Origin of the sequence: Paenibacillus sp. PK3_47 (genome assembly GCF_023520895.1) — a bacterium.
GTDB lineage: Bacteria > Bacillota > Bacilli > Paenibacillales > Paenibacillaceae > Paenibacillus_AQ.
Map to the genome: position 1 here is coordinate 2,766,597 of NZ_CP026029.1, position 57,671 is coordinate 2,824,267.

At 50.4% G+C, this 57,671-nt stretch carries 47 protein-coding genes, 3 tRNA genes, 6 rRNA genes, 1 other RNA gene and 2 riboswitches (2 of these 59 cut by a window edge); of the genes, 43 read left to right on the top strand and 14 right to left on the bottom strand.

The window, feature by feature from the left end:
* The 13 genes from lysS to C2I18_RS12495 all read left to right on the top strand — a co-directional run.
* Positions 1–850 carry the 3' portion of a lysine--tRNA ligase gene (lysS, locus tag C2I18_RS12435; RefSeq protein ID WP_249902096.1) on the top strand. 668 nt of this gene lie to the left of the window's left edge, so only the last 850 of its 1,518 coding nucleotides appear in the window; the start codon falls outside the window, past its left edge; its stop codon occupies positions 848–850.
* Positions 851–1,230: 380 nt separating this feature from the next.
* Positions 1,231–2,788 (top strand): 16S ribosomal RNA (locus C2I18_RS12440).
* Positions 2,789–3,156: 368 nt separating this feature from the next.
* Positions 3,157–6,082: ribosomal RNA gene (locus C2I18_RS12445) — 23S ribosomal RNA — on the top strand.
* Between the two features lie 126 nt (positions 6,083–6,208).
* A 5S ribosomal RNA gene (gene rrf, locus C2I18_RS12450) occupies positions 6,209–6,325 on the top strand.
* Together the 16S, 23S and 5S rRNA genes form the textbook arrangement of a ribosomal RNA operon.
* Positions 6,326–7,507: 1,182 nt before the next feature.
* Entirely contained in the window at positions 7,508–8,965 is a 1,458-nt protein-coding gene (gene guaB, locus C2I18_RS12455; RefSeq protein WP_249902097.1) for an IMP dehydrogenase, read from the top strand.
* A 165-nt stretch (positions 8,966–9,130) separates the two neighbouring features.
* Positions 9,131–10,489 carry a D-alanyl-D-alanine carboxypeptidase family protein gene (locus C2I18_RS12460; RefSeq protein ID WP_249902098.1) on the top strand — a complete coding sequence of 453 codons (1,359 nt, stop codon included), beginning with the start codon at positions 9,131–9,133 and terminating at the stop codon, positions 10,487–10,489.
* Positions 10,490–10,600: 111 nt separating this feature from the next.
* A complete protein-coding gene (gene pdxS / locus C2I18_RS12465) occupies positions 10,601–11,482 on the top strand; it encodes a pyridoxal 5'-phosphate synthase lyase subunit PdxS (protein ID WP_249901486.1) in 882 nt (293 codons plus the stop codon).
* A gap of 19 nt (positions 11,483–11,501) precedes the next feature.
* Positions 11,502–12,086, top strand: a complete 585-nt coding sequence (gene pdxT / locus C2I18_RS12470; RefSeq protein ID WP_249901487.1) for a pyridoxal 5'-phosphate synthase glutaminase subunit PdxT — start codon at positions 11,502–11,504, stop codon at positions 12,084–12,086.
* Positions 12,087–12,171: 85 nt separating this feature from the next.
* Positions 12,172–13,461 (top strand): serine--tRNA ligase, encoded by a 1,290-nt coding sequence (gene serS / locus C2I18_RS12475; protein ID WP_249901488.1) that lies wholly within the window; start codon positions 12,172–12,174, stop codon positions 13,459–13,461.
* Between the two features lie 63 nt (positions 13,462–13,524).
* A tRNA-Ser gene (locus tag C2I18_RS12480) sits at positions 13,525–13,613 on the top strand.
* 144 nt (positions 13,614–13,757) lie between these two features.
* Complete coding sequence (locus C2I18_RS12485; protein ID WP_249901489.1) at positions 13,758–14,099, top strand: hypothetical protein; 342 nt, start codon at positions 13,758–13,760, stop codon at positions 14,097–14,099.
* Between the two features lie 13 nt (positions 14,100–14,112).
* Positions 14,113–14,262, top strand: a complete 150-nt coding sequence (locus C2I18_RS12490) for a small acid-soluble spore protein P (RefSeq protein WP_249901490.1) — start codon at positions 14,113–14,115, stop codon at positions 14,260–14,262.
* Positions 14,263–14,367: 105 nt separating this feature from the next.
* Positions 14,368–15,462, top strand: coding sequence for a hypothetical protein (locus C2I18_RS12495; RefSeq protein WP_249901491.1), 1,095 nt, complete (start codon positions 14,368–14,370; stop codon positions 15,460–15,462).
* Between the two features lie 66 nt (positions 15,463–15,528).
* On the opposite strand, the gene C2I18_RS12500 is transcribed toward C2I18_RS12495, so the two are convergent.
* On the bottom strand, positions 15,529–16,095 hold the full coding sequence (locus C2I18_RS12500; protein WP_249901492.1) for a GNAT family N-acetyltransferase: 567 nt from the start codon (positions 16,093–16,095) through the stop codon (positions 15,529–15,531).
* Between the two features lie 33 nt (positions 16,096–16,128).
* Entirely contained in the window at positions 16,129–16,611 is a 483-nt protein-coding gene (gene tadA / locus C2I18_RS12505) for a tRNA adenosine(34) deaminase TadA (protein WP_249902099.1), read from the bottom strand.
* Positions 16,612–16,959: 348 nt separating this feature from the next.
* Here tadA and C2I18_RS12510 point away from each other — a divergent pair, with 348 nt between their 5' ends.
* Together C2I18_RS12510 and rluF are read left to right on the top strand one after the other, a co-directional pair.
* On the top strand, positions 16,960–19,290 hold the full coding sequence (locus C2I18_RS12510; RefSeq protein WP_249901493.1) for an ATP-binding protein: 2,331 nt from the start codon (positions 16,960–16,962) through the stop codon (positions 19,288–19,290).
* The gene (gene rluF / locus C2I18_RS12515) at positions 19,277–19,978 is read left to right on the top strand and encodes a 23S rRNA pseudouridine(2604) synthase RluF (RefSeq protein WP_249902100.1); all 702 of its coding nucleotides are present in this window, start codon (positions 19,277–19,279) and stop codon (positions 19,976–19,978) included. The genes C2I18_RS12510 and rluF overlap by 14 nt, the downstream gene beginning before the upstream one ends.
* 67 nt (positions 19,979–20,045) lie before the next feature.
* Here rluF and motB read toward each other — a convergent pair whose 3' ends face one another.
* Both motB and motA read right to left on the bottom strand, forming a co-directional pair.
* The gene (gene motB, locus C2I18_RS12520; protein WP_249901494.1) at positions 20,046–20,858 is read right to left on the bottom strand and encodes a flagellar motor protein MotB; all 813 of its coding nucleotides are present in this window, start codon (positions 20,856–20,858) and stop codon (positions 20,046–20,048) included.
* Positions 20,842–21,642: a flagellar motor stator protein MotA gene (gene motA / locus C2I18_RS12525; RefSeq protein WP_249901495.1), complete on the bottom strand. Its 801-nt coding sequence runs from the start codon at positions 21,640–21,642 to the stop codon at positions 20,842–20,844. The genes motB and motA overlap by 17 nt, the downstream gene beginning before the upstream one ends.
* Positions 21,643–21,845: 203 nt before the next feature.
* Between motA and C2I18_RS12530 the strand changes: the two genes are divergently transcribed.
* Both C2I18_RS12530 and C2I18_RS12535 read left to right on the top strand, forming a co-directional pair.
* Positions 21,846–22,139, top strand: a complete 294-nt coding sequence (locus C2I18_RS12530) for a hypothetical protein (RefSeq protein ID WP_249901496.1) — start codon at positions 21,846–21,848, stop codon at positions 22,137–22,139.
* 232 nt (positions 22,140–22,371) lie between these two features.
* On the top strand, positions 22,372–22,659 hold the full coding sequence (locus tag C2I18_RS12535) for a 4a-hydroxytetrahydrobiopterin dehydratase (protein WP_249901497.1): 288 nt from the start codon (positions 22,372–22,374) through the stop codon (positions 22,657–22,659).
* A gap of 101 nt (positions 22,660–22,760) precedes the next feature.
* Here C2I18_RS12535 and C2I18_RS12540 read toward each other — a convergent pair whose 3' ends face one another.
* The 6 genes from C2I18_RS12540 to C2I18_RS12565 form a co-directional block, all read right to left on the bottom strand.
* Positions 22,761–23,117 carry a c-type cytochrome gene (locus C2I18_RS12540; protein WP_249901498.1) on the bottom strand — a complete coding sequence of 119 codons (357 nt, stop codon included), beginning with the start codon at positions 23,115–23,117 and terminating at the stop codon, positions 22,761–22,763.
* A 114-nt stretch (positions 23,118–23,231) separates the two neighbouring features.
* The gene (locus C2I18_RS12545; protein WP_249901499.1) at positions 23,232–23,732 is read right to left on the bottom strand and encodes a GNAT family N-acetyltransferase; all 501 of its coding nucleotides are present in this window, start codon (positions 23,730–23,732) and stop codon (positions 23,232–23,234) included.
* A gap of 225 nt (positions 23,733–23,957) precedes the next feature.
* Positions 23,958–24,449, bottom strand: coding sequence for a C40 family peptidase (locus C2I18_RS12550; RefSeq protein ID WP_249901500.1), 492 nt, complete (start codon positions 24,447–24,449; stop codon positions 23,958–23,960).
* 5 nt (positions 24,450–24,454) lie between these two features.
* A riboswitch (cyclic di-AMP (ydaO/yuaA leader) is annotated at positions 24,455–24,597 on the bottom strand.
* A gap of 352 nt (positions 24,598–24,949) precedes the next feature.
* Positions 24,950–25,438 carry a C40 family peptidase gene (locus tag C2I18_RS12555; RefSeq protein ID WP_249901501.1) on the bottom strand — a complete coding sequence of 163 codons (489 nt, stop codon included), beginning with the start codon at positions 25,436–25,438 and terminating at the stop codon, positions 24,950–24,952.
* Between the two features lie 3 nt (positions 25,439–25,441).
* Positions 25,442–25,580, bottom strand: a riboswitch (cyclic di-AMP (ydaO/yuaA leader).
* Between the two features lie 221 nt (positions 25,581–25,801).
* On the bottom strand, positions 25,802–26,635 hold the full coding sequence (locus C2I18_RS12560) for a hypothetical protein (RefSeq protein ID WP_249901502.1): 834 nt from the start codon (positions 26,633–26,635) through the stop codon (positions 25,802–25,804).
* An 8-nt stretch (positions 26,636–26,643) separates the two neighbouring features.
* Positions 26,644–28,656, bottom strand: coding sequence for a M1 family metallopeptidase (locus C2I18_RS12565; protein WP_249901503.1), 2,013 nt, complete (start codon positions 28,654–28,656; stop codon positions 26,644–26,646).
* 104 nt (positions 28,657–28,760) lie between these two features.
* On the opposite strand from C2I18_RS12565, the gene C2I18_RS12570 reads away from it, so the two are divergent.
* Complete coding sequence (locus C2I18_RS12570) at positions 28,761–29,267, top strand: YwhD family protein (protein ID WP_249901504.1); 507 nt, start codon at positions 28,761–28,763, stop codon at positions 29,265–29,267.
* A 73-nt stretch (positions 29,268–29,340) separates the two neighbouring features.
* Here the strand turns inward: C2I18_RS12570 and C2I18_RS12575 are convergent, their stop codons facing one another.
* From C2I18_RS12575 to C2I18_RS12585, 3 genes are all read right to left on the bottom strand, one after another.
* A complete protein-coding gene (locus tag C2I18_RS12575) occupies positions 29,341–29,817 on the bottom strand; it encodes an AbrB/MazE/SpoVT family DNA-binding domain-containing protein (protein ID WP_249901505.1) in 477 nt (158 codons plus the stop codon).
* A 251-nt stretch (positions 29,818–30,068) separates the two neighbouring features.
* Positions 30,069–30,749 (bottom strand): DNA-3-methyladenine glycosylase, encoded by a 681-nt coding sequence (locus C2I18_RS12580; RefSeq protein WP_249902101.1) that lies wholly within the window; start codon positions 30,747–30,749, stop codon positions 30,069–30,071.
* A 104-nt stretch (positions 30,750–30,853) separates the two neighbouring features.
* Positions 30,854–32,923 (bottom strand): transglycosylase domain-containing protein, encoded by a 2,070-nt coding sequence (locus tag C2I18_RS12585; RefSeq protein ID WP_249901506.1) that lies wholly within the window; start codon positions 32,921–32,923, stop codon positions 30,854–30,856.
* 197 nt (positions 32,924–33,120) lie between these two features.
* On the opposite strand from C2I18_RS12585, the gene C2I18_RS12590 reads away from it, so the two are divergent.
* From C2I18_RS12590 to argS, 6 genes are all read left to right on the top strand, one after another.
* Positions 33,121–34,299, top strand: coding sequence for a WD40/YVTN/BNR-like repeat-containing protein (locus tag C2I18_RS12590; RefSeq protein WP_249901507.1), 1,179 nt, complete (start codon positions 33,121–33,123; stop codon positions 34,297–34,299).
* A 203-nt stretch (positions 34,300–34,502) separates the two neighbouring features.
* A complete protein-coding gene (locus tag C2I18_RS12595) occupies positions 34,503–35,360 on the top strand; it encodes a carbon-nitrogen hydrolase family protein (protein ID WP_249901508.1) in 858 nt (285 codons plus the stop codon).
* A gap of 12 nt (positions 35,361–35,372) precedes the next feature.
* Entirely contained in the window at positions 35,373–36,041 is a 669-nt protein-coding gene (locus tag C2I18_RS12600; RefSeq protein ID WP_249901509.1) for a GNAT family N-acetyltransferase, read from the top strand.
* A gap of 55 nt (positions 36,042–36,096) precedes the next feature.
* A complete protein-coding gene (locus tag C2I18_RS12605) occupies positions 36,097–36,768 on the top strand; it encodes a GNAT family N-acetyltransferase (RefSeq protein ID WP_249901510.1) in 672 nt (223 codons plus the stop codon).
* A 117-nt stretch (positions 36,769–36,885) separates the two neighbouring features.
* Positions 36,886–37,329: a YwiB family protein gene (locus C2I18_RS12610; protein WP_249901511.1), complete on the top strand. Its 444-nt coding sequence runs from the start codon at positions 36,886–36,888 to the stop codon at positions 37,327–37,329.
* A complete protein-coding gene (gene argS, locus C2I18_RS12615) occupies positions 37,326–39,011 on the top strand; it encodes an arginine--tRNA ligase (RefSeq protein ID WP_249901512.1) in 1,686 nt (561 codons plus the stop codon). Before C2I18_RS12610 ends, argS begins: the two co-directional genes overlap by 4 nt.
* Before the next feature lie 52 nt (positions 39,012–39,063).
* Here the strand turns inward: argS and C2I18_RS12620 are convergent, their stop codons facing one another.
* Complete coding sequence (locus tag C2I18_RS12620) at positions 39,064–40,233, bottom strand: S8 family peptidase (protein ID WP_249901513.1); 1,170 nt, start codon at positions 40,231–40,233, stop codon at positions 39,064–39,066.
* Between the two features lie 498 nt (positions 40,234–40,731).
* On the opposite strand from C2I18_RS12620, the gene rpoE reads away from it, so the two are divergent.
* The 19 genes from rpoE to C2I18_RS12715 form a co-directional block, all read left to right on the top strand.
* Positions 40,732–41,289 (top strand): DNA-directed RNA polymerase subunit delta, encoded by a 558-nt coding sequence (gene rpoE / locus C2I18_RS12625; RefSeq protein WP_249901514.1) that lies wholly within the window; start codon positions 40,732–40,734, stop codon positions 41,287–41,289.
* A 297-nt stretch (positions 41,290–41,586) separates the two neighbouring features.
* Positions 41,587–43,194, top strand: coding sequence for a CTP synthase (locus C2I18_RS12630; protein WP_249901515.1), 1,608 nt, complete (start codon positions 41,587–41,589; stop codon positions 43,192–43,194).
* A gap of 338 nt (positions 43,195–43,532) precedes the next feature.
* Positions 43,533–43,919 (top strand): response regulator, encoded by a 387-nt coding sequence (locus tag C2I18_RS12635; protein ID WP_249901516.1) that lies wholly within the window; start codon positions 43,533–43,535, stop codon positions 43,917–43,919.
* A gap of 206 nt (positions 43,920–44,125) precedes the next feature.
* A complete protein-coding gene (gene fba / locus C2I18_RS12640; protein ID WP_249901517.1) occupies positions 44,126–44,980 on the top strand; it encodes a class II fructose-1,6-bisphosphate aldolase in 855 nt (284 codons plus the stop codon).
* A 293-nt stretch (positions 44,981–45,273) separates the two neighbouring features.
* Positions 45,274–46,527, top strand: a complete 1,254-nt coding sequence (locus C2I18_RS12645; RefSeq protein ID WP_249901518.1) for a UDP-N-acetylglucosamine 1-carboxyvinyltransferase — start codon at positions 45,274–45,276, stop codon at positions 46,525–46,527.
* A gap of 160 nt (positions 46,528–46,687) precedes the next feature.
* Complete coding sequence (rho, locus tag C2I18_RS12650; RefSeq protein WP_249901519.1) at positions 46,688–48,046, top strand: transcription termination factor Rho; 1,359 nt, start codon at positions 46,688–46,690, stop codon at positions 48,044–48,046.
* 25 nt (positions 48,047–48,071) lie between these two features.
* The gene (locus C2I18_RS12655) at positions 48,072–49,349 is read left to right on the top strand and encodes a radical SAM family protein (RefSeq protein WP_249901520.1); all 1,278 of its coding nucleotides are present in this window, start codon (positions 48,072–48,074) and stop codon (positions 49,347–49,349) included.
* Between the two features lie 122 nt (positions 49,350–49,471).
* Positions 49,472–49,669, top strand: coding sequence for a 50S ribosomal protein L31 (gene rpmE, locus C2I18_RS12660; RefSeq protein ID WP_066368182.1), 198 nt, complete (start codon positions 49,472–49,474; stop codon positions 49,667–49,669).
* A gap of 165 nt (positions 49,670–49,834) precedes the next feature.
* Positions 49,835–50,102: signal recognition particle sRNA large type (gene ffs, locus C2I18_RS12665), an RNA gene on the top strand.
* A gap of 138 nt (positions 50,103–50,240) precedes the next feature.
* A complete protein-coding gene (gene dnaX, locus C2I18_RS12670; protein WP_249901521.1) occupies positions 50,241–51,998 on the top strand; it encodes a DNA polymerase III subunit gamma/tau in 1,758 nt (585 codons plus the stop codon).
* 54 nt (positions 51,999–52,052) lie between these two features.
* Positions 52,053–52,364 carry a YbaB/EbfC family nucleoid-associated protein gene (locus tag C2I18_RS12675; RefSeq protein ID WP_249901522.1) on the top strand — a complete coding sequence of 104 codons (312 nt, stop codon included), beginning with the start codon at positions 52,053–52,055 and terminating at the stop codon, positions 52,362–52,364.
* A gap of 36 nt (positions 52,365–52,400) precedes the next feature.
* Complete coding sequence (recR, locus tag C2I18_RS12680; protein ID WP_249901523.1) at positions 52,401–53,000, top strand: recombination mediator RecR; 600 nt, start codon at positions 52,401–52,403, stop codon at positions 52,998–53,000.
* A 214-nt stretch (positions 53,001–53,214) separates the two neighbouring features.
* Positions 53,215–53,472 carry a DUF2508 family protein gene (locus C2I18_RS12685; protein WP_249901524.1) on the top strand — a complete coding sequence of 86 codons (258 nt, stop codon included), beginning with the start codon at positions 53,215–53,217 and terminating at the stop codon, positions 53,470–53,472.
* 27 nt (positions 53,473–53,499) lie between these two features.
* Positions 53,500–53,766, top strand: a complete 267-nt coding sequence (locus C2I18_RS12690; protein ID WP_249901525.1) for a pro-sigmaK processing inhibitor BofA family protein — start codon at positions 53,500–53,502, stop codon at positions 53,764–53,766.
* 343 nt (positions 53,767–54,109) lie between these two features.
* Positions 54,110–55,667, top strand: a 16S ribosomal RNA gene (locus tag C2I18_RS12695).
* A gap of 109 nt (positions 55,668–55,776) precedes the next feature.
* Positions 55,777–55,893: ribosomal RNA gene (gene rrf / locus C2I18_RS12700) — 5S ribosomal RNA — on the top strand.
* Between the two features lie 40 nt (positions 55,894–55,933).
* Positions 55,934–56,010 (top strand) — tRNA-Ile (locus C2I18_RS12705).
* Positions 56,011–56,105: 95 nt separating this feature from the next.
* Positions 56,106–56,181 (top strand) — tRNA-Ala (locus C2I18_RS12710).
* Between the two features lie 244 nt (positions 56,182–56,425).
* A 23S ribosomal RNA gene (locus C2I18_RS12715) occupies positions 56,426–57,671 on the top strand; it runs 1,681 nt beyond the window's last position.

The window sequence follows — 57,671 nt, forward strand, 5'->3', positions numbered from 1 at the left end:
CATTACTCACCACAACACGCTGGATATGCAGCTGTATATGCGGATTGCGATTGAACTTCACCTGAAACGCCTGATTGTCGGCGGACTGGAGAAAGTATATGAGATCGGACGTGTATACCGTAACGAAGGCATTTCCACACGCCATAATCCGGAATTCACCATGATTGAGCTGTACGAAGCTTATGCGGACTACAAGGATATCATGCAGCTTACCGAAAATATGATTGCCCACATTGCCCAAGAGGTTCTGGGTTCGCAGCAGATTAACTATCAAGGTCATGAGGTCGATCTCTCACCGGGATGGCGCCGTGTATCTATGGTGGATGCGGTTAAGGAAGTAACTGGAGTAGACTTTGGAGTGCAAATGACGGATGAGGAAGCTCAACGTTTGGCCAAAGAGCACCGTGTGCCAGTTGAAAAGCATATGACCTTCGGTCACATCCTGAATGCCTTCTTCGAGCAATTTGTGGAGGAAACACTGATTCAACCTACATTTGTAATGGGTCATCCGGTTGAAATCTCTCCGCTCGCTAAGAAGAATGATCAGGATCCGCGTTTTACCGACCGCTTCGAGCTCTTTATTGTGGCCCGTGAACACGCAAATGCCTTCAGTGAGCTGAATGATCCGATTGATCAGCGCCAGCGCTTTGAAGCACAGATCCAGGAGAAAGAACAAGGTAACGATGAGGCCCATGAGATGGACGATGACTTCATCCGTGCTTTGGAATATGGAATGCCGCCTACAGGCGGACTGGGGATCGGCGTGGACCGTCTGATCATGCTGCTTACTAATGCAGCTTCCATCCGTGATGTGCTGTTATTCCCGCATATGCGCAACAAGAGCGAGTAATACCTGATATTATCTATTACAGCAGCCAGAGGACAGAAGGTAAGTGTTCATTGGCTGCTGTAATTTATAGGATTATTGAATCTATATATTTATCAAAAAAATACTTGCAAAGATAATCTGTACGTGGTATATTCTATATCTGGCCGCGAAACATCAACGCTAAGCTAAAATAAGAAATTCAAAAAAAGCTTGCATTGATCGGTCGGATATGATATAGTATAAGAGTTGCTGGTGACGAGATAATCGACACTAACAACGGGCTTGATCTTTGAAAACTGAACAACGAGTGAGTATCTGGAAATCACTTCGGTGAGATCCAAAAATGAGAATGCAAATTCTCGTCAGATGTTTCAAAATGAGCGAATCGCTCTTTTCAATACTAATTGGAGAGTTTGATCCTGGCTCAGGACGAACGCTGGCGGCGTGCCTAATACATGCAAGTCGAGCGGAGCTAACGGTTTCCCTTGGGAAATCGTTGCTTAGCGGCGGACGGGTGAGTAACACGTAGGCAACCTGCCCCATAGCCCTGGGATAACTACCGGAAACGGTAGCTAATACCGGATAATTTCTTTTTTCTCCTGAAGAAAGAATGAAAGACGGAGCAATCTGTCACTACGGGATGGGCCTGCGGCGCATTAGCTAGTTGGTGAGGTAACGGCTCACCAAGGCGACGATGCGTAGCCGACCTGAGAGGGTGAACGGCCACACTGGGACTGAGACACGGCCCAGACTCCTACGGGAGGCAGCAGTAGGGAATCTTCCGCAATGGGCGAAAGCCTGACGGAGCAACGCCGCGTGAGTGATGAAGGTTTTCGGATCGTAAAGCTCTGTTGCCAGGGAAGAACGTCCGGTAGAGTAACTGCTACCGGAGTGACGGTACCTGAGAAGAAAGCCCCGGCTAACTACGTGCCAGCAGCCGCGGTAATACGTAGGGGGCAAGCGTTGTCCGGAATTATTGGGCGTAAAGCGCGCGCAGGCGGCGATTTAAGTCTGGTGTTTAAACCTTGGGCTCAACCTGGGGTCGCACTGGAAACTGGATCGCTTGAGTACAGAAGAGGAAAGTGGAATTCCACGTGTAGCGGTGAAATGCGTAGAGATGTGGAGGAACACCAGTGGCGAAGGCGACTTTCTGGGCTGTAACTGACGCTGAGGCGCGAAAGCGTGGGGAGCAAACAGGATTAGATACCCTGGTAGTCCACGCCGTAAACGATGAGTGCTAGGTGTTAGGGGTTTCGATACCCTTGGTGCCGAAGTTAACACAGTAAGCACTCCGCCTGGGGAGTACGGTCACAAGACTGAAACTCAAAGGAATTGACGGGGACCCGCACAAGCAGTGGAGTATGTGGTTTAATTCGAAGCAACGCGAAGAACCTTACCAGGTCTTGACATCCCTCTGAATCCTCTAGAGATAGAGGCGGCCTTCGGGACAGAGGAGACAGGTGGTGCATGGTTGTCGTCAGCTCGTGTCGTGAGATGTTGGGTTAAGTCCCGCAACGAGCGCAACCCTTGACTTTAGTTGCCAGCAGGTCGAGCTGGGCACTCTAGAGTGACTGCCGGTGACAAACCGGAGGAAGGTGGGGATGACGTCAAATCATCATGCCCCTTATGACCTGGGCTACACACGTACTACAATGGCCGGTACAACGGGAAGCGAAGCCGCGAGGTGGAGCCAATCCCAGCAAAGCCGGTCTCAGTTCGGATTGCAGGCTGCAACTCGCCTGCATGAAGTCGGAATTGCTAGTAATCGCGGATCAGCATGCCGCGGTGAATACGTTCCCGGGTCTTGTACACACCGCCCGTCACACCACGAGAGTTTACAACACCCGAAGTCGGTGGGGTAACCCGCAAGGGAGCCAGCCGCCGAAGGTGGGGTAGATGATTGGGGTGAAGTCGTAACAAGGTAGCCGTATCGGAAGGTGCGGCTGGATCACCTCCTTTCTATGGAGAATCGTCTTCTGCAATGAAGACATTCAAATCTTAAATCTAACCGGTCGGTTAGTTACTCACTCGTTGCTCAGTTTTGAGAGTTTAAGCTCTCAACATTCTGTAACTTCTATCGACACAGCTGTGATCGACCAGAACTTACAGAAACTTGATCCTTGAAAACTGGATACCGAAACGAATTTGCGTTTTAGAACATTCCTTTAAGCTGAGCTTGTGTAAACAAGTGAAGATTTAATAGCGATGCTGAAAGCGAAGGTTTTCGATTGTGAAGCGACTTTTGGCTTTGAATATTCTAGTGTACGGAGTGATCCGGACGCGCTATTCAAAACAAGATGAGCGAACAAGCGAAACACCGTAGCGTTGGTTAAGCTAATAAGAGCACACGGAGGATGCCTAGGCGCCAGGAGCCGACGAAGGACGTGGCGAACAACGAAACTGCCTCGGGGAGCTGTAAGCAAGCTTTGATCCGGGGGTGTCCGAATGGGGAAACCCGGCTGTGGTAATTCGCAGTCACTCACATCTGAATACATAGGATGTGTTGAGGCAGACCAGGGGAACTGAAACATCTAAGTACCCTGAGGAAGAGAAAACAATAGTGATTCCGTCAGTAGCGGCGAGCGAACGCGGAACAGCCTAAACCAGGAGGCTTGCCTCCTGGGGTTGTGGGACGTCTCACATGGAGTTACAAAAGAATATGGTAGGTGAAGAGGTCTGGAAAGGCCCGCGATAGAGGTAAAAGCCCTGTAACCTAAACTGTGTTCTCTCCGAGACGGATCCCGAGTAGTGCGGGGCACGTGAAACCCCGTATGAATCCAGCAGGACCATCTGCTAAGGCTAAATACTACCTGGCGACCGATAGTGAATCAGTACCGTGAGGGAAAGGTGAAAAGCACCCCGGAAGGGGAGTGAAATAGAACCTGAAACCGTGTGCTTACAAGAAGTCAGAGTCCTCTATATGGATGATGGCGTGCCTTTTGTAGAATGAACCGGCGAGTTACGTTTAACATGCAAGGTTAAGGTGAGAAGCCGGAGCCGCAGCGAAAGCGAGTCTGAATAGGGCGACTGAGTATGTGGACGTAGACCCGAAACCGTGTGATCTACCCCTGTCCAGGGTGAAGGTGCGGTAACACGCACTGGAGGCCCGAACCCACGTACGTTGAAAAGTGCGGGGATGAGGTGGGGGTAGCGGAGAAATTCCAATCGAACTCGGAGATAGCTGGTTCTCCCCGAAATAGCTTTAGGGCTAGCCTCGGTGAATGGAGTGGTGGAGGTAGAGCACTGATTGGGTGCGGGGCCCGCAAGGGTTACCAAGCTCAGTCAAACTCCGAATGCCATTTACTTCTTGCCGGGAGTCAGACAGTGAGTGCTAAGATCCATTGTCAAAAGGGAAACAGCCCAGACCATCAGCTAAGGTCCCCAAGTGTGTGTTAAGTGGGAAAGGATGTGGAGTTGCACAGACAACCAGGATGTTGGCTTAGAAGCAGCCACCATTGAAAGAGTGCGTAATAGCTCACTGGTCGAGTGACTCTGCGCCGAAAATGTAACGGGGCTAAACACACCACCGAAGCTATGGCTTGATGCTTTGCATCAGGGGTAGGGGAGCGTTGTGTATGCGTTGAAGGTGTACCGTAAGGAGCGCTGGAGAGTACACAAGTGAGAATGCCGGTATGAGTAACGAAAAGATCAGTGAGAATCTGATCCGCCGAAAGCCCAAGGTTTCCTGAGGAAGGCTCGTCCGCTCAGGGTAAGTCGGGACCTAAGGCGAGGCCGACAGGCGTAGTCGAAGGACAACAGTTTGAAATTACTGTACCACCGTAATCCGCTATGAGCGATGGGGTGACGCAGGAGGGTAGTGACGCGGACTGATGGATGTCCGTCTAAGCAGTGAGGCTGGTGTGCAGGCAAATCCGCACACCGTAAGGCTGGGCTGTGATGGGGAGCGAAAATTACAGTAGCGAAGGTCATGATCTCACACTGCCAAGAAAAGCCTCTAGTCAGGAGAAGGTGCCCGTACCGCAAACCGACACAGGTAGGCGAGAAGAGAATTCTAAGGCGCGCGGAAGAACTCTCGTTAAGGAACTCGGCAAAATGACCCCGTAACTTCGGGAGAAGGGGTGCCTCGGTAGGGTGAATAGCCCGAGGGGGCCGCAGTGAAAAGGCCCAAGCGACTGTTTAGCAAAAACACAGGTCTGTGCGAAGCCGCAAGGCGAAGTATACGGGCTGACGCCTGCCCGGTGCTGGAAGGTTAAGGGGAGTGGTTAGGGGTAACCCGAAGCTATGAACCGAAGCCCCAGTAAACGGCGGCCGTAACTATAACGGTCCTAAGGTAGCGAAATTCCTTGTCAGGTAAATTCTGACCCGCACGAATGGCGTAACGACTTGGGCGCTGTCTCAACGAGAGATCCGGTGAAATTTTAATACCTGTGAAGATGCAGGTTACCCGCGACAAGACGGAAAGACCCCATGGAGCTTTACTGCAGCTTGATATTGAATTTGGGTACGATCTGTACAGGATAGGTGGGAGCCGTAGAAGCAGGAGCGCAAGCTTCTGTGGAGGCGCCGTTGGGATACCACCCTGATCGTATCTAGGTTCTAACCTGGTACCCTAAGCGGGTACAGGGACCGTGTCAGGCGGGCAGTTTGACTGGGGCGGTCGCCTCCTAAAGAGTAACGGAGGCGTTCAAAGGTTCCCTCAGAATGGTTGGAAATCATTCGAAGAGTGCAAAGGCATAAGGGAGCTTGACTGCGAGACCTACAAGTCGAGCAGGGACGAAAGTCGGACTTAGTGATCCGGTGGTACCGCATGGAAGGGCCATCGCTCAACGGATAAAAGCTACCCTGGGGATAACAGGCTTATCTCCCCCAAGAGTCCACATCGACGGGGAGGTTTGGCACCTCGATGTCGGCTCATCGCATCCTGGGGCTGAAGTAGGTCCCAAGGGTTGGGCTGTTCGCCCATTAAAGCGGTACGCGAGCTGGGTTCAGAACGTCGTGAGACAGTTCGGTCCCTATCTGTCGTGGGCGCAGGAAATTTGAGAGGAGCTGTCCTTAGTACGAGAGGACCGGGATGGACGTACCGCTGGTGCACCAGTTGTTCCGCCAGGAGCATGGCTGGGTAGCTACGTACGGACGGGATAAGCGCTGAAAGCATCTAAGCGTGAAGCCCCCCTCAAGATGAGATTTCCCAACTAGTAAGACCCCTTGAAGACGACGAGGTAGATAGGTTGGAGGTGGAAGTGCAGCAATGCATGGAGCTGACCAATACTAATCGGTCGAGGGCTTATCCAAAAAACTAACACACAAATTCGTTTCGGATTCAGTTTTCAGGCGATCAAGCCTGTACGCAACGAAATTCATTCACACAACTGTGATGAACGTAATTTCTAGCGGCAGCGTTTGTTTCACAAACGCATGTTTGGTGGCGATAGCGGAGGGGTTCCACGCGTACCCATCCCGAACACGACCGTTAAGCCCTCCAGCGCCGATGGTACTTGGACCGAAGGGTCCTGGGAGAGTAGGACGCCGCCAAGCACACAAAGCCAGCTCATAATGATGAGCTGGTTTTTTTATGTTCTTTAACTAACCTCGGAAAATTGAGGTTACTTCCCAAAGTATGCTCTAGTGGGATTTTCTCCACTTAATTTGGCGAATTTTTACTATATAGGATGATTAGTTGGAAATACTCCCTTTAATTCAGGCGATATAGGTCTTTCAGGACTAAGTTAGTACAATTAACTGGAGTTTATCCAACTAGCATTGTAATTTCGGTGTCTAAACGAAAAATAAAAGGAGAAAATCCACTTAGCTTGTTTAGAGCTAGGGACGCCGCCAAGCACACACAGCCAGCTCATAATGATGAGCTGGCTTTTTTATGTTCCTTTAACCAACCTCGAAAAATTGAGGTTACTTTACTTCCCAAAGTATGCTCTAGTGGGATTTTCTCCACTTAATTTCGCGAATTTTTACTATATAGGATGATTAGTTGGAAATACTGCCCTTAATTCAGGGGATATAGGTCTTTCAGGACTAAATTAGTACAATTAACTGGAGTTTTTCCCACTAGCATCGTAACATCGGTGTCTGAACGAAAATTAAAAGGAGAAAATCCACTTAGCTTGCTTAGAGCTTGGAGCGCCACCAGCGCACATGAAGCCACTGCTCAGTTATCAGCAATAGCATCATGTGTTTTTATTCTGTGGAGAGCGTGAAACGCACAAAAAAAACACCTGTATAGCGAATGGAGGCAAATGAAAGCTTTACAAGAACATGACCAAGGCTCGAATAAGAATCAATCTCTTCTCCAAAGATCAAAAGACTGCTTTAACCCACATTTGGTTAATCACCAGGTTCTATTCATTCAAGTGTCCATTCCATAGATCAAAAGACTGCTTTAACCCACATTTGGTTAATCACCAGGTTCTATTCATTCAAGTGTCCATTCCATACGGACTTTCGTCCAAGAATTCGCTTACTATTCCGCTGTTTTACCAATACCTTCTCTGATGATGTAATATTCTTGACAGGCCAAAAGCCCTTTGCTAAGATGGCAATAATATATTTTTGGACTAGGGTCTCAAACCGTAATTGGAGATACGAAATATGTATAACTTCGCTGTGAATTCTGTGTCTATCTGATATGGACTTAAGCCGGAGTTTCTTCATTTATAAAGTTTGCGGGCATAGAATAACAACAATCGAGGAGGAATGACCCAGGTGTGGGAAGATAAGTTTGGTAAAGAGGGACTGACTTTTGATGATGTGCTGCTGGTACCGCGTAAGTCCGAGGTGCTCCCGAAGGAAGTCGATTTGTCCACGGTTCTTAGTAACAATGTGAAGCTTAATATTCCGCTTATCAGCGCTGGAATGGACACTGTAACAGAAGCTGCAATGGCGATTGCGATTGCCCGTGAAGGTGGCATTGGCGTTATTCACAAGAATATGTCCGTAGAGCAGCAGGCTGAAGAAGTGGACCGAGTAAAACGTTCCGAAAGCGGAGTTATCACTAATCCCTTCTCCCTTACTCCCGCTCACTTGGTATCCGACGCAGAGCGCCTGATGGGTAAATTCCGCATCTCCGGTGTTCCGATTGTAGATAATGACAACAAGCTGGTTGGGATTATCACCAACCGTGATATGCGTTTTATTCACGATTACAGCGCTCCGATCAGCGAGTATATGACACACGACAATCTTGTAACAGCCCCTGTGGGAACAACACTGCAAGAGGCAGAAGTTGTCCTGCAGCGCCATAAGATCGAGAAGCTGCCATTGGTGGATGAGAACAATATTCTTAAAGGCCTTATCACCATCAAAGACATCGAGAAAGCTATCCAGTTCCCGAATGGCGCGAAGGATGCCCAAGGACGTCTGCTCGTGGGTGCCGCTATCGGGGTCTCCAAGGACGCAGGAGAACGTGCAAAGGCTCTGGTTGAGGCTGGTGTCGATATGATTGTTCTGGATTCTGCCCACGGTCATCATATCAATATTATTGAGGCTGTTCGCAATTTGCGTGCCCAGTACCCTGACCTGACCATTGTGGCCGGAAACGTAGCAACAGGCGAAGCTACACGCGAATTGATTGAAGCGGGAGCTTCCATTGTCAAGGTCGGTATCGGACCTGGTTCTATCTGTACCACCCGTGTAATTGCCGGTATCGGTGTTCCACAGATTACAGCCATTTATGACTGCGCAAGCGTAGCACGTGAATACGGTGTTCCAATTATTGCTGACGGCGGGATTAAATACTCCGGAGAGATTACCAAGGCTATTGCTGCAGGGGCATCGGCTGTCATGATGGGAAGCCTGTTTGCCGGAACTGAAGAAAGCCCAGGGGAATCGGAGCTGTACCAGGGCCGTAAGTTTAAGGTATACCGCGGCATGGGCAGTATGAGTGCCATGAAGCAAGGCAGTAAGGACCGCTACTTCCAGGATGATGACAAGAAGCTCGTTCCGGAAGGTATTGAAGGAAGAGTTGCCTTCAAAGGGCCTCTGTCGGATACAGTTCACCAGTTGATTGGCGGTCTTCGTTCAGGCATGGGATATTGCGGAACCAAGACACTTGCTGAACTGCGCAATGACACGTCCTTTATCCGTATTACCGGTGCGGGATTGCGTGAAAGTCATCCGCATGATGTGCAAATTACGAAGGAAGCACCCAACTATTCCCTATAATCCGCCACATTCGATAAATTACGGGCAGACAGGACCAATTTCGTCCTGTCTGTCTTTTTTTGCAGATACCCCTGTGTTAGAATAGAACAAGCAATGGATATGAGAATCAAAGGAGAGTAGTAATCATTGAAGTACAAGCGTAGATTTATCCGTAAACAAATTGTAATGAAGACAGCTACAGTGGCACTGTTTTTAAATATGTTAGTATCACCGGCAAGTTCTGCTGTATTGGCTAATGCCGTTCAGACACCTGCTGCTACAGAGACCGGTGCGGAGAATGCAGGCACAACTGCTCCTGCTGCTCCTGTAAAGATTCCTTCTGTGGAATCCCTGGGCCTCAATGTAAAGTCAGCGGTATTGATTGAGCCTACGACAGGTGAGGTTCTCATGTCTCTCAATGCTGATGTAGCTATGCCTCCGGCGAGTATGACCAAGATGATGACTGAATACCTGGTTACCGAAGCGGTGAATAACGGGCAGATTTCCTGGGATCAGACAGTAATTGTACAGGAGAATGCAGCCAAGCAAATCGGATCACGGATCTTTTTGGCCCAAGGCGATGAACATACAGTTAGAGAGCTATACATAGCTATGGCGGTTGGCTCGGCGAATGATGCGACAGTTGCTCTGGCAGAGCTGGTATCCGGTTCAGAGGAGCAGTTCGTGGCATTGATGAACGAGACGGCTCAGAAGATGGGAATGAAGACTGCCTATTTCATCAACTCGACCGGTCTTGACCGGGCCGATATGCCGGCCAAATTCCGTCCGGAAGTTGACCGTGAGACAGTGATGTCGGCGATGGATGCAGCTATTCTTGCCCAGCATATCGTAACTGAACATCCTGATTTTTCCGAATTTACTACTATTCAATCTTACAAATTCCGTGAGCGCGATGAGAAGCCGATGATCAACTATAACTGGATGCTTGAGGCTAACAAGGACATCGCCAATTTCAAAGCCTATGCTTATCCGGGTCTTGATGGATTGAAGACAGGTCATACTACAAATGCGGGGAACTGCTTCACCGGTACTGCTGTACGTGACGGCATGCGCCTGATTAGTGTAGTTATGGGAGCTGACTCAGAAGCACATCGTTTCACTGAAACGAAGAAAGTGCTTGATTTCGGCTTCAATAATTTTGAGATCAAACAGGTGGTAGCCCCTAAGGCAGTTATTGAAGGCAATGAAACCGTGCCGGTAGAAAAAGGCAAGAACAAGGATGTGCCGGTTGTTACTGATGCTGGGGTTACTTTTATCGTCCCTAAAGGAACAGTATCTCCACAAATCCAAACTGCTGTAACGGTTAACGATGCCTCTACTTTGGTTGCGCCTATCGCTAATGGATCACAGGTGGGCAAGGTTAGCTATACTTATCAGATTGAAGGAATGGCTCAGGCCCAGGAGCAAACCGTGAATCTGATTACAGCTGAAGAAGCAGAGAAGGCAGGCTGGTTCAAGCTGTTAATGAGAGCAATTGGCGATTTTTTCGGTGATCTGTTTACCGGCATCAAAAATTTGTTCTAAAACCGGCACCGTCCTGAACAGATGATAACCCGAGTAATCGGGTTGTATATATAACCGCTATGCGGTAAAATCATAAGTTAGATTCAGAGAGATCATTTGGGGGGCTTAGACATGGAAACTGGAACATCGCGTGTAAAAAGAGGCATGGCAGAAATGCAAAAAGGCGGCGTCATTATGGACGTCATGAATGCAGAACAGGCTAAAATTGCTGAAGCTGCGGGTGCAGTCGCAGTTATGGCTCTGGAGCGCGTGCCTTCTGACATCCGCGCAGCTGGCGGTGTAGCACGGATGGCTGATCCTACAATTGTAGAAGAGGTTCTCAAAGTAGTCAGCATTCCCGTTATGGCTAAAGCCCGTATTGGTCATTACGTAGAAGCTAAGGTTTTGGAATCTCTGGGTGTCGACTATCTCGACGAGAGTGAAGTACTGACTCCGGCCGATGAAGTTTACCATATCAATAAACGTGAGTTCACAGTTCCGTTTGTCTGCGGTGCGAAGGATCTGGGTGAAGCCCTGCGGCGTATTAATGAGGGAGCTTCCATGATCCGGACCAAGGGTGAGCCGGGAACGGGCAACATTGTTGAGGCTGTCCGTCATATGCGGTTCATTAACAGCCAAATCCGCAAAGTAACGAACATGTCCAAAGATGAGCTGTTTCATGAGGCCAAGTCGCTTGGCGTACCTTATGAACTGCTGCTCGAGGTCCATGAGCTTGGCAAGCTGCCGGTAGTCAACTTTGCTGCAGGCGGTGTAGCAACTCCTGCCGATGCCGCTTTGATGATGCATTTGGGAGCTGACGGCGTGTTTGTCGGTTCCGGTATTTTTAAATCGGACAACCCTGAGAAGTTCGCCCGTGCCATTGTTGAAGCTACAACTCACTATACAGACTACAAGCTGATTGCTGAAGTATCGAAGAATCTCGGTACTCCAATGAAGGGTATTGATATTGCCACTTTGTCTCCAGCAGAACGCATGTCGGAGCGCGGCCGTTAATAGAGAGAAGGTTGTCCGGATGAAAATAGGAGTGTTGGCGCTTCAGGGCGCCGTAACAGAGCATATTGTCAGTATAGAGAAAACCGGGGCAGAGGGCCTTCCCGTCAAGCGTGTAGAGCAGCTTGAAGAAGTGGCGGGACTGATTATTCCCGGGGGAGAAAGTACGACAATCGGCAAGCTGATGCGCAAATATGGCTTCATTGAAGCTATACGTGATTTTTCCGGCCGGGGCAAGCCTATCTTTGGTACATGTGCCGGTATGATTGTACTGGCGAGGCATATTGCCGGGGGAGAGCCGGCCCATTTGGAGCTGATGGACATTACCGTGTCCCGGAATGCCTTCGGCCGCCAGCGGGAAAGCTTTGAATGTGATCTCACCGTCAAGGGAATTCCGGAGCCGGTGCGTGCTGTTTTCATCCGGGCTCCGCTTATTAGTGAGGTTGGCCCGGATGTGGATATACTGACAGTGTATAATGATGAAATTGTAACTGCACGTCAGGGCCATCTGTTAGTCTCCTCTTTTCATCCGGAGTTAACAGAGGATTACAGATTGCATAAGTATTTTGCCGATATGGTTCAAGAGAGCCTGGCAGCCAAACACTAGAATCGTATATAAGAACATCCTGACTCTTTCAAAGCTGAAAACAGCAACTTGAAAGAGTTTAGGCTGTTTTCAGGAGGGAAACTTTGTGCTAGATGTAAAAATATTGCGCAGTGACTACGCTAAGGTTGAAGAGGCGCTGACCAAACGAGGCAAATCACTTGACCTGATTGCCGGATTCCCGCAGCTGGATACCCGCCGCCGCGAGCTGCTGCAGGAAACTGAAGGTCTCAAGAACCGCCGCAACATCGTATCAGGTGATGTTGCCAAGAAGAAGAAGAATGGTGAACCGGCAGATGATCTGATTGCCGAAATGCGTACAGTATCCGACCGGATCAAAGAACTGGATGATGAGGTCCGCGAGCTGGAAGCACAAATCGACGAGCTGACTATGAGTATTCCTAACATTCCGCATGAATCGGTGCCGGTAGGCAAATCCGAGGAAGAGAATGTTGAGGTGCGCCGCTGGTCTGAACCTGCAGAATTTGCTTTTACCCCGAAGTCACACTGGGAGCTGGCTCAGGGGCTGGACATCATTGACTTTGAAGCCGCTGCCAAGGTAACCGGCTCGAGATTTGTTTTTTACAAGGGATTGGGAGCACGTCTGGAGCGTGCCTTGATTAACTTTATGATGGATCTGCACAGCGGTGAACATAATTATGATGAAATGCTGCCTCCTTATATCGTCAATAAGGACAGCCTGTATGGAACAGGACAGCTTCCCAAGTTCGAGGAGGATCTCTTTAAGCTGCGCGATACCGAATATTACCTGATCCCGACAGCCGAGGTTCCGGTAACCAATTACTACCGTGAAGAGATTTTGACCCCGGCCGACCTGCCGAAATACCATGTCGCCTATAGTTCCTGTTTCCGTTCCGAAGCAGGCTCTGCAGGCCGTGATACCCGCGGTCTGATCCGTCAGCATCAGTTCAACAAGGTAGAGCTGGTGAAATTGACAACACCCGAGACCTCTTACGAGGAGCTTGAAAAAATGACTGCAGATGCTGAGCGTGTACTCCAGCTTCTCGGCCTTCCTTACCGTGTGCTGCAGCTGTGTACAGGAGATATGGGCTTTACCTCTGCCAAGACTTACGATCTCGAAGTATGGCTCCCTGAGAGCGGCATGTACCGTGAGATTTCTTCGTGCTCCAACACAGAGGACTTTCAAGCACGGCGGGCTAACATCCGCTACCGTAAAGAACCCAAAGCAAAGCCTGAATTTGTGCACACCCTGAACGGTTCGGCACTTGCTGTCGGACGGACAGTAGCCGCTATTCTGGAAAATTATCAGCAGGAAGACGGCAGTGTACGGATTCCGGAGGCATTGCAGCCTTACATGCGCAACGTGAAAGTGATAAATCCTAAAGTTTCTCAATAATCCCTTGCTTTTTATTATTTCGGTATGCTATAATTCCTAGTGCATGTGAAATTTTTATGCATTGGAGAGGTACCGAAGCGGTCATAACGGGGCGGTCTTGAAAACCGTTAGGGTGCAAGCCCACATGGGTTCGAATCCCATCCTCTCCGCCATTTCCTTTAACTAACTGAAATACAGATAGAGCCGTCTTCTCCGGAAGGCGGCTTTTTTATTTGTGCATCCAGGCGGCCTGCTCCAGCCGGAATAAAAACCGCCTTTTCTCGGCAACGTATAAGTGAAGGAGGATGATCATAACAATGAACCGACAACTGCAATTGGACCAGAACACCCTGGTCTCCGCCTGGCAGGGACAACTGCCTGCTCTAATGGACAGCGGGGACAGTTTTAGCGTGCAAGGGGATGCAGCAGATCAGAACAGCCTGCTGATTCACTTCAACGCAGCCGGCCACCAGGCCTATTCTCTTGATTTCCGCTGTACGTATGTAGACAGCCGTGAGGTTGCAGTCAACCTGATCGATGTGGAGCAGGGCAGCCGGCATACGGATGAACGTACTGAGGCTGTACAGCAGCTGGCGCAGCGGTATACAAGACAGATTCATGAATGCGCTCAGGCGCTGCAGAACATCACTAATCCATAGGAGGAGAACGCATATGAGCAAACCCAAAAGCATGCCTGTTCCCGGGGTTCAATCCCAGAATGAGCCTAGACAAGAACATCATTCTTCTATGCAGGAGCCGCTGTCCGGCTCCAAAAAAGTGAAGCAGGCAAACCATGTCGATCATCATAACCGTCAGGGATAATCTTTAAATTAGAAATTTAAGGTAACCAAATGTTTCTCAAATTTGCCAAATGGTTTATCATAAGGAAGGGGAAAGAATTTTTATACATGGGAGAGGAGAACATCAATGATTAAAAAATGGGGGTTATCCGCTGCTGCATTGCTGCTTACTGCTGCAGTAATCCTGCCGGGATGCGGAACCAAACAGGAGGCGCCTAAAGAGGCGTTGAAGTCAGCTGCTGCTAAGGTAACTGATATGTCTTCGTATGAAATGAAGAGTAAAGTTACCATTAACAATCTGACTATGGAAACCACAAACGACACCGAGGCAGCTGCCACAACCGGCATGGTGCTCAATATGCTGAAGGATGCTGACTTGTCGCTTGATATGGTCTATCAGGCTGAGCCGATGCAGACAGAAATGACAATGGTGCTCAATCTGAAGGGCGATTTTGCTATGTCCTTTAACATTCCAATGGTTATGACTGCAGATAAACTGTATGTCAAAGTGCCTTCTATTCCGTTCTTACCGATTCCGGAGACCGTTGTAGGCAAGTTCGTAGAACTTGACCCGAGAGAACTGGCTGCGGAACAAGGACAGGAATGGAATCCGGAGGCAGTGGATACGGAGAAGGTATCCAAGCTGTTTAATGAGGTGTCAAGCACCGTTCTGGGTGAGTATGATGAAGAGAAATATTTTAACGACGTGAAGCCTGAAGATGTTAACTTGCCGGAGGGTGTTGAAGCGAAGCAGGTTGTGCAGTTCCAGGTGACCAATGATAATGTCAAAGAGGCGCTGACGATTCTGGTAAATAATGCGCTGCCGAAGATTATCGACATTCTGGATAAGGAAGAATACCGGACAATGCTGGAGATCGATAGTGCAGACCTGGCCAAAGCAAAGGAAGAGCTTCAGTCCAGTGAAGCACGCGCAGAGTTTGATAAAGGCGTAGCTGATTTGAACAATTATCTTACGATTAATCAGTTCTATATGAACACTGCACTGAATAAGGACGATTTCCCGGTGTATCAGGATATGATTATGGACATCAAGGTAAACGATCCCGAACTGGGCGAGAATGTCGGCCTGGCTCTGACTGCTACTAATCAATACAGCAAAATTAACGAAGAGCAAACTTTTAATATCGGTATCCCGCAAGGGGACGAGGTAATCACCATCGAAGAGCTGCAGCAGCAGTTCGGCGGAATGAGCACTTATTAAGATAATTCCACGCTAAAAACCCCCGTAGAGGCTACATAAGCTTCTGCGGGGGTTTTATCATTCAGATTAAAGGTGATCCTGCATAAGGTCCTCGGCGAGTACGCCATAGGTACGGTGGTCCTGCCACTCCCCATTGATCTTTATATAACGTCGGGCAATGCCCTCTGCCTGAAAGCCGTTCTTTTCCAATACACGGCGGGAGGCATGGTTGTGCAGCAGAATACAGGCTTGTACGCGGTGAAGGGCAAGGGCCTGGAAGGCATATTTAAGAATCAGTCCGACTGCTGCGCTGGTGTATCCTTGACCCTGCTGCTCATGATCTATAAAATAGCCCATGTCCGCATACTGGCCTACGCCCCTCACAACATTAGAAAGGGTAATCTGACCGATCAGCGTGCCATCCATAAGAAATATACCGAACATATACGCCCTGTCCTCAAGAGCCTCTTCTATACGCTGACTGATGAGCTGCCGCTGGCTCTGCAGCGTAAAGTAATCCTCCTCACGGAGCGGTTCAAACGGCTGATGGTGGCTTCTGTTGCGCAGTCGCAGATGGAGCAGATCACCGGCATCTTCAAGCTGAAGTAGAGACACATAGATTCCCCGGGCATGATTATACAATTTAAAAGACATGGTATTCCTCCAGTATCCTCAGCAAATAACGGTTTATAGTTTCGATGGTCTTTGACGCAACCGGCGGAAGAAGGAGGTCAGCAGCTCTGCACATTCCTCCTGTAATATACCTTGAATTACCGTAGTACGGTGATTAAACCGCGGCTCTTCCAGGAGGTTCATCAGTGTTCCGGCACATCCGGCCTTGGGGTCCGGGGTACCATAGACGTTAAGAGGTACTCTCGACTGCACCATGGCTCCCGCGCACATTGGACAAGGTTCCAGTGTCACATAGAGCTGGCAATCCAGCAGACGCCAGGAATTCAGTGCTTTGCTGGCCTCGCGGATGGCTACCATTTCAGCATGAGCGGTAGAGTCTAGGGTTGTCTCACGCAGATTGTAGCCGCGTCCGATAATCTCGCCATTTCGCACGATGACTGCCCCGATGGGCACTTCACCCAGAGCCTCTGCCTTACGTGCTTCTGCAATAGCTTCTCTCATCCAGAATTCATGAATGCCCTGCTCCTCAGCAGACATTTCAGAGGGTCTTATATTCAAGTTCATCTTCCCTTCTTATGCAGCTCCTTGTGCAACGAACAGATATTCGATCTTAACAAATTGTGCATAAGTCTGTGGATAACAGCTTACTTATGCACAATATTGTGCACATTCTTTCTTGATAAATTGTTTATATGTGTACATCCTGTGGATAAATGCCTTTACTTTGACATTTTTCTTATCCATTGTAGATAAACTTTCTGCAAAATTCAACAAAGCTTCCCGGGAGGCTGTGTCTAAATGTCTTTTCAAATGGAAAAGCAAAAGGTATGATATTTATGAACACTCCGCTAGGATTTACCAGCGGGTAAGAGGTGAATAATCGGCTTGTCCATAAAAAATAAATTAGCGGCTATAATCTTTGGTTCAGTACTGATTATTCTGGCACTGAATCTCACACTGAATCTTTATGCTGCAAGGGATAATCTGCGCAGTGAAAGTGTAAATAATATGAAGATGACCGCCCTGCAGATTGCTGTTTCCGTCGAACAAAGCAGTTACAGCTCGAACTATGTACAGCACCAGATTGCCCAGAACCTGAGATTGGCTGCCATTATGGCCTCTGAAGAGCTTGACCCCGATATCCGGAACGTGGAGAATGAACAGCTGGTAGCTCTTGCGGACAAGCTCGGTGTGTCTAATATTTCTCTGCTGGTTAAGACTGATGATGATATCGTTGTAGCCAAATCCTCTGATCCGAGTGAGCTCGGATTGTCTACCAGGGATATGGGTTATTGGTATGTGGCTTTTCATGAATTGTTTGCGGGCCAGAAGGTAACGGTTGAACAGGGTCAGAGCTTTGAGAACTTCTGGTCCGGTCCTTTTGAATACTCTACCTCCAATCCTGAGTATATTGAGAAGTGGGGGTACTACCACGACCCCTCCACCAATTACATCATAGATCCCTATATCCGCAGCACATCTGTCAGTGATTACGTCAAAATCATGAACCCTGAGGAGATTGTACAGCGGTCCAAAGAGGTGAACCCGGGCCTTCTGGAAATCACGGGAATCAATCCGCAGACCTTCGGTTCGGAGAGCATGAAGCCTGATGGAAGTGACAGCAACTATCATAAGCTGCGCAACCGTCCGATCAAATACGGTACCTATATTTTTGGCAATGCCGAAGAGGATAAGGCTGCAGTAATGGCTGCCCTAAGCAAGAGCGAGGTGGTTACACTGGATACGGAGGCTCTCGGCAAAAGAGTGCTGAAGAGCTTTATACCGATCAGCCAGCCGGGTGCTGAAGATTATGTCATCTCTGTAGTGATGGATTACTCCGTCATCTCTTCAGTTCTGAAAGAGCAATTGTTTAATAATATTACTACCTCAGTTCTGCTGCTTATTGTTTTCTTGGTGTGCAGTTATATTCTGGCCGGGATTGTAACCCGTCCCATTCAGCATATTCTGGCTAAAGTCAATGATGTGGCCAAGGGAAAGTTTGAGCCTCCGCTGAGGGTTGACAGCCGTGATGAGCTGGGCCAGCTTGCCCACCGGATCAATGCAATGACTTCCCATCTGCTGCAGCATACGAACCGGCTGGGACAGACGCTGGAAGAGAACCGGGCGGTTAAAGAGCATCTGGAGTCAGTGATCAACGGAACCTCCGATGCTATTCATACTGTAGATATGAATGGTAAGATTACAAGTACAAACAGAGCCTTCGAGGAGCTGTATGGCTGGAGTGCTGCGGATGCGCTGGCTGCAACACCTTACCTGGTGCCGGCTACAGCGCAGAAGCAGGAGGAGACCAGGCTGGCGGAGCTGAAGGAAGGCGCAGTGCTTCCTCCGATAGAGACGGTCAGGCTGAAGCGGGACGGCTCCATTATCGAAGTCAGCGTCAGTACGTCGGTCATTCGTGATGAAGAGGGGAATCCGGTAGCTTTTGTCCATGTATCCCGGGATATGACCGAACGTAACCGGATCGAAGAGCTGCTGAGACGCTCTGAGAAGCTGACTACAGTCGGCCAGCTGGCGGCAGGGGTAGCACATGAAATCCGTAATCCGTTAACAACACTGCGGGGATTTCTGCAGCTTCAGCAGGAGAAGCAGGTTATTATTCCGCTGCATATCGAGTTAATGCTGTCCGAGCTGGAACGGATCAATATGATTGTGAGCGAGTTTCTGATTCTGGCCAAGCCGCAGGCGGTGCATTTTCAGCAAAAGGATGTCCGTCCTATTCTGAATGATGTAATTTCCCTGCTGAGCAGCCAATCGCATCTCTACGGGATTGACTTCAAGTCCAGCTTTTCAACCGAACCGGCAACGGTGCACTGTGAAGAGAACCAGCTAAAGCAGGTATTCATTAATATCGTCAAAAATGCAATCGAAGCGATGCCGGGCGGAGGAACAGTTACGCTGGAACAGCGGATGGACGGCGATTCCGTAGTAATTATGATTTCCGATGAAGGAATGGGAATTCCTGAGGATATGCTGCCCAAGCTGGGTGAACCGTTCTATACCAACAAAGAAACAGGAACAGGACTTGGGCTTATGGTCAGCCAGCGGATTATTCAGGCACATAAAGGCAGTCTCGAAGTAAGAAGTGAATTCGGCTGCGGGGCCGAGGTAATTATTACGCTGCCTGCAGCCGGGGATTCTGCTGAAGAGCAGGGTATAAATGAAGAACGGAGTGAAGACAGCAGTGAGAATCAATAAATTCATCAGTGAGACAGGATACTGTTCACGCCGTGAAGCAGATAAGCTGGTGGAGAGCGGGAGGGTTACCATCAACGGACAGCAGGCTGTGTTAGGCAGCCAGGCTGTTCCCGGTGATGACGTGCGTATTGACGGCAAAGCGCTGGAGACCGGCAGCCAGGTCGTCTATATCGCTCTTAACAAGCCGGTAGGAATCACCTCGACCACCGAGAGTCATATACAGGGGAATATTGTTGATTTTGTCGGCCATCATGAGCGGATCTTTCCGATCGGCCGACTGGATAAGGATTCTGAAGGTTTAATTCTGCTTACAAATGACGGGGACATCGTGAACAAAATTTTACGGGCGGAAGGGAAACATGAGAAGGAATATATAGTTACCGTTGACAGACCGGTTACACCTTCCTTTCTTACCGGCATGTCCAGCGGAGTGAAGATTCTGGGCGGGAAGACGCTGCCCTGCGAAGTTACACGGATGTCGGAGCGGGTCTTCCGCATTATTCTGACAGAGGGCAAAAACCGGCAGATCCGCCGGATGTGTGCTGCCTTTGGGTATGAGGTGAGAAGGCTGCAGCGTATCCGGGTCATGAATATCCGGCTTGGAGCACTGCAGACCGGACAATGGCGGGAGCTGACGAGCCAGGAGAAGCAGGAACTGGGGGCCATGCTGAATTACGAGCTGCAATAGCATAGAAATAAGGAAGAGCCGTTCCAGGATCTGTTGAAGACCTGGAACGGCTCTTTGCTTACGTATCTTAATTACCGGCGGACACGCTGGTAGTTTCGGCTGCATCCTGATACTTGCGGAGAATGGAGACTTCAACCCGGCGGTTCTTAGCGCGTCCTGCGGCTGTTTCATTGCTTGCAATCGGGTGGTATTCACCATAACCGATCGGACTGAACTTAACGGGGTTCAGGCTGGGATTAAGCAGCAGAATTTTCATGAAGTGCAGCGCACGGTCTACGCTGAGGTCCCAGTTAGAGGAGTAGCTGCTGTTAGAGATCGGAACATTATCCGTATGTCCCTGTACAAGCACCTCGTAGTCGGGAAATTGCTGCAGCATGGTTGAGATCGACTTGGCAAGCTGCCGGGAATCATCCTTCACTTGGGCCTGTCCGGAAGCGAACAGGGCATTGTCGCTGATTGTAATCATCAGCTGAGATTGGTTCAGTTTTGTGCTTAGCAGATTCGAAAGGTTATTATTTGCAATATATTGGTCGAACTGCTTCTTCAGCTTTTCCAGATCCTCCTGCTCCTGCTTCCGCAGCTTTGAAAGATCAGACTCGCCGGTGCTGGGAGCTACCACATTGTCGAGCTTATCGTTCTTGCCCTGGTCAAGCTGGCTTTCGGTTGGACTGGCCGAACGGTATTCGAGAATGCCCGAGCCGCCGTTCAGCGCATTGCTGAAGGCTTCGCTCATAGCCTCGAACTTCTTGGCGTCTGTAGCGCTCATGGCGTACATAACAAGGAAGAGTGCAACCAGCAGGGTCATCAGGTCGGAATAGGGCAGCAGCCAGGACTCATCGGCATGCTCTTCGTGCTCCTCATGTCTAGTCTTTTTGCTCACTCGATCCGCCCTCCTTGTCGCTCAGCTTGGCGCGTTCAGCTGGTGTGAGGAAAACCGACAGCTTCTGATTGATGGCGATCGTGGATACCCCGGATTGGATGGAGAGCAGGCCTTCCACCATCATCAGCCTGACTTGTATCTCCTTCTTGGAGATGCGCTTAAGCTTGTTGGACATCGGATGCCACATTACATAACCGGTGAAGATACCAAGCAGTGTAGCTATAAAGGCTCCGGCAATCGCGTGTGCGAGGACATCCATATTACTCATATCACCCAGTGCGGCAATCAGACCGATAACGGCCCCAAGCACCCCCAGTGTAGGGGCGTACATCCCTGCCTGAGAGAAAATCAGCGCACCGGCTTTATGCCTGTCCTCTGTCGCATGAATATCCTCCATTAATACATCGCGGACAAACTCCTGGTCATTGCCGTCGATAATCATCCGCATTCCGTTTCTGAGGAAGTTGTCCTCAATTTCGTCAACCTTCGATTCTAGTGCCAGCAAGCCTTCACGTCTGGTAATGGAAGCCCACTCCATGAATGTTGTGATCAGTTCTGACTTGTCGACCAGCTTTTGTTTGCCGAACAGTATTTTGAGCAGCTTGGGGAAATTTTTGACTTCGGCCATAGGAAAGGCCATGAGCACTGAAGCTGCTGTCCCGAGGAGAATGATGACATAAGCTGCCGGATTGTTCAGACTTGCCAGCGGGGCATGCTTAAGCATCATCCCCCAGACTACTGCAATAAGACCAAAAACTATACCAAGTAATGATGAAATTTCCATTATGCACCTCATCCATGAGAATTGAAAAGTGATCCGTTGTAGCCGCGTATATCATCCTTGAACAGCGGAGGGACACCCACATGTAAACAAATCACGTATATTCTTATTTATCGTCAGCATTGCCTTTTTTGTGAAGTCATTTTTTCGGCTATAATAGATAACGTAAGTTATTATTCATCTGTGAAGAAAACGGAGTGATACATGTGGGTGTTAAGCATGGCAGAGATTACAGCGAAATTTTGAGAGACTTAACGCAAGCGGTAGGGAAGATCTCAGACGGGTATGTCTTTTTTGAGATGGAACCTGAGGAGTGGCAGGCGCTCCCGCAGGAATCCAAGCTGGAAGTATGGGAAGCACTGGCTGAGGATTTATTCTTTGCGCTGGGCAATGAGCCGGTAATTGAGGTAGGCAGCGGTGTAGTGATCTATGATAAGGACACGCACCGGATTAATATTTTGCTCGGGGAACAGGACCTGGCCTCTGTGGTTCTTATCTAAAAACGGGAAGTTCCTGCTAAGCGGTTTGCCCGATGCATGCGTGCCGTGGTAAAATTAAGTTGCCGAGTACTATCCGCCGGGATTTATGAATACATTAAACCGAAAAAAGCCTTCATCCTGGCGCATCCCTTGGGCTTTACTGAAGCTGAGGGATGTTTTGTTTAGGGCTTGGGGATATGTTACGGGCTGGGCGTTACGGGCTTACTGCTAATCAAGTAAGGGAGGAAGCAAATTGCAATTTACGGAGGAAGAACTGCGTGAGCAGGTGGGCAGGCTGGAAGGCTGGAAGCTGGACCAGGATATAATGGTACGCAAATACATGTTTAATGAATATATGAAGGGTATCGCCTTTGTGGATGAGGTTGCTGCCATCTCGGAAGCTTTTGATCATCATCCGCACATTACAATCGATTACAAAACAGTGATCCTGCGTCTGTCGGCAAAAGAAGGGGACGAACTGGCCGGATTCGACTTCCGTCAAGCACATGAATTTAACGAAGCTTTTGAGAGAACGCGCTAGTACGGCTGATCGTGAACTAAAATACTATGACTATATAAAAGATGCCCGTGAGTCGGATAAGCTTACATCCTTCTCACGGGCATTTGTATTCAATTCAGATCTTATTTTTTCTCTGCCAGCCACAAGGCGACATTGGCAATTTCCTCGGGGGCGAGCTTATCTTTGAAGGATGGCATCTGTCCGCGCCCTTTGGTCACGATGCTGTAGAGTTCCTCCGCATCATGTTCTCCTCCCGCCTGCTGAAGGCTAGGGCCCATACCGCCCTGTAGCTGGTCTCCGTGGCAGGAAATACAATTAGCTTTTACAGCAGCTTCAGCGCTTGCCGCATCCAGGGTAACCTGAGGCATCGTCGGCTTGTTCTCTTCAGCTACCTCTTCTTTGCCGGGCAGTGTAAATAAAAGCACTACGGCAAAGGCACAGGCGGCAAAAAACAATCCGCTCATGATCCATTTCTGCATCTCCATCCGTCCTCTCCATGTAAGCTGCTTCCTACATTATACAAAAAGGTAAAGCGTTATCATAGAGTTTGTGTCAAAAAAACGAACGATTTTTAAAAAAGATCTACCTCAAGCTCAGGGAAGTTCTTGTTCCTTGTCATAGACCATGCAATAAAAAGGTTTGTTACCGGTAGGTGTAAGCCTTTCATAAGTATCTGTAATCGTGAATCCGCATTTCCGGTAAGTTTTGATCGCCCGCTGGTTCCAGGTCAATACCTCCAGATCAATCTCCCGCTCCGGATAGCGGGCCTCAGCCGCCTGAACTACAGCTTTTACAAAGAGGTGACCCATTCCCTGACCGCATAGATCCGGGCGCATCCCAATCCCCAGGCGGACCACACCCTCCATAGGAAACAGCTGGGCAAAACCGCACAGCACTTTCTGATCGTTAACTACAGAGACATATTGTTCACTGCGGAGGCCGGGATCACCGAACTCAATCCCCAGAGCCTCCATCTGGTCCCAGGGCATCCATTCATAAATATTGTAAGGAGGTTTATAATTCCACTCACAGATCTCCCGGGCGTGATGGACCTCCATAGGCACTACATGAAAAGTAACGGGGGAGCTGATCATAATGCAGCCGGCCTCCTTTTCTCGGGATTTAAGCCTGATATATCTAGATTATATCCAAAAACAAAGCTGTACGACGCGCTAAAAAATATTTTACGGAAATGAAAAAAATGGGAGTTACTGCTGTTTGGCGGGGAAAGAGAAGGGTAAATAATGTTATAGACAAAAAAACAGGCCCTCCCCAAGATTTCGGCAAAAATCCTGGAAAAGAGCCTGTAACCATGCAGCTTACTGCACGTCGTCATTATCTTCGGAGTCAGCAGCGACTTCCTTGTAAGCGTCTGTGCTCATGATGCGTTTGGCGCCAACGTAGCGGTTGACGTAGTAGCTTTCACTCAGCGAACTAATGGTTACACCACGCGAGGAGGAAGCATGCGCGAACTTGCCTTCTCCAACATAAATACCGACATGGGATACGCCCTTACCGCTTGTATTAAAGAATACAAGATCTCCAGGTCTCATCTCATCCTTGGCAATGGCCGTGCCCATTTGGTACTGGGAGCCGGATTGATGAGGAAGCTTGATCCCGATTTTATTAAAAACGTACATTGTAAATCCGGAGCAGTCAAAGCCGTTAGTGGATACACCGCCGGATACATATTTAGTCCCGATGGCACTGTCGATCACTTTATCCATTTTGGAATCAGCGGAAGCGCTTGCGGCTCCAAGGGTAAAGATAATGGAAAAGCTTAGTACTGCTGCTGCTAACTTCTTCTTCAAAAGTAGATACCCCTTCCAAATGCCTACGAGGTTAGCTTAAGGGTTCGGTTGAAGGTCCCCTATGACCCCTCTGTGAATAGGAGGTCAATTCACCCAAAGTTGGTTCCCCCGTTTCCCTAAACGTTAGGGAACTCGGCATGACTGTTGATTAGGATTAGCTGCCGTTCAATACATGACAAAACGATTGTAAAGACCGGATGAATAATTACAAAAATGTTACTATAACTTCACTGCGATTATTGTAGCAAAGAAGGAAGCACTTGGCAATCACTTAAAACATATTAATGCAGAATATATGCCTGGTTGAAAGCTTGACTTTGCAGAAAAGACAAGGGTTTTGAATTTTTTTACATAATGCTGTTTCAGGGCTCCTGAATGAGTGTATAGGTATAATAAGGAAATACAAAAGGAAAAACCCGGAACTGATTACGGCAATAATCAATTCACGGGTCTCTATAAGTTATATTTGTTTATTAGAGGAATAAGTATTCGGGGAGAGTTCAATCGTAAGCGACAGCCTTGTAAGCTGTTGTGCTCATTACGCGTTTGGCGCCAACGTAGCGTTTGGACCAGTACGAATTGCTCATCGATGTGATGGTTACACCGCGTGAACTGGAAGACTGTGCAAATTTATTGTTTCCGACATAAATACCGACATGGGATACGCCGCTGCCAAAGGTATTGAAGAATACCAGGTCGCCGGACCGCAGATTGCTCTTCGATACAGCTGTACCCATGCTATATTGTGCTTTGGATGTGCGGGGCAGAGTAAGCCCGATGCTCTTGAATACGTATCTGGTGAATCCGGAACAGTCAAAACCGGCGGTGCTTGTACCTCCGAATTTATATGTAGTTCCAAGGGTTTTTGTGATAACAGCATCCATCTTGGAGTCTGCAGATGCACTTCCTGCTCCTGCTCCCAGTGTGAAGGCCAACACAAGCCCTAATGCTGCTGCGGTGACTTTTTTCTTAAAGCTATGACTTTTCAAAAGATGTACTCCTTCCAAGGCCTGCGAGGTTAGCTTAAGGATTCGGTAGAAGGTTCCCCTATGATCACTCTAAAGCGAGATCAATTCACCCAAAATATGGTTCCCCCACTTCCCGGTGCTGGGAATTTGGCGTGTTATGCACCAGAATAGTGTCGTTGCGTTAAGGTCAAATGTCTAAGCTTACATAAATTCAGACGAAATAGTTTCAAAAGATTACAAAGTTGTTACTAGTGGTACAGGCATTATTGTAACAGAGGTTTTACAGTTTTGCAAATAAACTAAATCACTTTGTAACCGGCAAAAGAGTCACGCCCCTGATGCAGGGGCAGTGACTCTATGTATTATGCCAGGCAGGCAGAGAAATTATTGTGGAAATGTTTTGCTGCGCCATAGCTGATATTGAGCGGCAATATCCCACATTTTGAACAGCGTTGAGGGGAGCGGTGAACATTGGCGGATAAGGAGTGCGGGCAGGCCAGGAAGCAAAAATGCAGCGACTCCGTTCAGCAGCCAGAGAAGAAGTCCTCCTGCAATGAACACTGCTGACACGCCGATAGATGAAATCAGGACTTTGCAGAATACAAGGAGCGAGGACAGTATGCCTGTCCCTCCGGTGTATCCAAACTGCATGTACAGCAGCATTAAGCGGACCAGATACAGGTACACCAGCCAGGCAAGAACATAAGGAACCAGCTTCAGAAGCAGTTTATAGTCAAAAATTCCGCTGAGCAGCAGCGTGTATATTTTGGGAAACAGGAAGTACAGGGGCAGGGCGGCCAGTATCCATTCCGCTATGCTGAAGAGCAGCACCGGAAGCCCGTACAGCCTCATGCCCGGGAAAAAGAACAGCCCGCGTTCCCCCTTTCGCTCCTGATGAAGCTCATGCAGCAGTCCGGCGCGGATAAAAGGGGAGAGCAGCAGCCGCAGCACAGACAGTGCCAGCAGCATCCAGATCCAGCGCTGTACATCAGGATCTGCGCTAAGCGCCATCTGCCCCTCAATGTAATACAGCAGCCTGCCGGTTGAGCTTCCCCCCGCATGGGCATCAGGATAATGCAGCAGCAGCGGGACGATGGCTGACTTTACGAATTTGTACATGAAATAGCCCCAGAGCAGCCGGTAAATGAACAGCAGAATTAAGATATAGAATTGCTCTTTCATACTGTACCAGCTGCGGATTATCGATCTTTTCACCATTGTTCACCTCACCAGACAAGAGTTCCGAGCAGGGTTTCAATCAGGTTGGTTACACTAAGCGTCCAGCGGGAGAGTGTCTTCGGCTCCAGCTCGGCCAGTCTGAAATTGTTGAGATGCCTGCTTTCCAGCAGAACGGAATGCTCCGGATTAATCTCTGCCGACAGGAGAGGCGCTTTGTAGGACAGCTGAAATGTCGTTTCCTTTCTCTCACCGTTCCAGATCTGCTGTACTGTATAACCGTCTGTAAAGGTGAATTTTACAGGCACTTTTCCGTAATCTGTCCCTTTATTGCTGACCTTGACTGCAGATTTATAGCTTGAGGTTTCACCGGCAGCCTTTTTTGGGGCAGAGACTTTAATCTGATCTACTGAAAAATCCGGGGAACCGCCGCTGTATACATACTGGTCAAAATAGTCCTGCCATGACTTCTTGGTGACCTTCTCCACAATTTTTTGGAAATCTGCTGTAGACGGATGACGGAAGCGGTACTTGCGGGAGTAAGCGGACATAATAGCGTCCATAGTCTTGATTCCCACCTGCTGCTCCATGTCTTTAAGTACCAGCTTGCCGCGGATATACACATTTCTGCTGTAAGCATCCCCGGGTGTGTACTTCCACGTCTCAAGATTAAGCGGCTGTGAAGAGGTCACCAGGCTCGCCTGCAAAGGCAGGTTGGCAGATACCCCATACTCCTGCTCCATCAGCCTGTCTTCCGCATAGGAGGTGAAGCTCTCGTCCAGCCAGGCCTCCTCAAACTCGTTATTTGCCACCAGGCCATAAAAATATTGATGGCCAATTTCATGGATAACTGTACGCTCCAGTGAAAGGCCGGGTGATGCCTCAGCGGCGCCAAAGGCGGTAATGAGCGTAGGATACTCCATTCCGCCTGCACCGTTGCCCTCCTTGGGCGGGACGACAATTGACAGCGTGGAGTAAGGGTAAGGGCCATACCACTTGCTGAAGTGGGTCAGAGCCGCCTTGGCAGCCTGGAAATAACGCTCCTGCAGATCTTTATGCAGAGGGTCCAGGTAGAGCTTGATTCTTACGCCGGGCACCTCAGGGGTGGAGAAAGCCTCCTCAGCGACTACGAAGTCGGGCGAGGCTGCCCAGGCAAAGTCATGCACATCATCCGCATAGAACTGGTAAATCTTCCGGTTCTGATGGATTCTGGCGCTTTTAACGGGAAAGCCGGTGGCTCCCACAATGTAATCAGGAGGCACTGCAATTGTTACATTGAAGATGCCGAAGTCGCTGTAAAACTCGGAGGTGCCGTGATATTGGTGCAAATCCCAACCCTCTTCTTTATTTCCGCGGGTTCCCGCAGGCTCATAAACGCTCAGCTTGGGAAACCATTGTCCGGCCATGACAAAGTCATCTGAAACCCCCATACGGGCGAATATTTTGGGCAGCTTGACCTCAAACTGGAGCTTCAGGGTTACACTTTCTCCGCCGTTAACGGGCTGCGGGAGGTGTACCTTTACAAGCGTCCGGTCATTGACGTTGCCGTCGTCCGGCTGCACATATTGCAGCCGCTGCATCAGCGATATTCCTTCTGTAGTCCGCAGGTCGGTCAGCTTCATGCTGCCGAACCCGTCGGCAGGCATGGTATCCCCGCGGAGTTCCCCGCCGGATTCTTTCATGAAGGTGGTGTTGTCCGAGGCAAAGGCATTAGGATAGAGATGAAAGTAGAGCTCCTGGACCGGTGTCCGGCCGGGGTGGGTCCAGGTCACGGTCTCGGAGGCTTTCAGGGAGCCGGATTCCGGAAGCAGCTGAACATCAAGATGATACTCCACGACCCGCTTGCTGAGTGCCTGGGACACCGGAGGGGGCGTGCTTTCGGGAAGAACAGGCTGTACCGCCTTGGATTGCTGGACGGCCGGGGGGGACTTGGCCTCTTTTGGAGCAGCGGCAACTGGACTTTCAGGGCTATGCCCTGAAAGGACCCATAAGGTGACCCCCAGCAGAGTGAGGGCGGCCAGGGCCATACAAGTGATCAGGTACTTTAATGACAGTGGCTTCATACTGTAATTCCTCCCGTGACAAGCATCTACGGGATGTATATGTTTGCATTCGCCGCATTATTAGCTAAAATTAAAATATTAGCAAAAGGGAAGGATGTGCACATGTGGATAACATACAGCCGGAGGGCAAAAAGCAGATTGCCTTAAATATTGTGAATGCCAAGAGCAAACATAAAGGTTTTGGAGCAGGCTCCATCGATCTGAACAACGTATCGCCTGTAATTATTGACGGTGGGGAAGCCATTATCGATATCGGTGCAATGCATGCCAAGAGCAAGGTTGAAAAGGGGATTAAATTCTCCATGAACCGTGAGGATGTGCCGAACGGCCGGCAGGTCTGGCTGGTCTGGGTGGCGGTGGACCGTTCACCGGAGGGGCAATTCTACGGCGGGATCACCGCCTGTGAAATGTGGATTGACACTGAAGCGCGCCGCGGCTGGAAGATTCTTGCCGATCATGTCAACAAGCTTGATGGGGCCCTGAAGCGGAAGGTAATCCTTGAGGGGCTGGGGGATGCGGAGAAGGCGGCGCTGAAAGCCCTGCTGATTTCTCATAATGAGGACTGGTGGAACGCCTCGCCGGAAGCGCTGCGGGCCGCTTTGTCGGAATAAGATTCTATATTTAAAGGCATGGTCCTCCTTCGGAAGGGCCATGCCTTTTTGAACGCCTGTACAGGCTGTAATGTTATAATGTTTTGCCCGCCGCGTTCATCTTCCGCTTCAACTGGCTTACTCTGGCCTGGCTGATCCCAAGCACCTCGGCAAGCTCCTTCTGGTTGGCATAGGGATGCTCGGCAATGGCCTTTTCCAGCCGCCGGCTCATCTCTTCTGTCTTTGTTCTCCGGCCCCCAGGGTTAATCTCCACGCTGTCTTCCACAGGGGTATGCGGCTGGACTGTCTCTTCGGCAGCCCGCCAGGGGTCACCCAGCTCCTTGAGACATTCGTTGCAGATAAATTGATCCTTATAGTAAGTTACTTGGTCGAGGCTTCTGCAAAAGGTGCATTCCGTTGAGGTGTACTTTCTGAGGACAATAATCTCATCATTCAGAATGAAGAATTCAATAGGATCCCCAATGTCAATATTGCGGGTCATGCGGATTTCTACGGGAACCACAATTCTACCAAGACTGTCTAAACTCCGGATCATGCCTGTATCTTTCATCTCATGTCCCTCATTTACATCTTTATATTTTTTTGTGGATATCTACGATTATAGCAGTAAATGTAAGTTTAGAATACAGGAAAGCGCATTCATAGAAAAGGGTTTCTCGCAGCCGGGAAGCGCTTACTGAATCACTTGTAGGGGATGAAAAGCCACTGCTTCTGGAGGTTCCAGAAGCAGTGGCTTATTAGGGTTCATTACTTTTTACCCAATATTGCCGCTGCGAAACAGTAATAGTCATATTTACAAGCTTATTCCGGAGTAAACGGCTGTTCCAGCTTATCTTTGACAGAAACATAAGGGTTATTTCTGATGTAGAACCGCCAGGGAAGCCCGGCGTATTCTTCGGCATAGGGAATGTTGATACGCGGAGCCTGAACGATATCCAGAGATTCGGGGGAGTCGCCCTGCTCCAGCCAGATGGGGCCGCCATGTATGTCCAGACGGCTGCCGTTCAGGCTTTTATCGATGCGCAGTGCGCGGCACAGCTTGCCCGGGCCTCCGGAAAGGTCCGTTGGCTTCCGCAGGGCAATGTTCCTGTATGCTGCCATAAGCTTCGCATCGCCGGCTGTAACCGGCTCAACAGCACGGATCAGAACGGCATGCGGATCGCCTTCGGCTGCGGTTACCACATTGAAGCAGTGATACATTCCATATATAAGATAGACATAGACGGTGCCGCCGCTGCTAAACATCACTTCAGTTCTGGAGGTACGGCGCCCCCCGAAGGCGTGACTGCCCTTGTCCCCGGCTCCGCCGTAGCTCTCTGTCTCCACGATGCGGCAGCGTATATCTCCATCCTCCGTGCGCCGGACTAAATGCTGGCCCAGAAGAAGCGGGGCAGCCTGCAGCGCCGGAAGGCTGTAAATCTCCGGCGGCAGTAGGGAGCCTCCCGGAGCCTGTCCGCTTTGGGCGCCCGGGCTGCTGTTCATATCCATAGGTGAATGGCCCCTTTCCGCACGAAGCCGGGAAAATCACTGACTTCGCGTTTTAATGGCCCCATCGTACTCCAAGTGAGCCGGGGGCTGCAACCTTGTCAGTTCATCCACCAGCGTTTGATATCCTTCCACAGGGAATGCTCTTCTTTGCCGGGAGTTTCGCTGCCGGGACTCTCCCCGGACGGAGCTGTGGCCGGTCCTTCACCATGCTGGTCACAATATTCAGTGGGTTCCGTGCCGCTGATGAATGTTTCAAGCGTTTTATCCGGACAAGCCGCTGTGGCAAGCTTGCCGGATTGCGGATTGATGTAGACGCTGACTACGCCGTCAGGAATAGGGAATATTTTGGGCGGGACATTTTCCAGCGCCTTTTCTGTAAACTCGGCGAAAATCGGAGCCGCCCGCCGTCCATCGGTAGATGTAATTTCACGCCCCTTGTCATAACCTACCCAGACTGCGGTCGACAGCTCCGGTGTGAAGCCGACCATCCAGCCGTCTGTGTCGGTGGTACCGGTCTTGCCGGCTACAGGCCTTTTAATAATTGACGCTACACGGTTGCCTGTACCGCCGCTTTCGAACACACCTTCCATAAGCCGGGTCAGCACATAGGCTGCTGCCGGCTCGACAACCTTTTCCCCCGGGCCATCAGGCGCCTGGTATAAAAGATTGCCTTTAGAGTCTGTGATTTTCAGAATGGCTGTTACAGGCTGCTTCACTCCGCCTCCGCCAATGACCGCAAAGGCTGAGGCCATCTCCAGCGGACTGACCGGGGAGGTGCCGAGCGCCAGGGAAGGCACAGGCTGCAGCGGGCTGCCGATACCCATTTTACCTGCCATTCCGGCGACCTGGTCCGCCCCGATCTTCATAATGGTATTCACGGCATAGATATTGTCTGAAGCGGCAATGGCCTGGCGCATATTGATTTCCCCCAGATATTTGTCGCCAAAGTTCCGGGGCTGATAGGTTTTGCGGTTGTTGTCATAATGGAACAGGGTCGGCTGGCTGTTGAAAACAGACAGGCCGGTCATCGTCCGTGAAGACAGGGCTGTTAAATACATAATCGGTTTAAAAGAGGACCCGGGCTGGCGGGTTGTGGCGAGCGTATGATTAAACTGGTTGCTTCGGTAGTTCTTCCCGCCTACCATAGCCTTGATATAGCCTGTGCGGGGATCTATCGACACCAGGGCGGTTTCCAGTTCGCCGCTGCCGTCCATCCCTTTGTCGACTGCTGCTTCAGCTGCCTTTTGCATGTCGGGATCCAGCGTGGTGTACACACTTAAGCCGCCCTGTTCAAGCTCATCGCTGCTGAAATGCAGTGTATCGGTGACAACCTGGCGAACATAATCACGGAAATAAGGTGCAATTACAACAGTGTTCTTCCCGCCCTGCGGCTTAAAATGGAGCGGCTGCCCTGCCGCTGCCCGGGCTTCTGCTGCAGTAATATCGCCAACCTCAGCCATGGACGACAGGATAATAGCCTGCCGTTTCCTGGCATTGTCCGGATGCGTATACGGCGAGTAATAGGTCGGCCCTTTGGGGATTCCGGCAAGCAGGGCGCTCTCGGCAAGGTTCAGATCCGCCGCAGCTTTACCGAAATACATCCGGGCCGCAGCCTCAATCCCATAGGCACCGTGGCCGTAATATATCTCATTCAGATACATGTTCAGAATTTCATCCTTGCTGTACTTCATTTCCAGCTGCATGGTGAAGAGAGCTTCCTTAGTCTTCCGGGTCCATGTCTTCTCATGGGTCAGATAGAGGTTGCGCGCCAACTGCTGGGTTAAGGTGCTGGCGCCCTGTGAACGTTCACCTGCTTCCAGATTGGCGAGTACCGCCCGGGCCATTCCCTTGAGATCAAATCCGGTATGGCTGTAAAATTTACGGTCCTCCACAGCCAGCGTAGCCTGAATAAGCAGCGGTGAAATCTGATTCAGCTGCACAGGATCGCGGCTGCGTCCGTCTGTGGTGAAGGTAGTGAGTACGTTCCCCCGGGAGTCGAGCAGCTTTGAACGGACATCATCTCCGACGGGAGGAAGCTCTTTCTGGTATAAGTAGCCCAGCAGACCGCCGGCCGCCAGCAGCAACAGCAGTGTCAGGAAGGCCAGCAGCCGGAGCAGCCGGCGGAAGCGGTGTTTCTGGACCTTGGGGCTTTGGGAATCGCGCGGCATGTCATCAGGCTCCATTTCATGAAAGTTTATGTATTTTCATTATTGGGCAGCAAATGGACAGATATTCATACAGGGACAGACGGTGAATAAAATGTCTCCTTTTTGTGACCGTTGGCAGGTAGATATAGCAGCGGCAGAAGACGTATAACAGAGTTATGTCAGACAGACAGGGTAAATATATAACAGGAGGTGTCCTCATGAACTGGACCAGAGCATTACACCACACATCATTAACACTTCTCACAGCGGGCCTGCTGATGGGTTCCGCCTGGAGCCCGGGCGTGTCAACGGTACAGGCAGCAGCACCGGCACCGGCATGCAGCACCGGAGACCACGGACTGCTGGAGAAGCTGCAGGCCAAACATTCAGCTGCAGAAGAAACACCGCTTAGCTTCAATGATATTCAGTTCCTGAGCGCAGATACAGGACGGGCTGCAGGAAAGGGTTTTATGATCGGCACATCGGATGGCGGCTGCCATTTCCAGAAGATATATGAAGGCCAGTGGAATTTCCGCCAGACCTCTTTCCCGGATAACGTGCATGGCTGGGCTCTTGCTTCTGTTCAGGAGGAGAATGGGGTCTATCTTATCGGTACCACTGACGGCGGTTCTACCTGGAAGAGGATTTCGGAATCGAAGGTAGGTTTTGAACGGATCAGCTTTACAGACAGCAAGCACGGCTTCGGGTATGTCCGGGCCTTTACGTATTACACCGGGGACGGCGGCCGAAGCTGGAGCCGGATCACGACTCCGCCTAACACACGCGGCGCCGAGTTCACCAGCCGCACTCACGGGTGGGCGGTAGTGGTGGCTCCGGGTGAAGGCTACCGGGTCATGAAGACCGCAGACGGAGGCGCATCGTGGCAGCTGTCGCTGAAATCACCCTTTGCGTATGCCGAATCAGGCCGGATCTATGCCAAGGGAGACCAGGTTTATGCGCTTTTGTACGGCGGAAGCGGGATGTCCCAGACCTCCTATTCGCTGTATGCGAGCAGCAATCAGGGAAAGAGCTGGAACCGCGTAATTGCCCAGGAAACAGCAGGCGGCGGACCGGCACCGGGGAGCGGGGCTGCGCTGTATAAGAAAGGCCCTGCTTCCGGAAAGCCGGGTAATATGCAGCTGGCCGGCAGCAGTACGGCATTCCTTGCCGGATACTCCCCGGCCGGGGAAGAAGTAGCTGTAGGCCGCACAGACAACGGCGGCAAGAAGTGGAGCAATCTCCCGGCTATCTCCGGCTATGAAGGCATCATCTCTTTTCCTGACAGCAAAGCCGGCTGGATGGCAGTCAAAGACTTTAATACCTCGTCCCTGTATGCTACTGAGGATGGAGGCATGACCTGGAAGCTTAAGTTTGCTTTTAAAGGAACGGAAGAATAGGACATGATTGCCGGCATTTCAAGCGGCCCCGCCGGGGCCGTTTTTTAATGTGATAGGTGCTGCAGGGTATAAATGTAGGTTTCATGGCGGCCAAGCAGTGCCGAGTGTGATTTTAGCGGTCATTATGGTAGAATTTTATTTACTTTAACAGGCTATGCCGTGTAAATTCAGAATCACTACATAAAGCTTAGGAGGACTGCACCATGACCTTCCGCGTATCGGCGGTACAATATCATCTGCACACCATCTCTTCATTTGAGGAGTTTGCCGCACAGTGCGAGCATTATATCAGAACAGCGGAAGAGTACAGTTCGGATTTCGTGCTGTTTCCCGAATTTTTGACCACACAGCTGATGTCCATCGGGGATGAACAGGGAAAAGCACTGGGGATAGAAGATCTGCCGCAGTTCACTGAGCGCTACCGGGAGCTGTTCTCGGGCTTTGCCAAGACATACGGGATGCATATCATCGGCGGAACCCATGTTCTGCGCCGTAATGGCAAGCTGTACAATGTGGCGCATCTCTTTTACCCTGATGGAAGAATTGCCGAGCAGGCCAAGCTGCACATTACACCTGCGGAAGTGGAAGGCTGGAACATGGGTGCAGGGGAAGAACTGAACGTATTCCAGACGGATAAAGGCACTATCGCCATGCTGACCTGCTATGACATTGAGTTTCCGGAAATTGTGCGCATGGCTAGAGCGAAGGGGGCTGATGTGATATTCTGTCCATCCTGTACCGACGACCGCCACGGCTTTCACAGAGTCAGATATACTAGCCATGCCCGTACCATTGAAAATCAGATCTATGTTGTGCTTACAGGCACAGTCGGTTCTCTGCCTACCGTAGACCTTATGCGGGCGAACTTCGGCCAGGCTGCAGTGATCACGCCGAACGATATTCCTTTCCCGCCGCAGGGGCTGCTGGCTGAAGGGGAGATTAACAGCGATATGATCATTACCGCCGATCTCGATCTGGAGCTGCTGTACAGAGTCCGTGAGCACGGATCTGTGACGACCTGGCGTGACCGTAGAACCGATATATACACGGATTGGACGTAGAGGAGGAGCTTTATGTACTACAAGACCTTTTACGCCTTTGATCAAAAGACTCCGGTGCCGGCGGTGATCCGCCAGTATACGGAGGATGATTTTGCCGAGCTGATCAAGATACAATCCGAAGCTTTTCCCCCGCCCTATCCTGCAGAATTACTCTGGAACCGTGAACAGCTTCATAATCATGTGACACGGTTCCCGGAAGGGGCGCTGTGCGTGGAGGTTGGCGGTGTACTGGCCGGTTCGGTAACCGGATTTAAGATGAATTATGATCCTGAAGAAGCCGTACATCGGCATACTTGGTCTGAGGTAACCGCTGACGGTTATCTCACCACCCATCAGCCGGACGGCAATACGCTGTATATCGCCGATCTTTGCGTCCGTCCTAAGTACCGCAGTCTCGGCCTTGGCAAAGAACTGGTGCAGTCGCTCTACCATGTTGTCGTGGAACAGAAGCTGCAGCGGCTGCTGGGAGCCGGAAGAATGCCGGGTTACCATAAGCATTCGCCGCGAATGACAGCGGAGGAATATCTCGCCGGTGTAGTATCAGGTGATCTTGCGGATCCGGTAATCACATTCCTGCTGCGCTGCGGCCGGACGCCGCTGGGTGTGGCGGCTGATTATCTTGAGGATGAGGAGTCCTGTAACTTTGCTGCACTGATGGAATGGCGCAACCCGTTTCTATAGAAGCGGCAACAAAGGTATAATTGCAAAATATATTTGAACCGGAGGAATGTACCGTATGGAGTATATAAGAATCAATAATATTGCTGACCCCTTGTTCAGACAAGTGCATGAATTGCTGTCCGAAGTGTTTCCGCCGGAGGAAGTGCTGGAGTACAGCCTCTGGAAAGAGCCGCTTGAAGATCCCGGGATCCGCGTATTTGCAGCCGTTCATGAAGGCACTGTTGTCGGGACTACAGAATACCGTTATTATCCGGACTGGAATGTAGCGATGACCGACTTTACCATTATCGGGCGCGAGGGCCTCGGGATTGGCCGCTTTCTGGCCCAAAACCGCCTGAAGGACCTTCAGATGCTTGCAGCAGATAACGGCAAAGACCTGTATGGCATGTTCGCCGAAATCTACGACCCGTACCGTGTAGAGGATCATGCTTTTGGGGGCGTTAAGCCTATGGACCCGTTTGTCCGCCGCGAAGTGCTGTCGCATCTGGGATACAAACGGCTGGACTTTCCTTATGTTCATCCTTCCTGGCAGGGTGACGGTGAAGCGGTAAGCGGGCTGGATCTTTGCTTTATCCCGGGGGAAGAGGATATGGAGCAGCTGGATGCCTCTCTGGTTGCCGACTTCTTAACCCGCTACTACGCCGTGCTGGAGGACAAACCGGAGGCCTGGCTGGCCATGGTGGAGCAGCTGCGTGCAGCGGATAAGCTCACTCTGCTTCCGTTATAATTATTTTTTGCGCGTTAATTGTCATTGTATTGCTTTCTTGGAGAAGATTTAGTGTACAATGGGGAAGCGAATATGCCTGTGAAAAAAATATAAGAATGAATAAGTGAGGAACGCGAGATGTCCCAGTTACAATCCGAGAAATACGGTGTATCCGTGACACTGGAGAGTCTCCAGGACGGGCAGCGGCATATTGTAACAGCCGCCGGCGAAGCTGCTTCGAGAGGCGCACAGCTGTTCATCCGTTATGAGGAATCGGAGCAGGGACCGCGGGGGGAGAGCATCTCTGTCCGTACTACCCTGAAGATCTCAGACAGCGAACTGAAGCTGATCCGCCACGGCGGAATTGAGTCCGAGCAGTCATTTGCAGCAGGACGCCGGCTGCCGGGATTCTACCGCTCGCCGTACACACAGTTCAATCTCTCCACAGAAACCCGCAAGCTGGAAATCAAGCGTGACGGAAGGTCGCTTGACGCCCGGTGGGAGTATGATCTGTACGTGTACGAGGAGTTATCAGGACAGTTCGCGATCAGTTTGCATATACAGGAGGAACCACAATCATGACACAAAGTTTAAATCCGCTCCAGCTGGCCAACGAACGGGTGAAGGAAGCGATCGCAGATGCGGTTGTAGCCGCCGGTATCGTCGCCAGAGAGGAGCTTCCGGCCATCGTGCTGGAAGTACCGAAGGACAAAGCCCATGGAGATCTGGCTACCAACGCCGCCATGCAGCTTACCAAGATTGCCAAGCGCAATCCGCGCCAGATTGCCGAGGCGATTATCGGAAATCTGGATACCAGCCGTGCCTCCATTGAGAAGGCTGAAATTGCAGGACCGGGCTTCATCAACTTCACGCTGTCCAAAAGCTATCTGTATCCGGTCATTCCGCTCGTTGCTGAGCAGGGGGAGAACTACGGACGAGTAGCAATTGGAGAAGGACAGAAGGTAGAGATGGAGTTTGTCAGCGCCAACCCAACAGGCAGTCTGCATCTCGGCCATGCCCGCGGCGCTGCTGTGGGCGATGCGCTGTGCAATGTGCTGGATTTTGCCGGCTATCAGGTGACCCGGGAGTACTATATCAATGATGCCGGGAATCAGGTTAACAATCTGTGCAAATCGATTGAAGCCCGCTACCTGCAGGAGCTCGGCCAGCCTGCTGAAATGCCGGAGGATGGTTACCACGGCGAGGATATCAAAGGCTTTGCCAAAGAGCTGGTGGCAGAAAGAGGCGAAGAGCTGCTGTCCATGACTCCTGGTGACCGGGCTGCATTTTTCCGCACCTACGGACTGACCAAGGAGCTCGACAAAATCAAACGCGACCTCGGCAAATTCCGCGTGAACTTTGACATCTGGTTCAGCGAAACATCGCTGTACGAGAACGGCGCAGTGCTGCGTTCCCTGGATGAGCTGCGTGACCGCGGTGAGGTGTACGAGCAGGACGGGGCAACCTGGCTGAATACCACCAAATACGGTGATGACAAAGACCGCGTGCTGATCAAGAACGACGGAACTTACACTTACCTCACACCGGATATTGCTTACCACAACGACAAGTACAGCCGCGGCTACGACAAAATGATTAATATCTGGGGTGCCGACCACCACGGATATATTCCGCGGATGAAAGCGGCCATGTCGGCGCTTGGCAACGATCCCGAGAAGCTGGTTGTGCTGATTGCCCAAATGGTCAGCCTGTTCCAGAACGGCGAGAAGGTTAAGATGTCCAAGCGTACCGGGAAAGCGGTGACCATGGAAGATCTGATGGAGGAAGTGGGCATCGACGCCATCCGCTATTTCTTCACGATGCGCAGCATGGACTCCCATCTTGACTTCGACATGGATCTGGCCATTTCAACATCTAATGAAAACCCGGTATTCTATGTCCAGTATGCACACGCGCGGATCTGCAGCATTTTCCGCCAGGCGGAAGAGCAGGGCATCGTGCTGCCTGATCTGGCAGATATCGACTACTCCAAGCTGACCGCTGTCCATGAATATGATCTGATCCGCAAGATCGGGGAACTGCCTGCAGAAATTTCGGTTGCCGCCGAGAGCTATGCGCCGCACCGCCTGATCCGCTATGTATATGATCTGGCTTCCCAGTTCCACAGCTACTACAAAGCTGAGCGTGTTATTACCGAGGACAGTGCCCAGACACTGGCCCGTCTGGCCCTGCTGGGAGCTGCCCGTACGACCATTGCCAACGTATTGCGTCTGGTTGGTGTTACTGCACCGGACCGCATGTAGAACAAGAGCCGCCTCCCTCATCCGGGAGGCGGCTCTTTTGCTGCCGGCAGCGCTACGCCTTTACGGCAGCTTTGCGCCTTGCCCGGGTGCCCGCCCGGAGCAGCCGCATGGCATCGGCCGCGCCGCCGCCGAGCGAAGCGCGGCGCTGGCCCTTGCGCAGCCGCACCGGCAGTGCCGTGCGGCGCAGCAGCAGCTTCAGCTCGCGCGGCGTCAGGGACGGCCGCAATGCGAGCAGCAGTGCTGCGGCTCCCGTCACATGCGATGTTGCCATCGACGTGCCGCTCATTTCCTTGTACCCCTCCCTCAGCCAGCAAGAGGGGACACCTTCGCCCGGCCCGTAGACATCGATGTACGGGCCGCGGTTGCTGAAGGCTGCTACGCGGTGCCTTCTGTCGATCGCGCCGACGGCGATGGTCTCGGGGTAGCGGGCGGGGTAGTCACCGCCCCGTTTGCCGTCGTTGCCGGAGGAAGCAATGATGGCAATCCCGGCCCGGTAGGCCTTGATGACCACCTCATGAAGGGCCTTGCTTCTTGTTTTCATGCCGAAGCTCATATTAATAATGTCGATGTTGTTCTGCACACACCAGTCGATGCCGAGCACAATATCAGATACATAGGCAGAGCCGTTATGGTCGAATGCCTTAACCGGGTAGATCAGCGACCGCGGGGCAACGCCCATCATCCCGCGTGTTCCGCCTGCCGCAGCTAACGTTCCGGCAATATGTGTTCCGTGCCCGTTATCATCAAACGGCAGCATGCCGCGGTTCAGCAGATTTACCCCTGAAGCCAGCGAGTGCCGTAAATCAGGATGTCGGTAATCAGCACCGGTATCGATAACGCCGATCTTCACATGCACCCCGGTGGATTTTGACCAGGCCTGAGGGGCATGAATTGCCTTTACACCCCATGGCATCACGGCGGTACCGGTCATTTCACCCGCCAGGGAGTGGACCCGGATCCGCAGATCTTCCTCTATGCTTAGAGCAGATGAGTATTTAACCATCAGCTTTTCCGGACTGGCTGCAGGCACAAAGAAGGCCCGGATCAGCGGGGATACCTGAACCTGCCGCAGGCCCGGCAATTTCTTCTTCAGCGATTTCCACTGGGATAGCGCTGCAGCATAATGGCGGCCATCATTGAAGGTGACGATGCGCCGCTCTGTATGTTTGGAGGCAGCCGATATCTCATCGAGCAACATCTGCCAAAATCCGTAATAATCCATAGGTTGTGCTGTCCCCTCCTCGGTGCCGTGCTGCCATATTCTATGAAGGAAGGCATGCGTCCGAATGGGAACTTGCCCTTTTTTGCGGAAATGGGCTGCCCAACGTGTCAAAAGGCTGCGTTGTACATAAAATAAACGGAAGAGATTAAACTCTCTTTGCAACATCCCGTAAGGAGCCGATCCTTGGCGTGGATACAGTCATGCGCGGAGGAAATTCCTCCGCCTTTTTAATGCGGGTGAACAGGAGCGGCGGCCCTGAAAGTTCCGGTTCCTTCCGCCTTCTTTTGAGGAATAGCCGAAAGCTCCTACAACAACCCGGGTGTGTTTATTTGGACAAGCTCAAGCTTGTACAGGCGGGGGAAGCCGGTTCTTCCGGGGGACTTGCCTCATTTAACTTGCATTTTGCCTGCAAATAGGTTTTACTTAGTTTTGTTAATGGATATCATGATATAGAAATTAACGGTAATGTGAACAATGCGTGAGAGGAAGTGTCCTTTAGTGAGTACGCCACTCAATTTAAAGCTGGACCCTGAGAAAGTTAAAGAAATGCCTATGGTGGACCTGGCTTTCCTGGTGCTCAAAGCAGCCAACACACCTTATTATTACCGTGACCTGATGGTTGAAGTAGCCAAGCTGCGCGGTATGACCGAAGAACAAACCAACGATACGATTGCACAGTTATATACCGAGATCAACATCGACGGGCGGTTTGCCTGTGTCGGAACCAATCTGTGGGGACTTAAGCGCTGGTATCCGCTGGAACGCTCTGATGATCCGGTCGGCAATTCCAAACGTCCGCGGATTATTAACGATGAGGACGATGATCTGGAAGATGACGACTTCGCGGATGACGAAGAGAACTACGCTGCTGAGGAAGAGGATTTCGATGTCATCGATGAAGACCGTGACGACCTTTATTCCGACGACGACAGCGAAGAAGAAGTGGACGAAGATGTTGTTATCGATGATGATGACATTGACGAAGATGATGAAGACAGCGATGAGGACTCCGAAGACGGGGATGCCGACAGTGACGATGAGGATGACGAATACTAGAAACATGTGACAGGGCATAATTCGTCCCTTGACATGGGTATGATCGTCAGAGTAAACTATTGCATGGGCTTATAATGGAAGTTCATATTGTTTCTAAAATAAAAAGTGCCCCGGGTCTACGGGTGTCACTTTTTTGTTTTTTTAGATGGTTTTTTTGGTGTGATTTGATGTACGTTGCCTGTTATTTCCGGGCAGCAGCAGCAACTTTTAAGTTCCCCGTTTTGATGATGGAAAAAAGGGTTACGATAAGCAAAGCGTCGCCTGAATTTCTTGGACTTTATTTAGGAGGGTTTTACAGTGACAAAGTATATTTTTGTAACGGGTGGCGTTGTGTCTTCCCTGGGCAAGGGCATCACCGCCGCTTCGCTGGGCAGGCTGCTCAAGAACAGAGGTCTTAAGGTGACGATCCAGAAATTTGATCCTTACATTAACGTAGACCCTGGAACAATGAGTCCTTATCAGCATGGGGAAGTATTTGTAACGGATGACGGCGCGGAAACAGACCTCGATCTCGGGCACTATGAACGGTTTATTGACATCAATCTGTCCAAGAACAGCAACGTAACGACTGGCAAAATCTACTCCTCGGTAATCAGCAAAGAACGGCGCGGGGAGTATTTGGGCGGTACGGTTCAGGTTATTCCGCATATCACCAACGAGATCAAGGAACGCGTATTCCGCGCGGGCCGCGAGACCGGATCTGATGTTGTAATTACGGAAATCGGCGGAACTGTAGGCGATATCGAGAGCCTGCCGTTCATGGAAGCGATTCGTCAGATCAAGAGCGACATCGGCCGCGAGAATGTAATGTACATTCATGTTACCCTGATTCCTTACATCAAGGCTGCCGGCGAAGTAAAAACAAAGCCGACACAGCACAGCGTTAAAGAGCTCCGCAGCATCGGAATTCAGCCGAATGTGATCGTGTGCCGTACGGAGTACCCTTTGACTGATGATATGAAGGCCAAGCTGGCGTTGTTCTGCGACATTGATGCGAATGCCGTAGTGGAATGCCGCGATGCCTCCACGCTGTATGAAGTACCGCTGAACCTTCGTGACGAAGGTCTGGATGAGATTGTGGTCAACCACCTGAAGCTGACTACGCCTGCACCGGATATGCGTGAATGGGAAAGCATGCTTGACCGGATTCAGAAGCTGGAGCGTACGGTTGAGATTGCTATGGTCGGTAAATATGTAGCGCTGCATGATGCTTACCTGAGCGTGGTTGAATCGCTCTCGCATGCCGGTTTTGCAGCGAATGCGGAAGTCAAAATCCGCTGGGTTGATGCAGAAGCGGTTACGGATGAGAACGTTGACGAACTGCTCGGCGGAGTAGGCGGTATCCTGGTTCCCGGCGGTTTCGGCGACCGGGGTATCGAAGGCAAGATTTCCGCTATCCGTTATGCGCGTGAACAAAAGATCCCATTCTTCGGCATCTGCCTCGGCATGCAGGTATCCGTTATCGAATACGGACGTTCCATGCTGGGACTGGCAGGAGCGAACAGCTCCGAGATTGATCCGGCTACACCGCATCCGCTGATTGACCTGCTTCCTGAACAGAAGGATATTGAAGACATGGGCGGCACGATGCGTCTTGGCCTGTACCCTTGCAAGCTTTTGCCTGATTCACTTGCTATGTCCTGTTATGACGATGAGCTGGTCTACGAACGTCACCGTCACCGGTATGAATTTAACAATGCTTACCGTGATGAAATTGAAAAAGCCGGCCTTGTCATCTCCGGAACCTCTCCGGATGGCCGTCTGGTGGAAATTGTTGAGCTTCCGGGACATCCTTGGTTCCTTTCGGTACAGTTCCATCCGGAGTTCACTTCACGTCCAAACCGTCCGCAGCCGCTCTTCCGCGAATTTGTCAAAGCATCCCTGACACATTCCGAACAGCTGTAATTCGGTATAGAACCGGCCCGTATGGGTCTGCAGGAGCCTCCGTAAGGAGGCTTTTTTTATATAAAAATAATAAATTCCTCTTCCTTTCTGCACATCAATACATAATAATCCTGCACACTACATTCGTTATTAGATGAACTTTTCAATGAATATTCCCCTTTTTTCACCCCTCCTGAAGCAAGCCAGTATCTGGAATACATTTACGCAATTTATGCAATTAGCAGGATTTTGGCTGTTAAGCACGAATAATAGGTTTCGTATAGAATTAGTTGTTGGAAACCGTTAGCTGTGCGAGGGCGCGGTATAGACAATCTGCCTTAAACCTGGGAGGGTATGATATGGAAAAGAAGAAAGTGTTAATTGTCGACGATCAGAACGGAATCCGGATTCTCCTTATGGAAGTATTTAATAGTGAGGGGTATGCCACCTTTCAAGCAGCTAACGGTAAAATGGCACTGGAAATTGTCCACAAGGAATCCCCGGACCTGGTTCTGCTCGATATGAAGATCCCGGGAATGGACGGATTGGAAATTCTGAAGCATTTGAAAGAGATCGACCCTGCCATTAAGGTGATTATGATGACGGCCTACGGTGAACTGGATATGATCAAGGAAGCGACCAAGCTCGGGGCGCTGATGCATTTTACCAAGCCTTTTGATATCGATGAAATGCGGGTTGCCGTGAACATGCATCTACACAATAAGTCAGTGGATCAAATGAGATAGCAGGGTTACAGGGAGTTTGAGGGAGTCCTGATGTGGACAATATAAAGAGGATAAGTCCGTTTGGGATATGGGCTGGATGAATATCGTCCCACCGGGACATTTTTTTAAGTATCCTATTTAGTATTTGACACAGGATGTGCTATAATAAGCCTGTATGTGATGTCGGCTTTTTATAAGCAACCCAACATTTTAGGAGGATTGAAACCATGCCATTAGTATCTATGACTGACATGTTGAACAAAGCACTTGAAGGAAAATATGCAGTAGGCCAGTACAACATCAACAACCTGGAGTGGACTCAAGCGATTCTTGGTGCAGCAGAAGAAGAGAAGTCACCAGTAATCCTTGGCGTTTCCGAAGGCGCAGCCCGTCACATGGGCGGATTCTACACTGTTGTTAAGATGGTTGAAGGTCTTATCCATGATATGAAAATCACTGTTCCTGTTGCGATTCACCTGGATCATGGTTCCAGCTTTGACAAATGTAAAGAGGCAATTGATGCCGGATTTACATCTGTTATGATCGACGGATCCCACCACCCGATCGAAGAAAACATCGAAATGACTAAGAAAGTCGTTGAATATGCACACGCTAAAGGTGTTTCCGTAGAAGCAGAGGTTGGTACTGTCGGCGGACAGGAAGATGATGTTATCGGCGGCATTTCCTATGCTGACCTTGACGAGTGCGTACGCATTGTCAAAGAAACAGGCATCGACACCCTGGCTCCTGCACTTGGTTCCGTACACGGTCCTTACCACGGTGAGCCTAACCTCGGATTCAAAGAAATGGAAGAAATCCGCGATGCTGTTCAGCTTCCGCTCGTTCTTCACGGCGGTACAGGTATTCCATTGCATGACATCCAGAAATCCATTTCCCTGGGAACTTCCAAAATCAACGTAAACACTGAGAACCAAATCGCATTTGCTAAAGTGGTTCGTGAAGTTTTGGCTGCTAAACCGGATGCTTACGATCCGCGTACATTCATTGCACCAGGCCGTGAAGCGATCAAACAAACAGTTATCGGCAAAATCCGTGAATTCGGATCCAATAACAAAGCCTAATTTCATTTCGCCTCTGGCGGACAAGCTATCTCTGCACGGATGCCGGGATAGGCTTCTTATGTGTATTTGCGCAGTTAATGTCTCCATTGCAGGACAGGCTGTTCATGCTGTCCAGTTGAATAGCCTTATATGGAAAGTACACCGCATAGCCGGTGTCTTTCCGTTTAATAAGCGGAAACGGGCGCCGTCCTTACAGGGGCGGTGCAGCCGTTTCTTTATGTCATTACCACAAAAGACCACAGCAGGTATTGCCGGATAAGCTGCAATACACGTAGGGGGAACCAGATAAATTTATGGAAAAGTTAATGATTGGCGGCGGACGTCCGCTTGAGGGCACAGTAACGATCAGCGGAGCGAAGAATAGTGCAATTGCGCTTATTCCCGCAGCTATTTTGGCTGAATCTGAAGTTGTCCTGGATAATTTGCCGTCTCTTAGTGATGTTGCTGTATACTCCGAAATTCTGGAAGATCTTGGCGGGACCGTTTCCTGGTCAGGCAGCCAGATGAGAATTGACCCCTCCCGTATCGTATCGATCCCCATGCCTAATGGACCAGTCAAAAAACTCAGAGCTTCTTATTATATGATGGGAGCGCTTCTTGGAAGATTTAAAGAAGCGACAATAGGCCTGCCCGGCGGCTGTAATTTTGAGCCCCGTCCGATAGACCAGCATATCAAAGGTTTTGAAGCACTGGGAGCGACTGTAACAAATGATCATGGTTCTATTCACTTGTATGCTAAAGAACTGCGGGGTGCGAAGATTTACTTAGACGTATCCAGCGTTGGTGCCACTATTAATATCATGCTTGCGGCTTCACGGGCCAAAGGCTCTACAATTATCGAAAATGCGGCTAAAGAGCCTGAGATTATAGATGTAGCTACCCTATTGAACTCTATGGGCGCTGTTATTAAAGGCGCCGGCACAGAAACTATCCGGATCGAAGGTGTTACGGAAATGCACGGCTGCCGTCACTCCATCATTCCTGACCGGATCCAAGCTGGAACATATATGATTGCCGCTGCGGCTACGCGGGGCAACGTGTTAATAGATAACGTCATTCCGAAGCATTTGGAGGCTTTAACCGCCAAGCTTCTGGAGATGGGTGTGGATATTGAAGAATTGGATGAAAGTATCCGGGTGATCGGCAGAGCCAAATACGAGCATGTCGATGTCAAAGCGCTGGTGTACCCCGGTTTTGCCACTGATCTGCAATCTCCGATGACGAGCATGCTAACCCAGGCTGAAGGTGTTAGTGTACTTAGCGATTTTGTGTATAGCAACAGGTTCAAGCATGTACCTGAGCTTGTGCGTATGGGTGCTAAGATCCGTGTAGAAGGACGTTCAGCTATTATTGAAGGCAGCAGGCTGAATGCCGCGAAGGTTAAAGCTGCTGATTTACGTGCAGGTGCAGCCCTGGTCATTGCCGGTTTAACCGTCGGGGAAGGAATTACCGAGGTTACAGGCGTGGAGTTTATCGACAGAGGGTACGACAATCTCGTACCGAATCTGCGCAGCCTGGGTGCTGAAGTCTGGCGCGAGAACGAGTAGGTGGCCGATTATCCTTTTGGAAGGAGTAAAATTTGCAGATTTTATGCATATCTCCTTCCATTTTGGGTAATGCTATCCTAATGAGTGTTTTGAGAGTCTCTTTTTTTGTGCTGCAAATTTGCTAGATGAACTTATATAAAATTGAATAGGTGGTTATTACATGGATCTTCAAATTTCCGACCTGGAAGAAATGAAGCTGACCGATCTGTATAAGCTGGCCAAAAAGTACCAGATTCCTTACTACGGACAGCTGAAGAAACGGGAGCTGATCTTTGCGATTCTCCGCGCCCAGGCCGAGCAGAGCGGGCTTATGTTTATGGAGGGTGTTCTGGAGATACTGCCGGAAGGCTACGGTTTCCTGAGGCCGATCAACTATCTGCCCAGCCCGGAAGATATTTATATTTCGGCATCCCAAATCCGCAAATTTGATCTAAGAAGCGGAGATCTCGTATCCGGGAAATGCCGCACTCCCAAAGAGAATGAACGTTACTTCGGATTGCTTCAGGTGAACGCCGTTAACGGCGAGAATCCTGCCAGTGCAGCAGAGCGCCTGCATTTTCCGGCGCTGACACCTCTTTATCCGCAAGATAAGCTGCCGCTTGAAACATCCCCTACACATCTATCTACCCGAATAATGGATTTGCTCGCTCCCGTAGGACTGGGGCAGCGCGGTTTGATCGTAGCACCTCCCAAAGCAGGGAAAACGCTCCTCTTAAAAGAAATCGCCAACAGCATTTCCACTAATAATCCCGAGATTGAATTGTTCGTACTTCTGATTGATGAACGTCCTGAGGAAGTTACCGATATGCAGCGCTCTGTAAAAGGGGAAGTGGTTGCATCAACTTTTGATGAACTGCCGGAGAATCATATCAAGGTAGCGGAGCTTGTTCTGCAGCGGGCACTCCGTCTGGTGGAGCACAAAAAGGATGTTGTTATTCTGCTGGACAGCATTACCCGTCTCGCCAGAGCCTATAACCTGGTTGTGCCGCCATCTGGACGGACTCTGAGCGGAGGGATTGATCCGGCTGCGTTCCACCGGCCTAAGCGCTTCTTTGGTTCGGCGCGGAATGTGGAAGAAGGCGGAAGTCTGACGATTCTGGCGACAGCATTGATTGATACAGGTTCACGTATGGACGATATTATTTATGAAGAATTTAAAGGTACAGGAAATATGGAACTTCATTTGGACCGCAAGCTGGCAGAACGCCGGATTTTCCCGGCTATCGACATCCGCCGTTCGGGTACTCGCCGCGAAGAGGTACTGCTGAGCAAAGAAGAGCTCGACACGATTTGGGCGATCCGCAAAAATATGAACGAATCCTACGACTTTGTGGAAGGATTCCTCAAAAAGCTGCGTGACAGTAAGACAAATGCTGAATTCCTGGCATCTTTTGATGTTGCAGGAGGGAAGGACTCTTCCTCCGCAAGCGGTACAGCCAGTAATGGCGGAACCTCTAACAGCGGCTCATCTGCACGTCGTACTACGCGGCCGAAGGCTTCTTCTGTCCCTACAACCTGAGAATAGATAACAAGAGGAGAATAACATGTATTTGGTATATGCTGACGAGCAAGGAAACGTATACGATCACCCCGAGCTGTACGGATTGGCCCGCAGCGGGGATATGATCGTTGAGATGCTGGAGGAAGAACTGATTCCGCTGCCGGAAGGAGCTACGCTGGTAGGTCTGCCAAGCACACGTGCGGTAGGCATGGATCCCGAAACTGGTGAAATGACGGCGCTGCCGGAGGGGTCGCAGGCTGTCGGAGCGCTGCTGCCGCAGGGCTTTACCCGGCTCTGCCTTCCTGGCTACGTCAAGACAGACAAGTCGTACAAGCTTCCGCTCTTCGGCTATTCGGCTGTAGTGTGGAAGGACGGGGGCTTTTATGTGGCTGCTGACCCGACGGATGATCCGGAGCAGTGGAATCCCTTGAACTGTGACAGGGATGATGTAGAAGCGGGCGTAGGGGATTTGACTGCCAAATATCCGGAGAACCGTCTTTACGGGCATTTGTCCAATTGTGCGCTGGGTTATGAGTGCTTGACCTCTTCCAATACATTCCTGGGGCGCTGGGAAGGCGGAGTGCCGGTTTCGTATTCCTGTAATGCCGGATGCTTTGGCTGTATTTCCGAACAACCGGATGACAGCGGCTTTGTATCCCCGCAGACACGGATGAATTTCCGTCCTACGGTGAGCGAGATTACAGAGGTTATGCTCGAGCATCTCAAGACTCCGCAATCCATTATCAGCTTCGGTCAAGGCTGTGAGGGTGAACCTTCCACCCAGGCCAAACTGATTATTGAGTCGATCCGTGAAGTGCGTTCAATTACAGATATGGGCTATATCAATATCAATACGAACGCCGGTCTTAACGATCATATCCGCAGCATTGTGGATGCAGGGCTTGATTTGATGCGGGTCAGCACCATCAGCGCTCTCGATGATCATTATAATGCGTACTACAAGCCGCGCGGATATACTCTGGCCAATGTGGAGAAGTCTTTGAAGTATGCTGCATCGCAAGGTGTGTACACCTCGATTAACTATTTGATTTTCCCTGGTGTAACCGACCGTGAGGAAGAGATCGAAGCAATGGTTGAGTTCGTCAGACGTACGGACCTGAAGCTGATCCAGATGCGTAACCTGAACATCGACCCCGAGAGCTATCTGGAATTGATTCCTCCTGCACAAGGAGAGATCCTCGGAATGAAGACGATGCTTGAGATTTTCCGAGAAGAGCTGCCGGGTGTGGTGATTGGCTCATTTACGCATGTTCCGCCTGCAGAATTAGCCCGTGTTAAGCAGCGCCGGGTGAGCCTGTAGCCGGGCGGAGGTCCGTTAAATTTTAACATATTGCTCATTTTGTAATTCCGTGCTAATATACTGTTGTGTGTTTAATAACTCTGGGTCCGCATGAGGCCTAGGGCATGAGAGGTGAAATTCAAATGCAAGAAGCAATCCAACCGAAGTACAACATCACTAAGGTAACTTGCGCATGTGGCAACACTTTCGAATCCGGATCTGTTAAACAAGAACTGCGCGTCGAAATTTGCTCCAACTGCCATCCATTCTTCACTGGTAAGCAGAAGTTCCTGGATGCTGGTGGTCGTGTCGATAGATTTAAGAAGAAATACGGTATCTAATCAGACAAGCTCTTCTGCAGCTTAGTGATTGGATTAACCCTCCGGCTGTTTCTGCCGGAGGGTTTTTATTTTTACGGGGTTGTATAAGGTTTTGGCAAAGGACGGATGCCGTGGCTGTTCTTGGTGGGTTGATTTTTGTCGTTTACTGAGCTATACTTATCTTCGCCGTGCTAGACGGGGAGGTAGCGGTGCCCTGTAACTCGCAATCCGCTGTAGCGAGGTTGAATTCCTGTTAGAGGTGCTGTCGATGTGAGGCCTGGTTCCTACGGGCTGTGTTGACGGTTGGGTCCTCCGCAATGAGTGCTTGTGAACCTGGTCAGGTCCGGAAGGAAGCAGCCATAAGCAAGTTTGCTCTTGTGCCGGAGGGTGGCCTAGCCCGAGCAGCTTCGTAGGGTTGCCGCTTGGATCGCAGCCATCAATAACAGGTGCACGGTTTAACTTATCTATGATTAATAAGCGTCTTTGCCACAAGCAAAGATGCTTTTTGTTTTTGGTCAAAGTCTGGCTAATATAGTATAATAAATTAGCGACAAATGCCGGAAAGCGGCAGCCTAAGAGAGGGTAATGCATAGTGGAACATATCGCGCTGTACCGTGCCTGGCGGCCGCAGTCGTTTGAAGACATGGTAGGACAACAGCACATTATCCAGACACTGCAGAATGCGATTCGTGAACAGCGGGTTTCGCATGCCTACCTGTTCAGCGGTCCGCGGGGAACCGGTAAGACAAGTGCCGCCAAGGTTTTGGCCAAGGCAGTCAATTGTGAGCGGGGTCCGGGTCCGGAACCGTGTAATGAATGCCCGTCCTGTCTGCGGATTACCGCAGGGAACATCATGGACGTGCAGGAAATTGACGCCGCCTCTAACCGGGGTGTGGAAGAGATTCGCGACCTGCGGGATAAGGTGAAATACGCACCTACCGAAGTGCGCCGTAAAGTGTATATCATTGACGAAGTGCACATGCTGACTACGGAGGCGTTCAATGCGCTGCTTAAGACGCTTGAGGAGCCGCCGCCCCATGTGATGTTTATTTTGGCAACTACGGAGCCTCATAAGCTGCCGGCGACGATTATCTCGCGCTGTCAGCGCTTTGACTTCCGCAGAGTGTCCCTGGAGGAGCAGACCGGCCGTCTTACAGAGATTTGCCGGAAGGAAGGTATTACTGCGGATGCCGATGCACTGCAATATATCGCCCGTCTATCCGACGGGGGAATGCGTGACGCGCTCAGCATACTGGATCAGATCTCTTCTTTTACTGACGGGAATGTCACTTATCAGCAGGTGCTTGGCATGACGGGTGGGATTCCTTCCGAGCAGTTCGCCCGCCTGGCAACAGCTATTCTGGATAGCGATATGGGCTTGCTTCTGGAGCTTATTGAGCAGCTTATGCAGGAGGGCAAGAGCGCCGACAAATGCCTGGAGAATCTGCTGTATTATTTCCGCGATTTACTGATGATCAAGATGGTGCCTGGAGCAGATCAGTTAACGGACCGTGTGCTTAACCCGGCGGAATTCCGTGATATGGCTGCGAAGTTTACCCGGGAGCGGTTGTTTTATATTGTTGAGACCCTAAACCGCTATCTTGGTGAGATGAAATATGCGACTCATCCGCAGACACTGTTCGAAGTGGCGCTGATGAAGCTGTGCAGCCTGCAGCAGGAGAATGCTCCGGTTCAGCCTTCAGCTCATGTACCGGCAGAGGGGGGCGCTGCGGCATCATCGGGGGAACTGGAGCTTCTCAAGCGGCAGATTGCCGCATTAGAGAAGAAGCTTGAGCAGGCTATGCAGGCCGGGAATCTCGCCGGAGGCGGACGCGATCAGGCTGCTGTACAGCGCCAGGCGCCTTCGCAGAGCTCTGCTCCGCGTATCTCATCCCCGGCCAAGCTGCCTCCGCAGATGGATAAGTTCATAGCTGCGAAGAACAGTCCGGATTTTGATGCTGTCTATAAGCAGTGGAGCCTTGTTCTGCAGGGAGTGAAGGATGAGAAGGTGACGGTCCACGCCTGGTTTGTAGACGGTGAGCCTGTCTCAGTTCTGGATGACGCAGTGCTTGTTGCTTTTAAGAACACCATTCACCGTGATACTACCGAGAAGCCGGCGAACAGACAGGTGATTGAGAATGTGCTTGCTTCAAAGCTCGGCAGACCGTACCGCCTTGTTACCATGATGCTGCGCGACTGGAATGAGGCTTCACAGAAGGCCCCGGCCAAGCCGGATACAGAAGAATTGCGCCTGGAACATGAACACGAATCAGGAGAAGCGAAGACAGAACCATGGATTGACGAGGCTATCCAGCTGTTTGGGGAAGACCTTGTTGTCATAAAAGAATAACTGAAATTCAAGCCTACTTTGCGCCATATGCGCATCCCAAAGGAGAGACGACGTATGAATAATATGAACCAGATGATGAAACAGGTTAAAAAAATGCAGGAGCAAATGCTCAAAGCCCAGGAAGAACTCGGAAGCAAGACTATTGAAGGTTCATCAGGCGGCGGTGTAGTTACTGTTCAGGTTAACGGCCATAAGAAATTGCTGTCCATCCAGATCAAACCGGAAGCTGTAGATCCGGAAGATGTAGAAATGCTGCAGGATCTTGTGATTACCGCTGTTAATGATGCACTCACCAAAGCAGAGGAATTGGCCAACAACGATATGGGCAAATTCACTGGCGGAATGAAGATTCCTGGCTTATTCTAGGTCTGACTCCGTCCAGTCCAAAGGAGAATTATCATTTTGTATTATCCCGAACCGCTAGCCAAGCTGATTGATGCTTTTACGCGTTTGCCCGGGATCGGTCCGAAGTCGGCAGCAAGGCTGGCATTTCATGTGCTCAATATGAAAGAGGATGAGGTCATTGACTTTGCCAAAGCGCTGGTCAGTGTCAAACGCAATCTTCATTATTGTTCGGTTTGCTGTAATATTACCGACACCGACCCGTGCCGTATTTGCCAGGACAAAACCCGTGATTCGTCGGTGATTTGTGTAGTCCAGGAATCCAAGGATCTTGTGGCTATAGAGAGAACCAAGGAGTTCGACGGTTATTATCATGTGCTTCAGGGTGCAATCTCTCCTATGGAGGGGATAGGTCCGGACGACATCCGTCTGAAGGAGCTGTTGACCCGCCTGAGCGATGAGAAAGTAAAAGAACTGATTATGGCGACCAACCCCAATATTGAGGGTGAAGCCACTGCCATGTATATTTCCCGCCTTGTCCGCCCGTTTGAGATCAAAATCACCAGGATAGCCCATGGGCTGCCCGTTGGAGGTGATCTGGAGTATGCGGATGAGGTTACACTGTCCAAAGCTCTGGAAGGCCGCCGTGAGCTGTTTTAGGAGTTAGGAAATAGTGTGTAGAGAGAAGAGTCCGCAAGGGCTCTTTTTTTGTTGTAAGTGCTCTTAAGACACTGGAGAGTTTGGGGTAATCAAGGCGATTCGTTGTGTTCATGGTTTTGGTTCTAAGTTTGTCCCTTTCTTTATATGAATGAGAATATGCCGGAGACATGCAGTGAGGCTGTACAGGCTAAGTATTCTTAGAGGAGGGGCTAGGGTGAGCTGGTGGAACTTTATACGGCAGTATGAGGCCGGGGGACAGTCAGGGACCGTACAACGGGAGGAAGAGTGGAATGTGTTGATGGACGTCCGCAAAGCCCAGGCAGAATGGGAGCGGGCCTACCTGATGTTCGATGAGGCGTTGGGCCAGGATCAGATTGATTATGCCATATATATACTTGAAGCGGCTGAACGCAAATACCAGATACATCTCAAGCATGCCAAAAGTATAGGGCTCAACAGCAGCAAATTTTAGTTGGCAGATAAGTAAAGGGGGAACGGTATGTTCAGAATGGTCGCATTAGGTGTACTGGTTTTATCGGCATCCTTATTGTTATTAATTATCTTCCGTAAAAAAATGGGCTGGGCCTGGCTCAGTCTGTTCGGCACCCATCTTATTCTTGCCGCACTCGGCATTTACCTCGTTAATTTTTCCGGTCTCCTCACTGATGTTTATATCCCTCTTAACCCTGCAACTATAGGCGCAGTAACGGTTCTTGGCCTTCCCGGAGTATTGATGCTGCTCGGTTTGAAAATAACTTTGTTTTAGGTGTTGACTCTGGTCAGCAATCTGTGATACATTAATACACGGCCCTTTCGACAGGATATCACACGATAACTTGTTCAAAAGGAAAGCGAAAAAAGAAATTAAAAAAAACGCTTGACGGAAACATGGTCGCCATGATATATTATAAAGGTCGCTGCTGACGAGAAAAATTAAAGCAACGACGAGCTTGATCTTTGAAAACTGAACAACGAGTGAGTGAGAAGTCGCTTCGGTGATTTCGAAAAATTGATGATTTTCGCAGCGTCTCGTACGCTTTAGAAATTCATCCTGAGAATGCAAATTCTCGTCAGATGTTTCAAAATGAGCGAATCGCTCTTTTCAATACTAATTGGAGAGTTTGATCCTGGCTCAGGACGAACGCTGGCGGCGTGCCTAATACATGCAAGTCGAGCGGAGTTAATTTGAAAGCTTGCTTTCAAATTAACTTAGCGGCGGACGGGTGAGTAACACGTAGGCAACCTGCCCCATAGTCTGGGATAACTACCGGAAACGGTAGCTAATACCGGATAATTTCTTTTTTCTCCTGAAGAAAGAATGAAAGACGGAGCAATCTGTCACTACGGGATGGGCCTGCGGCGCATTAGCTAGTTGGTGAGGTAACGGCTCACCAAGGCGACGATGCGTAGCCGACCTGAGAGGGTGAACGGCCACACTGGGACTGAGACACGGCCCAGACTCCTACGGGAGGCAGCAGTAGGGAATCTTCCGCAATGGGCGAAAGCCTGACGGAGCAACGCCGCGTGAGTGATGAAGGTTTTCGGATCGTAAAGCTCTGTTGCCAGGGAAGAACGTCCGGTAGAGTAACTGCTATCGGAGTGACGGTACCTGAGAAGAAAGCCCCGGCTAACTACGTGCCAGCAGCCGCGGTAATACGTAGGGGGCAAGCGTTGTCCGGAATTATTGGGCGTAAAGCGCGCGCAGGCGGCGATTTAAGTCTGGTGTTTAAACCTTGGGCTCAACCTGGGGTCGCACTGGAAACTGGGTCGCTTGAGTACAGAAGAGGAAAGTGGAATTCCACGTGTAGCGGTGAAATGCGTAGAGATGTGGAGGAACACCAGTGGCGAAGGCGACTTTCTGGGCTGTAACTGACGCTGAGGCGCGAAAGCGTGGGGAGCAAACAGGATTAGATACCCTGGTAGTCCACGCCGTAAACGATGAGTGCTAGGTGTTAGGGGTTTCGATACCCTTGGTGCCGAAGTTAACACAGTAAGCACTCCGCCTGGGGAGTACGGTCGCAAGACTGAAACTCAAAGGAATTGACGGGGACCCGCACAAGCAGTGGAGTATGTGGTTTAATTCGAAGCAACGCGAAGAACCTTACCAGGTCTTGACATCCCTCTGAATCCTCTAGAGATAGAGGCGGCCTTCGGGACAGAGGAGACAGGTGGTGCATGGTTGTCGTCAGCTCGTGTCGTGAGATGTTGGGTTAAGTCCCGCAACGAGCGCAACCCTTGACTTTAGTTGCCAGCAGGTCGAGCTGGGCACTCTAGAGTGACTGCCGGTGACAAACCGGAGGAAGGTGGGGATGACGTCAAATCATCATGCCCCTTATGACCTGGGCTACACACGTACTACAATGGCCGGTACAACGGGAAGCGAAGCCGCGAGGTGGAGCCAATCCCAGCAAAGCCGGTCTCAGTTCGGATTGCAGGCTGCAACTCGCCTGCATGAAGTCGGAATTGCTAGTAATCGCGGATCAGCATGCCGCGGTGAATACGTTCCCGGGTCTTGTACACACCGCCCGTCACACCACGAGAGTTTACAACACCCGAAGTCGGTGGGGTAACCCGCAAGGGAGCCAGCCGCCGAAGGTGGGGTAGATGATTGGGGTGAAGTCGTAACAAGGTAGCCGTATCGGAAGGTGCGGCTGGATCACCTCCTTTCTATGGAGAATCGTTTCCTGCAACGGAAACATTCAAATCGGAAGCTAAGCTTCCATAAGCTTCAAACACTCACTCGTGTTCAGTTTTGAAAGGTCAATCCTTTCAACCGTTTGGTGGCGATAGCGGAGGGGTTCCACACGTACCCATCCCGAACACGACCGTTAAGTCCTCCAGCGCCGATGGTACTTGGACCGAAGGGTCCTGGGAGAGTAGGACGCTGCCAAGCGGACAACCATTCCTTTGGTTGGATCCATGTTATGTTATATGGGCTTTTAGCTCAGTTGGTTAGAGCGCACCTCTGATAAGGGTGAGGTCGGTGGTTCGAGTCCACCAAGGCCCACCATATAACATTCCTAATTTAATATGAGTAGTCGGGGTCCACGGAAAGTAATCGGAATAAACCTCGAAGCTACACTTCACTTTTTGGGGTGTATTTATGGGGCCATAGCTCAGCTGGGAGAGCGCCTGCCTTGCAAGCAGGAGGTCAGCGGTTCGATCCCGCTTGGCTCCACCATAATGTTTTAATTTAAGTATATGCAATACCTTGATCCTTGAAAACTGGATACCGAAACGAATTTGCGTTTTAGAACATTCCTTTAAGCTGAACTTGTGTAAACAAGTTTAAAATTAATGGCGATGCTGAAAGCGAAGGTTTTCGATTGTGAAGCGACTTTTGGCTTTGAATATTCTAGCGTACGGAGTGATCCGGACGCGCTATTCAAAACAAGATGAGCAAACAAGCGAAACACCGTAGCGTTGGTTAAGCTAATAAGAGCACACGGAGGATGCCTAGGCGCCAGGAGCCGACGAAGGACGTGGCGAACAACGAAACTGCCTCGGGGAGCTGTAAGCAAGCTTTGATCCGGGGGTGTCCGAATGGGGAAACCCGGCTGTGGTAATTCGCAGTCACTCACATCTGAATACATAGGATGTGTTGAGGCAGACCAGGGGAACTGAAACATCTAAGTACCCTGAGGAAGAGAAAACAATAGTGATTCCGTCAGTAGCGGCGAGCGAACGCGGAACAGCCTAAACCAGGGGGCTTGCCTCCTGGGGTTGTGGGACGTCTCACATGGAGTTACAAAAGAATATGGTAGGTGAAGAGGTCTGGAAAGGCCCGCGATAGAGGTAAAAGCCCTGTAACCTAAACTGTGTTCTCTCCGAGACGGATCCCGAGTAGTGCGGGGCACGTGAAACCCCGTATGAATCCAGCAGGACCATCTGCTAAGGCTAAATACTACCTGGCGACCGATAGTGAATCAGTACCGTGAGGGAAAGGTGAAAAGCACCCCGGAAGGGGAGTGAAATAGAACCTGAAACCGTGTGCTTACAAGAAGTCAGAGTCCTCTATATGGATGATGGCGTGCCTTTTGTAGAATGAACCGGCGAGTTACGTTTAACATGCAAGGTTAAGGTGAGAAGCCGGAGCCGCAGCGAAAGCGAGTCTGAATAGGGCGATTAAGTATGTGGACGTAGACCCGAAACCGTGTGATCTACCCCTGTCCAGGGTGAAGGTGCGGTAACACGCACTGGAGGCCCGAACCCACGTACGTTGAAAAGTGCGGGGATGAGGTGGGGGTAGCGGAGAAATTCCAATCGAACTCGGAGATAGCTGGTTCTCCCCGAAATAGCTTTAGGGCTAGCCTCGGTGAATGGAGTGGTGGAGGTAGAGCACTGATTGGGTGCGGGGCCCGCAAGGGTTACCAAGCTCAGTCAAACTCCGAATGCCATTTACTTCTTGCCGGGAGTCAGACAGTGAGTGCTAAGATCCATTGTCAAAAGGGAAACAGCCCAGACCATCAGCTAAGGTCCCCAAGTGTGTGTTAAGTGGGAAAGGATGTGGAGTTGCACAGACAACCAGGATGTTGGCTTAGAAGCAGCCACCATTGAAAGAGTGCGTAATAGCTCACTGGTCGAGTGACTCTGCGCCGAAAATGTAACGGGGCTAAACACACCACCGAAGCTATGGCTTGATGCGTATGCATCAGGGGTAGGGGAGCGTTG

Bases quoted from the DNA above. Each gene is read 5' to 3' on its own strand.
- tadA (WP_249902099.1), bottom strand. From the start codon at position 16,611: ATGTCTGCTGAGGAGCAGGGCATTCATGAATTCTGGATGAGAGAAGCT.
- motA (WP_249901495.1), bottom strand. From the start codon at position 21,642: ATGGAAATTTCATCATTACTTGGTATAGTTTTTGGTCTTATTGCAGTA.
- C2I18_RS12485 (WP_249901489.1), top strand. From the start codon at position 13,758: ATGAACCGACAACTGCAATTGGACCAGAACACCCTGGTCTCCGCCTGG.
- pdxS (WP_249901486.1), top strand. From the start codon at position 10,601: ATGGAAACTGGAACATCGCGTGTAAAAAGAGGCATGGCAGAAATGCAA.
- C2I18_RS12495 (WP_249901491.1), top strand. From the start codon at position 14,368: ATGATTAAAAAATGGGGGTTATCCGCTGCTGCATTGCTGCTTACTGCT.
- C2I18_RS12545 (WP_249901499.1), bottom strand. From the start codon at position 23,732: ATGATCAGCTCCCCCGTTACTTTTCATGTAGTGCCTATGGAGGTCCAT.
- argS (WP_249901512.1), top strand. From the start codon at position 37,326: ATGACACAAAGTTTAAATCCGCTCCAGCTGGCCAACGAACGGGTGAAG.
- C2I18_RS12565 (WP_249901503.1), bottom strand. From the start codon at position 28,656: ATGAAGCCACTGTCATTAAAGTACCTGATCACTTGTATGGCCCTGGCC.
- C2I18_RS12605 (WP_249901510.1), top strand. From the start codon at position 36,097: ATGGAGTATATAAGAATCAATAATATTGCTGACCCCTTGTTCAGACAA.
- fba (WP_249901517.1), top strand. From the start codon at position 44,126: ATGCCATTAGTATCTATGACTGACATGTTGAACAAAGCACTTGAAGGA.
- pdxT (WP_249901487.1), top strand. From the start codon at position 11,502: ATGAAAATAGGAGTGTTGGCGCTTCAGGGCGCCGTAACAGAGCATATT.
- C2I18_RS12590 (WP_249901507.1), top strand. From the start codon at position 33,121: ATGAACTGGACCAGAGCATTACACCACACATCATTAACACTTCTCACA.
- C2I18_RS12610 (WP_249901511.1), top strand. From the start codon at position 36,886: ATGTCCCAGTTACAATCCGAGAAATACGGTGTATCCGTGACACTGGAG.
- C2I18_RS12595 (WP_249901508.1), top strand. From the start codon at position 34,503: ATGACCTTCCGCGTATCGGCGGTACAATATCATCTGCACACCATCTCT.
- rpmE (WP_066368182.1), top strand. From the start codon at position 49,472: ATGCAAGAAGCAATCCAACCGAAGTACAACATCACTAAGGTAACTTGC.
- C2I18_RS12600 (WP_249901509.1), top strand. From the start codon at position 35,373: ATGTACTACAAGACCTTTTACGCCTTTGATCAAAAGACTCCGGTGCCG.
- C2I18_RS12635 (WP_249901516.1), top strand. From the start codon at position 43,533: ATGGAAAAGAAGAAAGTGTTAATTGTCGACGATCAGAACGGAATCCGG.
- C2I18_RS12645 (WP_249901518.1), top strand. From the start codon at position 45,274: ATGGAAAAGTTAATGATTGGCGGCGGACGTCCGCTTGAGGGCACAGTA.
- C2I18_RS12560 (WP_249901502.1), bottom strand. From the start codon at position 26,635: ATGGTGAAAAGATCGATAATCCGCAGCTGGTACAGTATGAAAGAGCAA.
- rho (WP_249901519.1), top strand. From the start codon at position 46,688: ATGGATCTTCAAATTTCCGACCTGGAAGAAATGAAGCTGACCGATCTG.
- C2I18_RS12490 (WP_249901490.1), top strand. From the start codon at position 14,113: ATGAGCAAACCCAAAAGCATGCCTGTTCCCGGGGTTCAATCCCAGAAT.
- C2I18_RS12540 (WP_249901498.1), bottom strand. From the start codon at position 23,117: ATGCAGAAATGGATCATGAGCGGATTGTTTTTTGCCGCCTGTGCCTTT.
- C2I18_RS12690 (WP_249901525.1), top strand. From the start codon at position 53,500: ATGTTCAGAATGGTCGCATTAGGTGTACTGGTTTTATCGGCATCCTTA.
- C2I18_RS12620 (WP_249901513.1), bottom strand. From the start codon at position 40,233: ATGGATTATTACGGATTTTGGCAGATGTTGCTCGATGAGATATCGGCT.
- C2I18_RS12460 (WP_249902098.1), top strand. From the start codon at position 9,131: ATGAAGACAGCTACAGTGGCACTGTTTTTAAATATGTTAGTATCACCG.
- C2I18_RS12655 (WP_249901520.1), top strand. From the start codon at position 48,072: ATGTATTTGGTATATGCTGACGAGCAAGGAAACGTATACGATCACCCC.
- C2I18_RS12585 (WP_249901506.1), bottom strand. From the start codon at position 32,923: ATGCCGCGCGATTCCCAAAGCCCCAAGGTCCAGAAACACCGCTTCCGC.
- C2I18_RS12575 (WP_249901505.1), bottom strand. From the start codon at position 29,817: ATGAAAGATACAGGCATGATCCGGAGTTTAGACAGTCTTGGTAGAATT.
- C2I18_RS12580 (WP_249902101.1), bottom strand. From the start codon at position 30,749: ATGAACAGCAGCCCGGGCGCCCAAAGCGGACAGGCTCCGGGAGGCTCC.
- C2I18_RS12675 (WP_249901522.1), top strand. From the start codon at position 52,053: ATGAATAATATGAACCAGATGATGAAACAGGTTAAAAAAATGCAGGAG.
- C2I18_RS12500 (WP_249901492.1), bottom strand. From the start codon at position 16,095: ATGTCTTTTAAATTGTATAATCATGCCCGGGGAATCTATGTGTCTCTA.